Origin of the sequence: Pseudoalteromonas sp. SCSIO_11900 (assembly GCF_000576475.1) — a bacterium.
GTDB classification, from domain to species: domain Bacteria; phylum Pseudomonadota; class Gammaproteobacteria; order Enterobacterales; family Alteromonadaceae; genus Pseudoalteromonas; species Pseudoalteromonas tetraodonis.
Window position 1 is genome coordinate 1,945,534 of sequence record NZ_KK070023.1, and the last position, 57,671, is coordinate 2,003,204.

Here is a 57,671-nt window from a genome sequence, read left to right on the forward strand (position 1 = left end):
ATACTTTACTCGCACAGGCAAATATAAAAGCGCAATTTAATAAGGTTGAGTTGTGCCATTTTAGTGGCAGCGAGTGTGTGGCTTGTTACTTCAACGACATACATAGTTTATATACTGCGCGAACTCTACTAGAACAAGCAATGCCAATTTATGAGGCCGATGTACGCCACAGCGACCGCTTTTTAATGGAGCGCTTTATTAAAGGAGGTGTGTGGGTAGCGGGTAACGCCAAAGCTCAAAACGGCTTTATTGAAATTAGTGATGCAAAGCTAAAAGCAAACACCGAGTATACGCCAACGCTTAAGTCTGTTTCTTTGGATATAGAATGCAATGGCGACGGGGTGTTATTTAGTGTTGCACTGGTGGGAAATGGTCTAGATTGCGTATTGATGATAGGTGAGCCGCAGCTGCAGAGCGACTCGACATTTGAAATAGACTGGTGCTATGACGAAATTAACCTACTTACCAAGCTGCAGCAGTACATTATAAATAACGATCCTGATGTTATTGTTGGTTGGAATGTCATTGATTTTGACTTTAGTTTATTGCAAGAACGCGCAGAGGCGTTAGGGCTTACTCTAAACTTTGGCCGAGATAATCAACCTTTATATATTAATAAGGGTCATTACACCCGATTAACACTCCCAGGGCGTTGCGTAATAGATGGCATTGATACATTAAAAAATGCGACTTACCGATTTGACAGCTTTTCGTTAGCTAATGTTGCAGAGCGTGTGCTTAACGAATCTAAATTAATAAAAACCGATAACCGATTATCTGAAATTGTACGCCAATTTAATGAAGACAAGCTCGTTCTTGCTGCTTATAACCGCCAAGATTGTATTTTGGTTAATCAAATTTTCGAAAAATTAAAGTTATTTGAATTTGCCATAGTCAGAACCCAAATAACAGGGCTCGAACTAGAACGCATGGGTGGCTCGGTTGCCGCATTTACAAACTTATACTTACCGTTATTACACCGCAGTGGTTATGTTGCCCCCAATTTAGGCGATCATGGGCTCTCATTTGAAAGCCCCGGTGGCTATGTGATGGAGTCGACTCCAGGGCTGTATAAAAACGTTTTGGTACTTGATTTTAAAAGCTTATACCCTTCAATTATGCGTACGTTTTGTATTGACCCGCTAGGTTTAATCGCAGGGTTAAATGCACCAGAGCATGCGGTTGAAGGATTTAATCAGGCGTTATTCTCAAGAACGCAGCACCACCTGCCAAAATTAATTGAGCACCTGACACAAACTCGCCAAGAAGCAAAAGACACTAATCAACCCATGCTCTCGCAAGCGATTAAAATTATTATGAATAGCTTATATGGCGTACTCGGCTCTAAGGGTTGTCGGTTTTACGATCCGCGTTTATCGAGCTCTATTACTTTGCGTGGCCATGAGATAATGCAAACAACCCGTAAATGGATAGAAGCGCAAGGCTTTGAGGTGATATATGGTGATACCGACTCTACGTTTGTAAAACTTAGTGAAGATACCAGTCCTGAGCAATGCAACGAAATTGGCTGCCAACTTGTTCGACATATCAACGAAAAGTGGCAAGTAGATTTAAAGCAGCGTTATGGTTTAAAAAGCTATTTAGAAATTGAATTTGAAACCCATTACAGTCCATTTTTTATGCCAACTATACGAGGTAAAAAAACAGGTTCTAAAAAACGTTATGTTGGTCAAGTAATAAAAAACAATGAAAAAAAGTTGGTCTTTAAAGGTATGGAAACAGTTCGCAGTGATTGGACTGAGTTTGCACAAGAGTTTCAAACACAGTTATTCGAGACTTTATTTACCGACGACTTCGAAATACAGCAACTGCACAATATAATAAACAGCTACACGCAAAAACTTTATAATGGTGAGTTCGACCGTAAATTAGTATATAGAAAGCGGTTAGGGCAGCACCTTAACGATTACATCAAAAATATTCCTCCTCATGTTCAAGCTGTTAAAAAATACAAAGCGAATCATCCTGAGTTTGAAATAAAACGCGGGCAGGTGATTGAATATGTATACGCAGTAACCGGCGCTGAGCTTTATACCGGTAAAAACATTCTGAACTACCCACTGTACATCCAAAGACAGCTCGACCCTGTTGCGCAAATGATATTAAGCGCATTAAACACACCAACTGAGTCTACCCAAGCTACATTATTTTAACTTAGTCATGAGGTAAATAGACATTTTATAGGTTGTTTTTCGATATTAAGTTTCTACTTTGCATAAAAATTGTAAAAGTTAACATTTGTGATTTTGGTTACATATTTATTCAAAAGCACTACAAAAATAAAAATCTAAACAAAGTAAATAATTCCCCTTTAAATCAGTGGTTTGTTTTTTTTGTGGCTGGGTTTTTTATAAATTAGGTTCGAAAAAGAGCTTAAAAAACGAAACAAAAAAACGTAAAAATGATAACGAGAAGTCACTTAAAGTATTTTTAAAGTTAATTTAATGTTGACCGCCTTGTATTCATAGTATTATCATCTGTGACATGATCACAAATTAATTAACAAAAAGTGGTCGAAAATAAAAAACAAATAGTATTCTAGGGAGAATCAAATGTTAAATAATAAAGTTTCAAAAGCAGTTCGCTTAGCGATCGCTTTTGGTGCAGCTTCTACTGCTGCTTTTTCAGCAAGTTCATTTGCTGCAGAAGAAGAGTCTGCAGAAAAAGTTGAGCGTATTCAGGTTACAGGTTCACGTATCAAGCGTACTGATTTAGAAAGTGCCAGCCCGGTTTTAGTTCTTAGCCGTGATGATTTAAACGTTAGTGGTCAATTAAGCATCGGTGACATTCTTCAACAAATTCCAGCTGCGGGTGCTGCACTTAATACTGCCTTCAATAACGGTGGTACTGGCGCAACAAACATGGATTTACGTAACTTAGGCGCACAGCGTCTTCTTGTATTAGTAAATGGTAAGCGCTGGGTTTCATCTTTAGGTTCTACAGTTGATTTAAACACAATCCCATCGTCAGCGATTGAACGTGTTGAAGTTGTTAAAGACGGCGCTTCTGCTATCTACGGTTCTGATGCTATTGCTGGTGTTGTAAATATCATCACTCGTAAAGATTTTGAAGGTGTTGAGGTTTCTGTATACGGTGGTGAAAACTTAAAGTACAACGATGGTCGTCAGTATTCTGCAGACATCACTGTTGGTACTACTTCAGACCGCGGCGGCTTAATGTTTAATGCTAGCCATGTAACTCAACAAGAAATTTGGGCTGGTGATCGCGATATTTCTTCTATGGGTAACAGTTCTACAACTGAAAAAGGCCGTTTACGTCTTACTTCAAGTGCAATCAGCCCTGGTCTTCGTGATAGCTTACTTGCTCAAGGTTACACTGAAAACAACGCTGGTGAGTCAAACGCTGGTTTTGATTTAGTTCCTAACGGTGCAGGTTCAGCTGTAGGTTTAGATTCATTCCGTGACCGAGCTGGTGATGTTTACAACTATGCACCTGAAAACTACCTTGCAACGCCACAAGAGCGTAACAGTTTTTATGTTCAAGCTTTTTATGACTTAAGTGATGACGTTCGTTTCGTATCAGATTTCATGATGACTAACCGTAAATCTTCACAGCTACTTGCAGCGATGCCATTAACAATTGGTGCATCTTTTGGTGCAGCCGCTAGCCGAGTAGACATCCACGAAAATAATATCTACAACCCATTTGGTGAAACACTGTATGGTGATGCTTCTCGCTCAGGTGTAGAAGGTTATATCCCATTTGCTGGTCAACGTCGTTTTGTAGAAGCGGGTAACCGTATTTACAGACAAAATGATACTACTTACCGTGCAATGGTTGGTTTAGAGGGCGGTATTGGTGATACATCTTGGGTTTGGGATGCTTCTTACATTTATGGTAAGAATAGCCAAGACGTTTTAACAACAGGTCTACTTAACCTTACTCGTATAAACCAAGCATTAGGTGACAACTGTAGTGCATCTACTTCTTGTGTACCACTTAACTTATTTGGTGGTGCTGGCTCAATTACACAAGATATGGTTGATTTTGTAACATTTGACAGTGTTTCTCGTGAAGGTTTAGAACTTAAAGATTACACAGTAAACTTTGCTGGTGATGCATTTGAGTTACCTGCAGGTGTTGTAGGTATGGCCGTTGGCTTTGAACGTCGTGAAGAGTCAGGTTACGATACGCCTGATCCACTAACTCAAAGTGGTGAAACTTCAGGTAACCAACGTGATGCAACTTCAGGTGGTTTCCGCTTAGATGAAGCTTATGTAGAACTTTCAATTCCAGTATTTGATGGTTTAACTATTTCACCAGCAATTAGATTCTCTGACCACAGCGCATATGGTAGTAACTCTACAGCTAAAGTTGGTGTTGAATACCGTCCAATGGATGATTTACTTCTTCGTGGTACTTGGGCTGAAGGTTACCGAGCTCCTTCAATCTCTGACTTATATGCAGGTAATGCAGATGCATACCCTACATTAACAGACCCGTGTAACTCTGTAGAAGGTGTTGTTCCAAGCCTACCTGGTTGTGCTGGCGTACCAAATGGTTACTCACAAGCTAATACGCAGATCCGTGAAACTCGCGTTTCTTCTCCAGATTTACAACCAGAAGAATCAGAATCTAAAACGTTTGGTATTGTTTATAACCCAAGCTATGTTGATGGTTTAGAGTTCACAATCGATTATTACGATATCGAAGTTGAAAACTCAATTGGTCGTTACGGTTCTAATCGTATATTGAACGAGTGTACTTCAGGAAGTAATGCATCTTCTTGTGATTACATTGACCGTGATGCTAACGGTAATATCGTTGATTTACGCAACTTCTTACAAAACTCTGGTACCTACAATGTTGAAGGTATAGATTTTTATACTGCATACAAGTTTGATACTGAGTACGGTAGCTTCAGAACATCTCTTGATTTGTCTTATGTAATGACTAACGAGTTCGATGGCGAAGATCAAGTAGGCGTACAGTATGGCGATGCTGGTTATCCTGAATATAAAGGCACATTTGCTCTAGATTGGTCGCAAGGTGACTTTGATGCGCATTGGCAAACACGTTATGTTGACCGTATGCAAAACTACTATGACTTAGCTTACGGCGCAGAAAATTACCCAGGTATGGCTGATTACATTGGTTCTTACTTTGTACATGATGTATCTGTAGGTTATGCGCTAGACGCTTACAACACTAAAATTAGTGTAGGTATTGAGAACTTATTCGCGAAAGAACCTTCTCGTGAATACACTAACAATGACTTTGCAATCTCAACTAACAACTTCTCTGTTACAGAGTACGACGTTAATATGGATCGCTTTGTATATGTACGAGCTACAGTTAAGTTCTAATAACTTAGAAACTTAAACTTTATTTAAAAGCCACTTCTTAGTGGCTTTTTTATTTTTGGAATATTTATGATTCAACTAAATAAAAATATTGATGTAGTTAATTTACATAGGGAATACTCTAAAAATAAGAGAATTATGGTTGATAGTGTTTTAGAGTTTGATGGGTTATCTCAAATTACAGAAAAATTAAAACACGATATTCCTTATTTGAATGCATATTCTTTAAATGGCCAATACATTCAATCATCAGATGATGAATTAAAAAATATGTCTCCCAATAAAATGAGAGCGCTTCAGCAGACTATTTATGGAAATGCGAGTAAAGGGGTTGGCTTTTTTTATGGGCGATATGAAATAACTCAGAATGAAAAAGATGAATTACTAAAGGAGCTATTTAATTATCTTAATGGCCAAGAAGTTTTAAAATTGATTAGTGATGTTACAGGTGTAAAGGGGTTAAAAAGTGCAAGTGTGCAATTAACACGCTATGTACCAGGAAATTTTTTGACACGACATAATGATGTACTCCCTACAAAGCAAAGAGCAATTGCTTTTGTATTTGGTTTTACACCACAGTGGCATCCAGACTGGGGTGGTCTGTTACATTTTTATGAAATGGATGGAAAGCTGACAGAAACTTTTGAGCCTAAAAATAATGTTTTATCTCTTTTTGATGTGCAATTACCGCATTCTGTTTCTTACGTAACTCCTTTTGCTCGTGCTGCAAGATACTCAATTACTGGCTGGTTTAATTTAAAATAATATTATTTAAGCGGTGCTAAGTTAGTTTTATTAAGACTAATTAACATCTTTATTAATATGAGTAATAGGTAATCAGTAAAATTCTATTTAGACGTGGAGCCATGTAATTCTAAGAAATTGATAGATGAAAAAATTATTATTTGCTCTAAATAAAGCAAGTATTGTGATAATTACCTCATACAAAATAATTACTTAAGTCAAATTAAGTTATTTAGTATTTAAACCTTATAGTTAGTCCAAGCTTTTGATATTAAAGAATTAATTGTTTTAAAAGTATACTTTTAATTTAAGTCGTTTATTTAACCTTTGAAAGAACTTGGTGATATGTAAAAAAAATAAAGTTAAAAATTTTGTTCTTGTAACTTAAGTGTAAATGGGGTGTTGACCTTGTGCATAAGTTAAGCTTAAGATGTTAAATAACAGACAGGTTTTAATGCTGATATTTGCCTGTCTAGTTAAATAAAAAATATAATAGTGTTCTAGGGAGAATCACATGTTAAATAACAAAGTTTCAAAAGCAGTTCGTTTAGCGATCGCTTTTGGTGCAGTATCTACAGCTGCTTTCTCAGCAAGTACATTTGCTGCAGAAGAAGAGAGTGCTCAAGAAGTTGAAAAAATACAAGTTTTAGGTTCTCGCATACGTACAGATAGCTTTGCTAGCGATACGCCAATTACTATTATTTCTGTTGAAGATGCAGCTAATCAAGGGATCACATCTTTAGGTGAGTTATTACGAACAAGTACAATTGCTGCAGGCTCTAGCCAAGTAACATCGGCATTGTCTGTTGGTTATGTAACTTCTGGCGGTTCTGGTGCTGAAACTATTTCAATGCGTGGTCTTGGAGCTAATCGTACATTAGTACTGTTGAATGGTCGTCGTGCTGGTCCTGCAGGTACTCGTGGGCAAGTATCATCATTTGATATGAATGCATTACCAATTTCCGCAATTGAACGTATTGAAGTGTTAAAAGATGGTGCATCATCTCTTTATGGCTCTGATGCGGTTGCAGGTGTAATTAATATTATTACTAAAAAAGGTGATGATAAGTCTATTTCAGTTGACCTTTCGCAACCATTTGAGTCAGGTGGTGAACAGCAACGTGTAAACTTTTCAATCGGTGAAGAGTTTGAAAAAGGGTCGATACGTGTAGTTGGTGATTATAAAGTACAACATGAGTTACAGCGAGGCGATCGTGAGTTTTTCGATTGTACTGCTCGTAGATATTATAACGAAGACGGTGAGCGAGCTGATCCTATCGACCCTCGTACAGGTGATTATCACTGTAATGATACTGGCTTTGGTTTATGGCTAAGCAATGCAGGTGCATCTAATTTCGATTCTGGTTACGGCTCTTATGATTATGATGGCTTTTTTGGTAGCAATGGTTACACCAGCTTTAATGATGCCGCTAGTGGTCCAGGCGATTTCACCACTCCTGATGGTTGGTATAATGTAGGTTTTGACAAAGAATCTGATGGTTGGTGGGATAAACAACACCCATTTACAGATAAAGAGTCAATGATACCTAAAACAGCGACATATTCACTATTTGTACAAGGTGACTATAGCTTTACTGATGACGTAAGTGGTTATGCAGAATTACTATATAGTTCACGTAAAACTGAAACCCAAGGTTACCGTCAGTTCTGGACAGCAGACATTGGTAACTTCCGTCCTGCAAGCGATCACGATGGTTTTGATGGGGATGCTTGGGTCATGCCTGTAGCGCTTACTGATCATAGCGGTAATGAGACAACAGTAGATTATCGTCGTTTTGTGCTTGGTTTAGAAGGCTCTTTAGGTTTTTGGAATTGGGATATTTCTTATCAAAATAGCCATAACGAAGGTGAATATAAAAATAAATTAATTTACCGCGACTCAATGGTTATGGCACAAAATCACTTACTTAACGGAACATCATGTTCTGGTGAGGTTACTGAAATATCAGGTAAAACATGTGTAGATGTGCCTTGGACAGATCCTCAGCAAATTAACGGTAACCCTTCAGATGAAGTGCGTAACTTCTTATTTGGTGAAGAGACCGGTGTAACCATCTACAAACAACATACACTAGAAGCATATATTACAGGCGATTTATTTGAATTACCTGCTGGTGCCGTTGGCAGTGCATTTGGTATGTCTTACCAAAAAGATGAATTAGATGATACCCCTGGAATAAATGGCGCAAGCGGTAATATGTGGGGAAGCAGTAGTGCTAGTCGTACAGCTGGCTCTCAAAACACTCGCGCTGTATTTGGTGAAATTCGTTTACCACTTTTTGAAGATGAATCATGGGCTAAACGCATGGAGCTGACAACATCAGGGCGTTGGACTGATGTATCTACTTACGGAAGTGACACTACGTTTAAAGTTGGCATGACTTGGGAAATTGTTGATGGCTTCACATTACGTGGTTCTCGCGGTTCATCGTTCCGCTCTCCTGCGTTGTTTGAACTATATTTAGCAGGGCAAACGGGTTTTCTTGGTCAGAACTCAGTTGATCCATGTTTTGATTACGGCTCAGGATATGCAGATGGCACTGTTTCACAACGTATTTATGATAACTGTTTAGCGTCTGGTGTACCTACAGACTATGATGGTTTAGGTACAAGCTCAGCAACCAGTGTAACAAGTGGTGGTGCAGGGCGTTTAACAGCTGAAACTTCAATTTCTGAAGGCTTTGGTTTTGTGTGGACAAGCCCGGAAAATACTTATGCATTTTCAGCTGATTACTACAAAGTTGATATTAGTAACCAAGTTGCTAATTTAGGGGGGAGTGATATAACAAGTACTTGTTATAACTCTGAAAACTTCCCAAGTGACCCTATTTGTGCACAGTTTACGCGTAATGATGGTACTAATGGTGATTACAGCATCGATACCATTTACGGTGGCTATACTAACGTTGCAAACCAAGGTACACGTGGCGTTGATTTAAACTTCACTTACCGTGATGATTTTGATTTTGGTTCGGTATACTTCAACATTGAGCATACTGTTCAGTTAGAACGTACCTACCAGCTTTTTGCTGACAGTGAGCCAAGCCAATACATTGGTGAGATTGGTGACCCTAAACATGTTGGTAATATTTCAGCAACATTCAAAAAGGATGACTGGAGCTTAACATGGACTACACGCTATGTTGATGAAACGAATGACTATGAATATTATGATGATTCAAATGAATCAACTTACCGTGGTGAAGATATTACTTTTGTAGCTGAAACACCTAAAGTATTCTACCATTCACTATCAGGTAATTTAAAGCTTGACCAATTTGATGTAACAATGGGTATTGCGAACGTTTTTGATGAAGAGCCACCGCAAGTATCTCCTAGTTATGTTAGAGCCGTTGGTAACAGTGCGCTTTATTCACAATATGATAATTTAGGCCGTAGATTTTTTGCGAATGTTACTTATAATTTTTAATTAGCATTTAGATTAAAGTTTATTTATTAAGCCCTCGTAGGAGGGCTTTTTTATTGATAAGGAAATACTTATGAGGAATATAGCTAAATTTACTGTAGGGATGTTTTTAGCTGCTGCATCAGTAGGGGCTGTGGCCAAGGTCGATAGCGTTAAGTTGCAAAATTACGCTAAGCATGCGCAGTTTATAAATATGAAAATCTCACCTGACGGTAAACATCTTGCAGCTACAACAAGAACGGAAACAGGCGCTATTAGGCTAACTATACTTAATGTTAGTAATCATGAGATTGTTTCTATTACCGAAGGAAAAGAAAGCGAAGCTGTTGCAGACTTTGGTTGGGCAGATAATGAACGAGTAATTATTTCACTCGCTCAAGAATATGGTGCTTATGATGCGCCAATGGCAACGGGTGATCTTTTATCTATAAACGTTAATGGTAAAAGTAAAACTATAATAGCTGGGCCTCGTTCAGGTGATTCAAGAATTCGAATGGCAAGAGTCATTGATCTCTTACCAGAGACTGACGATGAAATTATCATCTCGTCATTTTCGCCATACTCAGACGAACCTTATTTAGAACTACAGCGAGTAAAAGCAAGTTCAGGGCGTAAACAAAGTATGGGGAAGCTTCCTTTACGTGTTTACAAAGGAACAAATACGAGCGTTTTATTGGATCATAATGGTATTGCGAGGCTGGCAACAGGTATTGCCCCAGATAAAAATAATCAAAGTATTGTAGTTACAAGAGATAATAAAGATGATGAGTGGCATGAAGTACTCCGATTTGACAGTGATTCAGGATCTTTTACCCCACTTACATTTTTAGCTGATAATTCAACTGTGATTGGTATTAGTGATAATACAACTGATACGTTATCTATCTCTTCATTTGATCTGAAAACAAACAAACAAACTGTGAAAGTGACTCATCCAAATACAGATCTAATGCCAGTTGTTAGTATAAATAACGGCAAAGTCAGTGAAGTAATTGGAGCAAGTTATGAATTAGATTCAATTGAAAATGTTTTTTTTGAAGATATAACAGATACTGGCTTTGCGAGTTTATTATCGAGCTTATCAAATTCATTTAAAAACCAAACTATAGAGGTTACCTCCTCAACTTTAGATAATGCAAAGCTGGTGTTAACAGTTAGCTCCACTAATAACCCAAAGCAATTTTACTTATTTGATACTAAGAAACGAAGTCTTAGCGCGATAGTTAAAGCTAAACCTTGGTTAAGTCAGGAGGAGATCCCTCAAACAACGCTAATTTCTTATAAAACACGTGATGGGTTAGAGGTTCGCGGGCTGCTAACGCTCCCTGTGAATGCAGATAAGAATTTACCTCTAATAATGCATCCTCATGGTGGCCCACATGGTATTAGAGATTCATTATCAACATTAAGTAGTGATGTAAAAGTACTTGCATCACATGGATACGCTGTTTTTCAACCGAACTTTCGTGGTTCAGGTGGCTATGGTAAAAAGTTTCTGCAAATGGGTTACCAAAGCTGGGGGACAAGCATGATTGATGATATGACCGATGGTGTACGTTACCTAATTAAACAGGGGGTCGTTGATGAAGGTCGAATTTGTTCTTATGGTGCATCTTATGGTGGTTATGCTGCGGTTCAAAGTGCTATACGAGAACCTGAGCTTTATAAGTGTGTTGTAGGCTTTGTAGGCGTTTACGATTTACAGCTAATGTTTGAAGAAGGCGATATCTCAGAATCATCTTCAGGTTTAAATTACTTAGAAAACGTACTTCCGAAGACAAAAGCAGAAAGAGAAGCACAATCGCCAGTGCATAATGTAGATAAACTCAAAGCACCTGTATTCATTATTCAGGGTGGCCAAGATGTAAGGGTGCCTGAAGAGCATGCATTTAGGCTAAGAGATGCGCTTAAAAAACGCAATCACTCTGTAGAGTGGATGTACAAAAAAGGTGAAGGGCATGGTTTTTATAAACCAGAGCATAATGTAGAGCGATGGGAAAAAATGCTAACATTTTTTGATAAAAACATAGGTAAATAAAAGTCTACCCCTGAGTAATTAACTTAGGGGTATTATTAATAGATATAAATGTTTTATCGTAGTATTCCCCATTAAAATGAGTTTTAATTATGCGATTTAAAAACCACGTAATTAATAATTACCTTTAAAGTTAAGTTATTTGCTAAAATCCCTCATTAAAATTTAATTGTTATCTCATGACCTACACCCTTAGACCCTACCAAAGCGAGGCGGTTGAACGAACCGTTTTACACTTTAGAAAAACTAACGAACCTGCTGTTATTGTGTTGCCTACGGGGGCGGGTAAAAGTTTAGTGATAGCTGAGCTTGCGCGTATTGCTAAACAAAAAATATTGGTGTTGGCGCACGTAAAAGAATTAGTTGAGCAAAATGCTCAAAAATATAAAAGCTTTGGTCTTGAGGCGAGTATATTTTCCGCAGGTCTCAAAGAGAAGTCGTTAACCTACCAAGTTACCTTTGCCAGTGTGCAGTCGTTATCGCGTAATCTAAATAAACTTAATGAGCACTACTCATTACTTATTATTGATGAGTGTCACAGAGTAAATGGCGAAAAGAAAAGCCAATACGGAAAAGTTATTAATGCACTTAAATCTCACAACCCTGAATTAAAAGTATTAGGTTTAACCGCGACGCCTTACCGATTAGGGCTAGGCTGGATTTATCATCATCATTACCATGGCTTTGTGCGTGGCAATAAGGAAAGTCCATTCAAACGCTGTATTTTTGAACTACCTTTGCGCTATATGATTAAGCATAACTACTTAACTCCCCCTAAAGAGGTTGATGCTGCAATTAGCCATTATGATTTTTCATCTTTAACTAGCAATGCATTTGGGCAATATAGCAATGAGGATATGAATGCGCTGTTAAAAAAATCGACCCGTGCAACTCAAACAATTCTGCAGCAAGTTATTCAATATAGTGAGAACCGCCATGGCGTGATGATATTTGCAGCTACGGTTTTGCATGCACAAGAGATAATGACTTATCTACCAGAGGATCACAGTGCGCTGATTACCGGAGATACGCCAAATAGCGAACGCGATAAAATAATAAAGCAATTTAAAGCTAAACAGTTAAAATATTTAGTAAATATATCAGTACTGACGACGGGTTTTGATGCCCCTCATGTTGATTTTATAGCTATTTTACGCCCCACGGAGTCGGTGAGTTTATACCAGCAAATTGTCGGTCGAGGCTTGAGGTTGGCAGAAGGTAAAAACGATTGTTTAGTGATTGACTATGCGGGCAATGGCTTTGATTTATTCTACCCAGAAGTTGGCGATAAAAAAGGCGATAGCGATAATGAACCCGTGCAAGTGCTGTGCCCTGGGTGTGGCTTTGCCAATATATTTTGGGGAAAAACAGATGCTGACGGCAAAGTAATCGAGCACTTTGGTAGGCGTTGTAAAGGTTTGCTAGAAGATGATAACGGTTTAAGCGAGCAATGCGATTATCGTTTTCGTTTTAAAGAGTGCGAGCAGTGCGGCGCACAAAATGATATTGCTGCTCGAAAATGTCATGACTGTGGTGCTGTGATGGCCGACCCTGATGATAAGCTTCGTAATGCGTTAAACCTTAAAGATGCATTAGTCCTACGTTGTAGCGGCTTGAGTGTGGTAAAACTTAAAGAGCAATTGTTAAAAATTACTTATTTTGATGAAGACGGAGCCAGTTGTGATGAAGTTTTTGATTTATCAAACAAAGGATCACAGTATTACTTTAATAAGCAATTTGGTAAGCGTGTAGGTCAGGGACAGTCACCAGTTGAATTTAGCAGTGCAGAGCAAGTTATAAAAGCCCAGTTTGATTTAATACCACCGGATTTTGTGATTGCGCGAAAAAGTAAAAAATATGGTTGGAAAGTAGCAGATAGACTTTTTGATTATAAAGGCAGCTTCAGAAAAGCAAACCAGCTAAGTCGATAGACAAAGCTGGATATCATTCATTATTTAAATTAGGGATTATGCTTCTTCTGCGTCTAATCCCCAACCATCACCATAGCCATTAAAACTGTTCGCTATGCTTTCAATGTATTGTTCTGCTTGGCCTAACAGTGCATGTTCAGGCACCATTTGTACATGGGCAATTACTTCCCAAACGCCGGTATCTTTACATTTTTCAACATCAGCAGTTTGCACTAATGCATCGTTTACAATCTCAGTTGCAAATTTTTCGGCATCAGCCTGTTGTTCAAATAAAATGTAAAAATCAATTTGTTGCATTTTACTTAAATCTACACCGGCGGCGGAAATTTCAGCAAGAAGCTGGCCATTGTCATCATCAGGGAATTGCATTAAAAACTCATTAATTTTATTTTGTACTCGTTATAGCTATTGTAACCAAAATAAACCGTTAACGCGTACTAAATTTTGACTGCATCTTTGAGTGTTAATTGCGATTAAGTTAATGTTAGGCTCATTGTGGCTATGGTACTATATTCCTGTCTAGGGTTTATTTTATGGATACCACAGTAAGGATATTTACTTGTTCAATCAGCTTTTAAAGTTTTTTTGTTTTTTTTGCTTATTAGTAAGCCTGTCTTCTATTGCCTCTGAAAATATAATTGAAGATTATGAAATTAAAGGGATCAGTGGCGACTTAGAAAATAACGTTGCACTTTATTTAAAACAACTTGTTGGTGAAAAACCAACCCGTACACTTCGTCGGTATGCAAAAACGCAAGTTGAGAATAGTATCAAAGCCTTAGGTTATTACAGTCCAGTAGTAAATATTGATTTTGATAAAGACGAGCGCGAACTTGTTGTAAATATAGAGCGAGGTCCAGCCACACGTGTTGAGTCACTTAATATAACTATTAATGGTGAAGCAAAACAGGATCCGTTCGTTCAAAAAACGATTGAAGATCTTAATTTAAAACAAGGTGATATTTTAAATCATGGGGTTTATAGCAGCGCGCATCAAAAAATAGAGTCAGTGTTGCTAGAGTATGGATATTTCGATGCAAAATGGCCTGTTAGAAAATTTGAAGTATCACTCAAAAAACACAGCGCATCCATTACTTTTACTATTGATAGCGGAGTTCGTTATCAGTTTGGCGATATTTTAATTGCCAGAAATACTCCAGCTGAAAAATATATCCGCTCTTTGGCGCCATTTAAAATGGGTCAGTCTTACAAAGCATCCTATATCGCCGATTATAATCTTGATTTATCAAGTACCCCTTATTTTAAGAGCGTGCGTGTTTACGCCGATATTACAGCGAGAAAAAACAAGCAAGTTCCTATAAAAGTAGATGTGTTACATAAACCAGAAAATAGTTATGAAATTGGTGGTGGCTTTAGTACAGATTTAGGGCCGAAAGTACGTTTTAAATGGAGTAAACCATGGATCACCGATAACGGGCACTATCTTGAAAGCAATTTAAATGTTTCTCAAAAACAGCAAGATATTTCCATGGCTTACACCGTGCCGGTGAATGATCCGAACGATGATTTATGGCGCTTTTCTGTCGGTTATAAGTTGGAAGATGAATTAACCAATCAAACCTACAGTGAAATATTAACAGGGCAGTTACAGCGCCAGTGGTTAACTGAGCATGAATGGGTACGAACGGCTTTTTTAAGGCGTGAGCAAGAAACCTACCGCATAGGGGATGACGAAGAAAAAACAACTGAAATGTTAATGCCTGGGATCAGTTATGCGCGTAAACAATCAAAGGGTGGCACCACACCTTATTGGGGGGAGCAGTGGTCTATTTCAGCTGAGTTTGGACTCGATAGCGTACTCTCAAGTACCAATTTGGTTAGAGTTCAATTACAGCATGCTTGGTTACGTACTTACCTTGACCGCCATCTGATCTTTTTAAAAGCAAACGTGGGCGCAATGATTGTTAATGATATAAATAACGTGCCATTTTCTTTGCGATTTTATGCCGGTGGCGATCAAAGTGTCAGGGGTTTTGCTTATCAGTCGATTTCTCCGCAAAACGAGCAGGGTGAGCGTATTGGTGGTAAATATTTATTAGCGAGTACCGTTGAATACAACTACCAATTTGCTAAAAATTGGCGGGCTGCGCTGTTTGTTGATGGGGGGACCGCAACCAATGATTTTTCAGAACAATTTGAAGTAGGTGCAGGATTTGGTTTTCGTTATTTAACACCGGTTGGTCCGATAAGAGTTGATCACGCGTGGGGGCTCACAAAAGAAAGTAAAAGTACCCGTTTAAGTATTACCATAGGGCCTGAAATTTAATGTCAGTATTTAAAAAAGTAACGGCGATAGTTAGCGCCGTTTTAGCAACGCTGTTAGTTACACTGTTTTGCGTTTTGTTTACCGCCCCTGGTAATCAATTGCTTGCTTATACAGCGAATAAATTGGTTGATGGATTAACCATCGAAATAAAAAATGGCCGATTTTTATACAATGACGCATTTAACTTACAGTTTGACCAAAATGGCGTAAGCGTTAATGCACAGCAACTAAAGATAGATTTATTTTGGTGGCAATGTGATGGTATTTGTATTGATAATTTAAGCGCTAAGTCGATTAAATTAACCTTGCCAAAAAGCGCTGAGAATAAAGACGATACGCCAACCGAAGCATTAGAAAAAATAACCTTACCCTTTAATATTGCATTAAAAAATCTAGCTATTGATGAATTTATTTTAAATCATTCAAGTGCAAATGTAACACTTAACACTCTGCAATTTTCGGCAAAGGCTGAAGGGTCTGATATTACAATTAAACGTTTAACCACTCCTCGCATTAATGTGGTATTGAAAGAGCAAACCGCAGCTCAACAAGCAGCGGCTAATCAACAAACAACAACGGCTATTAATGAATTGCCAGCTTTACCCAATATCGATTTTATCTCACCACTTAACATCAATGTTGAGCAGTTCAATATCACCAACGTGACAATAAATCAGGGCGAGCAACACTATTCAATTAATGATATTGCTCTGCAAATGAGCGTAGAAGATGCCACTATTAAGGTACAGTCACTATCGGCAGGTTATCAGCAGTGGCAGTTAAAAACTCAGCTTGATGCAACACTTGAAGGGGCAATGCCAATTAACGGCAACATTAGCTTAAAAGGGAATGAACATGGAGCTACTCTTGATATAAATGGTGATCTAGCCAAGCTTAACATTGCGCTTGATACCACAGGATTATTTCCTTTAAATTTGAGAGCCACAGCCAACCTCAAACAGAAAAATTATCCCTTTAGTGTTAATGGCAAAATTAATCAATGGCTTATTAATACACAAAGTAATGAGCTAAAGGTTAAAAACATCAATTTAAGTGCCCAAGGTAATGCTAACGACTATCAATTAAGTTTAACGGGTAATACTCAGCTAGATGCTTATCCAAGTGTAGATTTAAATGCTCAGCTAAAAGGCACACTAAACAAGGCAACGCTTGAAACGCTTGCTTTAAAAGCTAACGATAGCGCTGCGAATATTCAAGCACAGCTTGATTGGCAACAGGGAATTAAAGCGGACTTTACCGGCGTTTTATCAAATTTAAAAGCGCAATACTTAACCGATGCCCTAACCAGTGATGTTTCAGGGACGTTTAAAGGCGTATTTAACGCCCAAGCCGATACCTGGCAGCTAAGAATGAACAATACTAAGCTAGCCGGCTTACTGAACAACGTGCCCTTAGAGTTTGCTGCAAACTTTAAGTTAGATAATCAATTAAAAGCGGATATCGATAGTTTTTATTTAAGTAGTGGTACTAACAAGTTAACTTTGAATGGACAGGTAGATGATACATGGCAAGTTGACGGTGATATTACGCTTAATAGTGATGAGCAGGCTAATCTGCCTTTTATTGCTAACGGTAAAGCGGACTTAAAAGTACGGGGCAACAGATTAACCCCTTCGGTTGACTTAGTTGTTATGCTAGAGCGCTTTATTTTTAATGAGATAAACATTAATAAACTCGCTATAAAATCTCAATTAGATACGGCCGCTGATTGGCAAACTGATCTCAGTGTTAATGTTGCATCTGCACTGGTCGCTGGGCAGCAAATTAATAATATAAACATAGCTGCCAGTGGTGATAAAACAGATCATCAACTTAGCGCGTCGATTGATGCCGAAAAAGGCGCGGTGGAACTTGAGCTTAATGGCAAAATGAAAAATGCCATTTGGAATGGTGAGCTAAGTGACATAACCCTTAGTGATAAAAAGCTGAGTTTTAATAATACTAAAAAAATATCCGTTATGGTGAATACACAAAACGGGGATTTTGATGTGAGCGCTCATTGTTGGCAATCAGCTCAAAGTAAGTTGTGTATAGATACCTTGTCACAAATAAAAGCGCTAGGGCAGTTTAATGCAAAGCTTGCTAACCTCTCACTTGCAGAGCTTAAGCACTTATTACCAGATAATATTCGCACACGTGGAGACTTAACAGGTGATTTTGCTGCTAATTGGCAGTCAGGTGCACTTAAAACGCTCAGAGCGAATGTAAATTCTAATGGGTTAAATGCAGTGCTAACCTCAGAAGAGGATCGATTTAAACTCCCAATAGAAACACTCAATATTAGTGCCTTTTCAGATTCGCAGATTGGTAAAATTGAAGCTAACTTGGCATCCAGTGTGCTAGGTAAAATAGCTACCGAGATAAATATTGACGACATTCAAAATACACAAACACTCTCTGGTAACGTTAATATAGATAAAATTTTACTCTCAGACATTCAGCCATTTTTAGATACGCTTGAGCAACTTAAAGGGGCAATCAGTGGGCAGGTTTCATTAGCAGGAACGCTCAAAGATCCTCAGTTAGATGGTGAGCTTAATATTGCAGACATTAATTTAGAGGGAGAGCAATTACCCGTTGCACTTAAAGACTCTAATATACATATTTTATTTAATAAAACCACGGCAACAATTAATGGCAACTTAAGTGATCCTCAAGGCGGGCAAGTTAAACTTACCGGTGATGTTGATTGGCAAGGCGAGCAACCCGCGGTTAATGTTGCAGTTATTGGCAATGAGTTTTTTGTTAGAGCGCAGCAGGGTGTGATATTTAAAGTATCACCCGATCTAAAAATCGGCATAGCAGATAACGCGCTTAACCTTGTTGGTGAAGTGGTTGTGCCTTATGGGCGTATAGAAATTGAAGAGCTGCCCGAGGGCGCAGTGCAAGTAAGCGATGATGAAATAATTATTGATCAAAAAACACAAGCGGCTAAAAAAGTCCCTTTTGATTATGATATAGACTTAAAAGTAACAGTAAAAAATGATGTAAAAGTTGAATCGTTTGGGCTCGAGTCTAAAGTGACTGGTGATTTAGCGCTTAAAATGAGCCAAGGTACGCCAATTATTGCCACCGGAGAGCTTAATTTAATAGAAGGGACGTATTTAGCCTTCGGGCAAGACTTGATAATTAGAACAGGGCAAATAGGCTTTAGTGGCGCAATCGACAAACCGTATCTCAATATTAAAGCGATTCGTAACCCAGATAATACCGCTGATGGTGTGATTGCCGGAGTGACTTTAACCGGCAGTGTTGAGCAACCTACGTTAAAAGTATTTTCTGAGCCTGCGATGGATCAAGCCCAAGCCTTAGCCTATTTACTCAATGGGCAACCATTAGGAGAGGGCGACAGCTCTACAGATGCTATGTTAACTCAGTTATTACTTTCTCAAGGTGTGAGTCGCAGTGAGGGAGTGGTTTCTAAGGTGGGTGAAACCTTTGGTTTATCTGATGTAAGCTTAAGCTCTAAAGGCAGTGGTGAACAAACAAAAGTAGAGATATCGGGTTATATAGCTCCAAGCTTGCAGGTTAAGTACAGTGTTGGGGTGTTTGACTCACTCAGTGAAGTGGCTGTGCGCTATCAGTTACTCTCTAAACTATACATAGAAATAACCAGTGGCTTATACCAAAACGTAGATATACTGTATAAGTTTGATTGGGACTAGGGTCTGTTGACCTTTGCGGATTAAAATTTGTTCAAACTAGGGGCGGTTTAATCGCGGCGCGAGGTTTGTAACCTAGTGGGCTAAGTAAAAACCGAGTAACAAAGAGTAAATTGCCCCTAGGCAGAACCCGAAGGGCAGCGCCTGTTTGGCATTGATGCTGCGTTATCGCCTATTTATGGGGAATAACCACACCACATAGGCTCTGCCTTGCCTAAATACCAAACAGGCTGTTGCAAATTTAACCTTGAAAGGTCAACAGACCCTAATAGATAACTATAAAAAAGGAAAGGTATGAAAAAGTGTGTAGTGACCCTTTTAGTGTCGGCTTTGTTAGGTGGATGTGCCCAGCAGACTACTCAATCACCAGCCTCGTCGGCTAAAATGCTAACAAGCAGTGAGATTATTGCGGCGGCTAAAGATGATGAATGGCGATGGGTCGAATCAGAGAATATTCTAAAGTTAACCCTGCCCACAGGCGCTGCATATATTGAGCTTAACCCCAAACTTGCGCCTAAACACACTGCGAATATTAAAAAACTGGCAAGACAAGGCTTTTATCAAGGTACTCACATTTACCGTTTTGTTGAAGGGTTTGTAGCTCAAGGTGGCGATAGTACGGGTAAAAAGTTAGCCAAAACTAAAGATAACACGGTGCCAGCGGAATTTTATTTAACCACCACTGAGCCACTTTCAATAACCGAGATGGGCAGTGATGGTTATGCACCCGTAACGGGGTTTTTAGGTGGTTTTGCGGTTGCACAAAACCAAGCGCATACACAAACGTGGCAAGTCCATTGTCATGGCATATTTGCAATGGCGCGCGATAACGATATAAACAGTGCCAGCAGTGAGTTTTTTGTCACCATAGGTCAAGGGCCGCGTTATTTAGACAAAAATATTACCGTGTTTGGTCGGGTGCTTAAAGGCATGGCACATTTTCATCAGCTAGCGCGAACGCCAACTGAGAATACCGAGTTTAACCCCATTACTGATCTACAAGTATTAGCGGATGTAGCAGACGATAGCAGCCAATTTAAAGTAATGAAAACAGACTCTGATTCATTCAAACAATTAATTATTGCTCGGGGTAACCGCAGCGAGGAATGGTTTGCGTACAGCCATAATTATATTGATGTGTGTGGCATGTCGGTGCCAACTAAGCAACTTAATGACTAAAAAAGGAGCCTGAGGCTCCTTTTTTAAGGTAACGTGACACTTATTGACGGTTTATTTTTACCGAAAATGGGGTTTCGTTATAATGTGTTGAGCGATATGGGTTTATATCAAGCCCACCACGGCGCGTATAACGCGCGTATACTTCAAGTTCTTTAATATTGAGTTGAGTGGTTAAGTCGCTATAAATACGCTCCACACATTGCTCATGAAATTCATTATGGGTTCTAAATGAAATTAAATAGCGTAATAAGGACTCACGACAAACTTGCTCACCAGTATAGCGAATAATAATACTCGCCCAATCTGGTTGTGAAGTAATTAAACAGTTAGACTTAAGCAAGTGGCTATGCAAAGTTTCGGTGACTATTTTATTGCTTTGTGATTTAAGTGAATGGGCATCAATATGGTAGTTATCTATCTCAATATCTAACTCATCTATACACTCACCTGGAAGCGGTGTGCAAGGAATACAATTGTAGTCATCAGCGCTGTATAAGGTTACCTTTACAGGGCTGTTTACCGCATTGGATAAGTCGTCAATTAAATGTTGTTTAACAATTTCAATACTCCCAAAACGGCTTTGATTAAAGCTGTTTAAATAAAGCTTAAACGACTTTGATTCAATAATATGACTACTTTGACATTCGAAAGTAAACAATGCCACCGCAACTTGAGGCTTACCTTTAGTATTTAACCAAGACAGTTCGTAACCTGTCCATATGTCTTGGCCTTTAAATGGCAGCGCAGTTTCATCAATACTCAATGAATCACGATTAAGCTTGCGAGCAATAGGAAAAAGCAAGCTGGGCGTGTATTGATCGACATACTCAGTAGATTGACCAAGTACGCTGCCTTTAAGATCGGGAGAATTGCTGTAATCTGTCATGTTTGCTCTTAAATAGTTACAATGGGGGCATTATATATAAATTAAATGAGTTTCACAGTATGTCTGTTGCAATGCAATTAGCTCAACTTCACGAAAAATTTAGCCAACAAACGATTACTAATACACAAAAGCGCCCATTAATCGTCCACGATGAGCAATGGCCAAGCCCATGTGAAATAGGTAGCGCCGATGAACATGGTATGATCCAATGGCAAGCGATAGTTAGAGAGCCTTCAGGTTCATTAACCGATCTCGCTAACGCATTGGAGCTTGAGTTTCCAGAGGCGTTGAGTCAATTTTATGGTCATATGTTTGCTGGCAGTGTTGTAGCCAATATTGACGGACATCAAGTGGAATTATTACAAGCATGGAATGAAGATGATTTTGACCTACTGCAACAAAATATCACCGGTCATGTTTTAATGAAACGTAAACTCAAACAAGCGCCAAGTGTATTTATTGGGTTAACCGACCAAGACGATTTGCTTGTTACCGTATTAGTAGAAACAGGTGAGGTGTGCCTAGAGTATGTAGGTAAAAAGCCACATCATGTACTTGCCAAAAACCTCAGTGAATTTATAGCATCGTTGACAGTATAATTATAAGGTAGTTTTAAGGTGTGATGTTTTTAGACATAGCACCTTAAGTGTGGGATTTATTGAAAATCCCACGAAATATTAGAGACTATACCACACGGTTCACACCTAAAATCAAACAAGCCAAACCAAGGCTCGGGTAATTTCCATTCACCATGGCAACTCGGGCACTTACGCTCAAGTTCAGAGGCTTTATCACCCCCCCCTACACGGTATAAATAATAGTAAACAGGCTTTTTAGTTAAAAAACTAATCCGTTTAGTTATATCTTTACCACGGCGGTATAAATCACTTTGGGTGCTGGCTATTTCTTCAAGCGCTGGAAATTCACAGCGTGTTGCACCATTAATTTGAATTTGATCGCACGCTTGCCAATCTTCTTGCCATTTAATTAGTGTTTTATAGTCACCATTAGCAATCGCAGGAATATTAAATAGTGGCACGGGTAAAAAGTCATCGCCACAATACAGTGGGCTACATGTATGCACATAGGTGGTATATAAAATATAGCTTGATGGCTCTTTACAGCCATCGGCACCATTGGAGTGAATATCTTGGCCGATGACCTTTACTTTGGGAGCAAGCAAACCAGCGCCATGAAGCTTTTCAACACTGTGTTTAACAAACGCACTGTTATTAAGTGGGTGCATGGCGTCTTCGGTCGGGCACATTACACGAGTAATAAAATAGCCATCTTTTAACACCGTTGGAAATTCCTCTCCAATGATTTGGCCATTAAAGCGTAATGCATTCACTAAGCGGTTTATTGCCTGCTCGGCTTGCTCTAGGGTTGTGTCTTGGTAGCAATCAAATGTTAAATCAACAACAAACATTTATAGTCTCAAATTATTTTTGCTCTAGCAAAGCAAGTAATCGATCAAGTTTTTGCTCAATTCTATCTAACTGAGTGTTTTTAGGATCTGAGTTACTTGTTTGCTCGGGTGTTTTCATTAAATTATAAATTGAATCGGGATTATTTTTATATTGACTCACTGCCGCAATAATAACCGGCATAGGAAGTGGTTTTACTAAACGGCTTTTAGTTAGTGCAACAGTGGGGACTTTGCCTTCATCAAGAAGGACTTTAATAGCTTCAAATACAGCAGCATTCATTCGATTTATAACTCTTTAATAAAGTAAGCTCGCAACATGGAAGTTGCGAGCAGGTATGGTAACAATAAAGTGGCTCAGACACATTAAAATGTGCGATTTAATTATTTTGACGAAGGCGAGAGTCGAGTTCGTCAATTACCTCACTCCAATCGCCATCAACCGCCAGCGATTCAGCAATAAAGTGTTGTTGGGCTTCATCCCAAAAGGGAGCATCTTGCAATAATGTGGTATCCGAAATGGCATGCGATGCTATAAATGCATCTATTTCTGCTTCTGTATTAGGTAACCCTAATTGTGCGAACAATGTATTTATGTCGTGCTTAGTCGTATCCATAATCGTGCTCCTTAATGAATTAATACTTAATACTTATTAACTCTAGAGGGGAATGATATATCTAGCCAGTTTAACCCTTACTGAATTTACGCTTTATTTACTCAGTAGTAAGTCGCTAAAGCATGATCTGACTCAATGCAGTGGATGAGCGTACTAACTAAAATGTAAATTCGCTTATTTGTCCCACTTAGGTCTATAGTTATATGAGCATTTGGTCATCGTTGTAGTTCAAAATTAATCCCAAACAAGTTACGCGGCGTAATGACAAAGGTATAAAATAATAAAGGAAATAAAATGACAGCCACAGCAGAATCCACAGACACGTTTAGCGTGCAACATATTGCACCAGAAGATATCAGTACCGCTGCAAGCCTTATATATCAGGCCTACCAAAATGACCCTATTTTACAAACTTTGCTAGGGTATAACGAAAAAAGCCCTCTGGACTATGAAAAAAAACTCCGTGCGCTCATTCGCGAAGAGCTCAGTAGCTTTTGGCAAGAAAAACAGCCTTTAATTGGCCTTTACCGTAACGATAAGTTAAAAGCAGTTGCTTGTGTATTTGAGTCAAGTAGCCAACTTCAAGCAGAGCGTTATTGGCATTGGCGATTAAAGTTGATGTTAAGTGCCGGTTATTTGCAAACGAATCAATTAATTGAAAAAGAAAAAACTATTCGTGATGCACTAAAGCCGCAAGGCAATTACTACTTTTTAGCGTTTATAGCCGTTGACCCACATTTTCATGGTCAAGGGTTTGGCCGCCAATTACTTAAAGGCTTAGATGGTTTATTACATAATAATCCTGAGTCCTCTGGTATAGCGGTATTTGTGACTCGTGACGAACATACGCAATTTTTTAAATCACAAGGCTTTGAGCACTTTAAGCAGCTCACATTTAACCGAGTTAAAGGTGAATTGCTATTTAAAACCGCGATACCTGAATAGGGATTGGAATGTAGATATCATTCCTGTGTTTTTAACCAGTCGAAATGAGAATCTCATTCAGTAGGGGATAAGTTTATTGGCTCCTATAGGAGCTGGTTTAAAAGCTCTTTCATTCGAAGTGAAAAATGTTACTAGTAACTTCATTATGGTTGATGCTCTCAAATTAGGTTATATTATCATAAAAATTAATATCGCTAGCTGAATTAGAAAACTTGCTTGAGCTGGAAGAGTTAGTATGCCAGAGCATCGTAAACTTGGCGGAAGCTGATTTAGGCAGCTTCCGCCAAGTTTTAGCGTCGTTAAAATAATAAGGATATAAGATGCAAATTGAGAATTTTTCAAACAATTGTGAAATAGTTATCGGGTTAGTTGCACCTGTAGGTGTTAATTTAGATGATGTGCATAATCGCTTCGTTTCATATTTCAATCAATTTAGATATGAAGTTAATTATATTCACCTTTCTCAAGTTGCAAAAGAGTTTCAAGGGACTGCCACAGGTCCTTATACTGAGCAAAGTCGCCTAGACACTGCTATGAATATAGGTAATATACTAAGACAATCTAGTGAGCGTGGAGATTTATTTGCGCTGTTAGCAATAAATGAAATCAATAAAAAGCGTTTGGGTGATACACCTGAACCTTTATCCAGACATGTTCATATTATTAGGTCACTTAAGCACCCTGATGAAGTTGAAACTTTGAGGCAAGTCTATGGGCCTGGTTTTATCCTATTAGGTATATCCTCAAGTATAGAAAGTCGGAAACGCTACTTAAAAGATGAAAAAGGAGTTCCTGAAGAAGAGCTTGAAAGGTTAATTGAAAGGGACGATAAAGAGTCTGACTCGTTTGGTCAAAGTACAAGGGATGTGTTTCAAATAGCTGATGCATTTGTGACGTCGGATGATGCAGACTCATTATCCACACAAATAGGCAGAACACTCGACTTGTTATATTCCAAACCAGTTGTCCCGCCAACAGCTGATGAATACGCGATGTTTATGGCATATGCAGCATCTCTTCGCTCTGCCGATTTATCTAGACAAGTAGGAGCTGTTTTAACTAATCAAGAGTCAGATATCCTAGCTACAGGGGCTAATGACGTGCCCAAATCAGGTGGTGGCCTTTACTGGCCTGTTGAGGGTGAAGATAAAAGAGATTATAAATTAGGTAAAGATTCTAACGAAGAGCAAAAAAATAAAATAATATTAAATATTATGAAGAAATTTAGTAATTCAGAAGAGACCACCGACGATGAGTTATTAAAGGAAGGTAAAAAGAAGCTTAAAGATACAGGATTATTAGACATTACTGAGTATGGACGAGCTGTTCATGCTGAGATGGAGGCTCTTTTATCTTCAGCAAGAAATGGAATTTCGACTAGAGGTACTAATTTATATACAACAACCTATCCTTGTCATAACTGTGCTAAACACATTGTTGCTTCTGGAGTGAAAAGAGTTTTATACATAGAACCTTACCCAAAGAGTTTTGCCACTATACTACACAATGATTCAATCAACGCTGAAGGTTGTCCAAGTGAATCTGAAAAAGTTCTGTTTGAACCATTTGTCGGTATAGGACCAAGAAGATTCGTTGATTTATTTTCAATGAATTTAAGCAGTGGTAGAAAGTTAAAACGTAAAGAAAATGGTCGGTTAAAAGAGTGGAATCGAAGAGAGTCTGAATTGCGAGTTCCTATGACTCCCTTGTCTTATTTGGATGCAGAGGTTATGTTAATAGAGCAGCTTGATGAAATTAAAAAATCAGCAAAGGAAAATACAAATGACTAGCACAGATAAAAATATAATAAGAGCAAAACAAGTCGTTGATAGTTGGCCTACATGGAAGAAAAACATTCAGCTAACAAAGTATAAATCTGCTTCGAAAGAAAACTCTCAAGCTTCTCAAAAACAACCACAGCTCCGATATGGATAACTTTTAATTAAATATTATCGGCATTTGTTTTGCCGCTAACTAATCAAAGTTTTTCAGATATGTTTGGAAGCATGAGAAACTATATTGGTTTTGTGAAGATGTAATCATTTTTTATAAATCTAGCTCCCAAGTTAACATTGTTGATAAAGAACAGTTACTGCCTGATATATTGTTTGGTTCGTGTGTTTTAAAGATAAAGGGAATTACAGTTTTGTTAGAGATTTAGAAGAATTAAGGCCAACCTCACACAGGAAAATGATTCAACTAGTCTTACCGAAACTAAACTTGTAGCTTTTTAGTATGAGCCAATGGAATTTAAAAGTAAGCAATGGGTAAATTCTAGCTTTTACCTATCGAGTGATAGATATCTCATGTGTAAACAAACATTCCAAATAGGGCGTACCGGCGTGAGATATATCTTACATTAGCGTGCGCCTTGTCACTTTAATCAATGTTTTTATCCGTCTTTTATTTTTAACTCACTGTTATTTATTAATATTTCACTTTTCAATTTTATGACGGCAAATTTATTTTCTTTTTCCTACTATGATACCAAGCCGTTTGCTTTAAACTTTACTTTGTCAAGACGACATAGCCCAATGATTGAGCTACTGCCACGGATAAGGAATAAGTAGTTACTAGCATGAAGCACAAAGGACAAGTTAACACGGATGCAGGGATGAAACAGGAAGTACACTGAGGACTAAAATAGCTGGGAGCTATTTAAAGGACACCAAGGATGATGCGATAGGATATTGCAGGAGCGTTAGTTTACGCAGGACGGCCAAGGCGGCAAGTGGATATTGAAGGATGCAATGGAGAGTAAACACGTTAGTTTGCTCGTTCAGAGGATGATAAACAGGGAACAGGTAAAGGATACCTTACAGGATGTTGGCAATTGGGGCGTAACTGAGGTTACGCCTTAGTTTTTTGTGCTAAGAAATTATATTCTATGTGGTGGCACAACCACACTTTTTAGTTTTTCATCTTCCATGATTAATACCCCTTGGTAGGCGTTTTCACCGTCACTTGAAAACTCAAAAATAAATTCGCTTTTCATGCCCGGTTTACCACTTTTTAAAATGCCAAATCGACGCTTGTTGCAAGCTACACTCATAAGTTGCACTTGCAATTGCTCGCTTTGGCGTTTGGCATGAACGTTCGCTGCTTCGGCTATTTTACGATTTAGCCAAAAAAAATAAATTACAGCACCAATAAGTATGAACGTCCATAAACTAGCCATTTAAGAGAATAACCTTCCAATTGCGCGAGCTAATGTCTCGCTTCTGTTTTCTTCACGTAATAAAGCTAATAAGTGAGGGCGAATAGTCGCAATTGCAACTAAATCTGCAAAAACGCTAGGAAATAATTCAGCTATTTCCTCATGATGCGCGCATTTATCCATAAAAACATGTAAACGCTGTGGCTGTTCTAACTGTTTAAAGCAGCGACCAGCAATGGTCAACAAAATATCAGAATCCTGCCCTAAAGGTGAGTTAAGCGCGCAATCAACAAGCTGTGCACTCAGCCCAGTAGCTTGCCCTGATGATATTGCACGCAGCGCGGCAGAGGCCGCAACAACATCATTATTACTAAGGGCGGTTTGCCCATAACTTAACAATAACTCACTTAACGAGGGCGGTATTTCGATATGTTCAAGCATTGCACTTAATGGCTGTAATACTTCAACTGGTAATTTAGGCCACGCTGCTTGTAAGTGCTTTAAGTTATCAGCACTATGAAGACGATAAGCAAAATCGGCAATGCCTTGTAACGCGACATTTTGCCAATTATCAAAGCCAATTTGGCCACTAAAGTAGAGTTGGGTGTGCTCGTAGTATTGCGACGCTGGTTGCTTTAGTAAAACTTTAACTTGTGCATTAAACGCCGCTAATTTATTTGCGTTCGGAGTAAATACATAAGGGTTGTTATCGAGTGTGCCATCGGCTTGCTCGCCGGTAATTTCTGTTCCTAGTGCCTGAATAACCATATCTGCAAAGTGATCACGGCTCGCGCTTACTAACTTACTTTGCTCATCAAGTGGGAATTTTAAAAACCACACATAAGGTTCTTTACTGGCTTTGCTATCCCAAAACTGAATAGCTAACCATGCATGACCTGCTAATGGGTAAGGGTAAGGAATTTGCGCTTGTTCAACGGCTAAAAATTGTTGTTTATCAAGCTTGGTAATGTGCCTGCCAATATCAAAAGCACGCCATTGAGTGCCTGCACCATCTAAAAGCTGGCCTAACGTAGCTATATGTTCACTCATGGATTTCCAACTGTTTTTACTACAAAATTACCTTAATTATACGCCATAGCGACTGTTGTGGGAACAGGGTATAATTGCATAATACACAAACCAAAGGGTGATTATGTACCAGCAAACCCACATATATTTACAGCAATTAGCAGCGCTACTTAAAAAGCATCAACTGTGGCAGGTTGAGCCGCTGAATCCCGATTTATTAGATTCTAGCGTACCGTTTTGTCACGATACACTGGCATTTGAACAATGGTTGCAGTTTGTATTTATTGAAAAGTTACAGCGGCTAATTGACAACAAGCAGCCGTTACCGCGCAATTTTGCAGTCGCCCCGATGGCGCAAATGACACTCACTGATAAATCAGGCAGCGAAGACATTATCGCTTTACTGACCCAATTAGACTCATTGCTAGGAGAGTCAGATGAGTGAGCGCCTAGAGCCTATTGAATACGGCGAACTGTCGATTCTTTATCAAGATGAAAATTATGTAGCAATAGATAAACCCTCTGGGTTACTTGTTCATCGCTCATTTTTAGATAAACATGAAACTCAATTTGCAATGCAAATGCTGCGCGATCAAATAGGGCAACATGTGTTTCCGGTTCACCGTCTTGATAGGCCTACTTCGGGTGTATTACTGTTTGCATTAAGCTCAGAGGCGGCGCGTGATATGAATCAATTATTTATTGAGGGCACAATAACAAAACGTTATTTAGCGTTGGTACGCGGGTTTGCGCCTGAATCTGTTTTTTTAGATAAACCGTTAAAAGAAGAACTCGACAAAATAGCCGATAAGTTTGCTGATCAAGACAAAGCCGCGCAAGAAGCACAAACCCAATTTAATTGTTTGCATCAAGCTGCGCTGCCTATCCCAATAGGAAAATACCCAACGGTTCGTTATTCTTTGGTAGAGTGTTTTCCTAAAACGGGTCGCAAACATCAAATACGTCGGCATTTAAAGCACTTGTCTTTGCCTATTATTGGTGATGTAAATCATGGCGATAACCAGCATAATCAGTTTTTTAGGGAGCATTTTTCGCTTCGCCGTCTAATGTTGTTTGCATCAGAGCTTAGCTTTGTGCACCCTTATAGTAATAAACCCATAACAATTAAAGCGCCGCTGGGTGACGCAATGTTAAACATTTGCAAACAGCTGGGTTGGCCAGAACAAGAAGAGGATTATTAAATGGCACATATTAGTATTTTTGTTGGCAGCGTGTATGGCGGTGCAGAGCGATTAAGTGAGCAAGTTAGCGACACGCTAGATCAAGCTGGCCATCAGGTTAGTGTCTTCGAGCAGCCTACTTTAGATGATATAAAAAATGCTTCGCATATTTTAATTATTACCTCGACCACTGGGCAAGGCGATATTCCTGATAATTTAGCCGATCTTTATCATCAATTAAATAGTACTTTTCCAATGCTAACAGGCAAGCCTTTTGGCATTGTAGCCATGGGTGACAGAAGCTACGGTGATACGTTTTGCGCAGCAGGGCGCAGCTTTGATGAACTATTACGTGACTTACAAGCTAAACCTGTTGGTAACCGACTCGAAATCGATGCCTGTGAAGACTTTGAGCCTTGGCCTGTCGCCGAGCCTTGGTTACAAACTTGGCTTGGTAAATTACCCTCTTAAATGCGCAGACTCAAGATGAAAAAACATAAACTGAGTTTGATTGTGCTTGCGGGCGGGCAAAAGAGCCTTGGTTTGGGGTTACCTATAAATCAGAACTGACAAGTATTGCGGCTACTTTGTGCGCATTGCGTCAAGCGTAGCTATTGAATTATTGTCGCCTTGGGCGAAAAGGATGAAGTAGAAAATGAATTCAATTCCTATAGAAGTTTACTTATCTGAGAATTTTGGCCTTGACGATAAGCATGCGAGTATAAAACCCATCGGTAGTGGTCATATCAATACTACCATGTTATTGAGTACACCTAAGCGGTCATTGGTTGTACAAAAGCTTAATACGGTGGTGTTTCCAAAACCACAGTTACTTGTTGATAATGCAAGATTAATAGAACAACACTTAAGCAAAAAGCAGCAAGTAGGTGAGTTCAACTTAGCAATTGTGCGGCATGTAGCGACAACTCAGCATGACTATTTAGTAAATAATAATGACAATACTTGGCGAGCCCTTGAGTTTATTGGTGGCAGTTACAGCGAAGATGTGGTTAATACTGTTAGCCAAGCGCAAACCGCGGCTAATGCCTTTGGCCAATTTGCTGCAGCATTAGAGGACTTTGACGCTAACAAATTACATGCGGTTATCCCTAACTTTCATAATTTAGCCATGCGTGCAGAGGTTTTTAAGCAAGTTATTAACACCGATCCTCATAAACGTGTAGCTCATTGTCAGGAGGAGGTTGATTTTTGCTTGTCGCAGTTCTCACTCATTGATGAGCTCAATAGCCTTGAAGGAAAAGTACCTATTCGCGTGTGTCATAACGATACTAAAATAAACAACATGCTATTTTGTTCAGATTCAAATGATGCAAAAGCGGTGATTGATTTAGACACCTGTATGCCAGGTTATTGGCTTAATGACTTTGGCGATATGGTCAGAACATTTTGCTCTGCAGAGCAAGAAGACTCAACAGCGCTTGATAAAGTAGGTGTTCGTGAAGACATTTTTGCAGCCATTGTTAAAGGTTATGTTGAACCATTAAAATCAATATTAACGGCCGCGGAAAAACAAAGCTTTTGGTTAGGTGCTAAAGTGATGCCTTTTATGATTGGCTTACGCTTTTTAACCGACTATATAGACGGCGATAATTACTTTAGTGTTAAACATGAGAGACACAATTTAGATCGCGCAAAAAATCAATTTGCGTTGTACAGGGATATAGTAAGTAAGCAGCAGGTATTAAAGGCGATGTTAACTAAGATATAAGCCCAATCGGTTATATTGCTCAAAGTGCTAAAGTTAAGCTTTGAGCAATATAAAGCGAGGTTAAACGCTAAAAATACGTATAAACTTCTAACCCCTCAATCGTTATTAAGCATCGGCTAGTTTTACGCGGATTTTGCTTTTATCAACGGTTGTTTGATTAAGGGCTTTAATTGCGCCTTTAACTTCAATGTCGTTTGGCATTTCTACAAAAGCAAAACCTTTTGATTGGCCAGTTTCTTTATCGAGTACTAAGTTACAGGTGGTCACTTTACCGTGCGCTGTAAATAAAGTACGAAGCTCATGCTCAGTGGTAGCACGAGATAAGTTGCGAACTAATAGTTTCATAATGAACCTAATTAAGGGTATCAGCGGTAATTATCTCAAGTAACCCCGCTTTAGCCTAACTTTATTTTACATTTGCTGAAAATAACGCCCAAAAACAAAAAAAGCTGCTCGTTGGCAGCTTTTTGTTTATCAGCAGGCTTATTTTACTTCTTTACCCGCTGCTTGTTGATCTGCGTGATAGCTTGAGCGTACAAACGGGCCAGAAGCCGCGTGTGTAAAGCCAATTTCATCAGCATACTCTTTTAGTGCATCAAACTCAGCAGGCGGCACGTAGCGTTTTACTGGTAAGTGATGCTTAGAAGGTTGTAGGTATTGGCCTACGGTTAGCATATCAACGTTATGCTCACGTAAATCACGCAGTACTTCTTCAATTTCGCTAATTTCTTCACCTAAACCAACCATTAACCCCGATTTAGTTTTAACCTCAGGGTGTGCTTCTTTAAAGCGGCGTAATAATTCAAGTGACCACTTGTAATCAGCACCTGGACGCGCCAATTTGTACAAACGTGGTGCTGTTTCTAGATTGTGGTTAAATACATCTGGCGGCGTTTCAATTAATATTTCCAACGCTCTGTCCATACGACCACGAAAATCAGGGACTAATATCTCAATGGTGATTTCTGGATTGTGCTTGCGAATTTCACGGATACAATCGGCAAAGTGCTGAGCGCCACCGTCACGTAAATCATCACGGTCTACCGAAGTGATCACTACGTAGCTTAGCTTCATGTCTTTAATGGTCAGTGCAAGCTTTTCAGGCTCTGCTGCATCGGGCTTTAATGGACGGCCATGTGCTACATCACAGAATGGGCAACGACGTGTACAAATAGCCCCTAAAATCATAAAGGTCGCCGTACCGTGGTTAAAACATTCTGATAAGTTAGGGCACGAGGCTTCTTCACATACAGAGTGAAGGCCATGCTTACGCATTGCTTGTTTTATGCCGTCAATCCGCTCGGTTGACTTAGGTAAGCGGATTTTAAGCCACTCTGGCTTACGGAGCATTTCGGTTTTTTCTGTTGGTAAAACTTTAACGGGGATCAACGCCATTTTTTCTGCGTCGCGTAGTTTTACACCTGGTTCCATTTTGACTGGTTTATTCATTCGTTTTCAAACCCTTCAGTATGCTTAACCTGTGTTGCATTAAGCTTTTTGATCATGTGTTTTACCAGCCCTTGACCTGCAGCTTCAAGGTTTTGAGGGCCATTTAATTCTTTAGTTTGCACCATATTCATGCCCGCATAACCACAAGGGTTAATGCGTAAAAATGGACTTAGGTCCATGTTAACATTTAATGCTAAGCCATGAAATGAGCAGCCACGACGAACTCTTAGGCCTAAAGAGGCAATTTTGCTGTCGTTCACGTAAACACCGGGTGCATCGGCTTTTGCGTATGCATCAATACCGTACTCAGCAAGGGATTCAATAATACATTCCTCAAGCCATGTTACTAGCTCTCGTACGCCAATCTTTAAACGACGTAAGTTAAATAATACATACATCATTTGCTGACCTGGGCCGTGGTAAGTTACTTGTCCGCCACGATCCACTTTAATCACTTCAATATCACCTGGGGCGAGCAAGTGCTCATCTTTACCGGCTTGGCCTTGGGTAAATACACTTTCGTGCTCTACCAGCCAAATTTCATCTGGGGTATTTTCATCACGGGTGTCGGTAAAGTCTTGCATTTTTTGCCAAATCGGCATGTAACGCTGACGACCCAGTTGGCGTACGATTAGGGTGTTTTCGCTCACAACAAATCTCAACTATGGATTAAAGCATATGGCGTACGTCATCGATGTTGCTGATCACGTTGTAAATTTCTTCAATGTGTTTGCCGCTTGTTACAGTAGCTACTAGCGTTACAGACTCGTAATTACCTTTACTGCTTGGTTTTACTTTTGGCGCATAATCACCTGGAGCAATAGGTTGTAATTTAGCTAAAATTTGATCAGTTAAGTTTACATTAGCTAGACCCATAATTTTAAATGTAAATGGGCAAGGGTACTCTAAGTACTCATCAAATTTAGTGTCTTTAACAGGTTCAACCACGACGGGAACTCCTCAAACAAAAAGTGTTGGCTTTGCTAAAACGCGAAGCTTAAAACTGACAGGCTAATGGCAATCTTGAAATGATGCTATTGTTGACCCAAGCCAATGATAGTCATTCAATACGATTGGTATATATGGGGCGCATTCTAGCACTTTTCAAGCAAAAAAAAACGCCTCACAGTGGAGGCGTTCATATTACTTTACTCGCAATTACATAATCTGTAAGCGTAAGTAGTCATATATTTTACTAAAGAAGCTACCTTCTTGTATTTCTTCAAGTGTAACTAGCGGATATTGTGCAATATCTTCGCCTTCAAGCTGTAAAAATAAAGTACCTACTTTAGTGCCTTTGGCTAAAGGTGCCTCAAGGGTATCGTCTAGCTCAAAGTTTGCTTTAAGGTTTTTATGCTGACCACGAGGAATAGTAATAGGTGTATCTTCTAAAATTCCTAAAGAAACATTCTCTTTATTACCCATCCAAACACGTTGCTCAGCAAAGCTGTCGCCGGCTTTATACGGGGTAATTGTTTCAAAAAAGCGAAAACCGTAGTTTAGTAGTTTTTTGCTTTCTACTTTACGCGCGCGCTCACTTGAGGTGCCCATTACAACGGCAATTAAACGCATGTCGTTTTTTGTTGCAGAGGTGACTAAGCTGTAACCGGCATCAGATGTGTGACCCGTTTTAATACCATCTACATCTAGGCTTTCATCCCACAACAAAGAGTTGCGGTTATATTGCTTTATGCCATTGAAGGTAAAAGACTTTTGTTTATATAGAGCGTATTCATCAGGCACATCTCTGATAAGTGCAGCCCCTAATGTTGCCATGTCGCGTGGCGTTGTATAATGCGCATCAGTATCAAGGCCATGGCTATTAACAAAATGCGTATTAGTCATGCCTATTTTTTCGGCGTGAGCATTCATTAAATCTGCAAACGCGCTTTCGCTACCAGCAATATGCTCTGCCATAGCAACACATGCATCATTTCCTGATTGAATAATAATGCCATGGTTAAGATCATCGACACTAATTTGTTTACCGACTTCAATAAACATTTTTGATGATTCAGGGAAGTTTTTTGCCCACGCTTTTTCACTAACAGTAACCATATCGGTGGGCGCAATATTACCAGCATTAATTTCGGTACCAATTACATAACTGGTCATCATTTTAGTTAAGCTGGCCGGTGCGAGTTTGGTATCAGCCTCGCCTTGTGCAATGACTTTACCTGTGGTGAAGTCCACCAAAAAGTAACCTTTTGCATTAACTTGAGGAGGCGCTGGAATAATTTGAGCGGTGGCTGAAAATACGGCGGCAGAACAGACTAAGCCGCAAACACCAGTAAGAATTTTATGTTTAATAGATTTCATCATACTCATTAATGGTTAAAGTTAAAAATATGCGTATTCCCATTCTAAAGGGCTTACTGAGTGTAAAGCAAGAACGCGTTTTGAAATTGATTTTGTTTTAATGTTTCTAGTACTTGTTGCGCATGTTGGGCATCTTTTATTGGCCCTAAGTGCAATCTATAAATAGCGTCTTTTTCAACGATATTTGTCGGTAACTTATACTGTTCTCGCAGTGTACTTGCTAACGCTTCTATGTTGGCTAAGGTACTGCCCGCGGCAACTTGAACATAGGTTTTTCGTGCATGGGTATCGGCTAGAGTAATGGCTTCTAGCTTAACCTCTGCTGTACCATACTTATGGTATCCAAGTTTGTATGCAGCGGCATAAGAAAGGTCAATAATTCTATTATCATGAAAGGGGCCACGGTCATTAACACGAACAATAATTGATTTGCCATTAGCCGTATTTGTTACCCGCACAAAACTAGGTAAAGGCAACGTTTTATGAGCTGCGGTCATCGCGAACATGTCGTAAATTTCGCCATTAGAGGTGTGATACCCATGAAATTTACGGCCATACCACGAAGCAATGCCCGTTTCTGAATAGCCGGTTTCATCGAGCATCGGGGTATAGCGTTTGCCAAGCACTTCGTAGGGGCGCGTGGTACTCGCACTTTTAATAACTTGAGTAACAATGGCATCTTGCATTTCTAATTCGGTCGGTGCACGAAGCGGCGCCGCATCATGGCGCATGCTGTAACGACTATTTGAACTGCTGCATGCACTTAAAAAGAGGCTAACGAGAATAATAATTATAAGTTGTTTGTAAAGGCGCATTATTTTAAGAGCATCCTTTTATCTGTGGCAATCGACATAATAATGCCAAATGCAGCCATCAGGGTCACCATTGAGGTACCGCCATAACTAATTAATGGTAACGGTACACCTACAACAGGTAGCAAACCCGATACCATGCCAATATTTACAAAAATATAAACAAAAAATGTGAGCGTGAGTGAGCCGGCTAATAGTTTACCAAACGCATCTTGTGCGTTAACCGCAATATAGAGTCCACGGCCAATAATAAATAAATATAAACTAAGTAAAACACACACACCGAATAAGCCAAACTCTTCACTCAGTACTGAAAAAATAAAGTCAGTATGTCGCTCAGGTAAAAATTCCAGTTGTGATTGTGTGCCTTGCAACCAGCCTTTACCTTCGATACCGCCTGAGCCAATAGCAATTTTTGATTGAATAATATGATAGCCGGAACCCAGCGGATCGCTCTCAGGGTCTAAAAAGGTCAGTACCCTTTGCTTTTGATAATCGTGCATACCGTAGTGCCAAAATGGCCATGCTGCCAAAGCAACAACCGAGCTTAAAAAGCCGATTAAACGCCAGCTCAAGCCAGATAAAAACAATACAAACACACCGGAGCTGGCAATCAAAATTGAGGTGCCTAAATCGGGCTGTTCCTTAATAAGTAAGGTGGGTAACATAACAATGGCAAAGCCAATAATTAAATGAAGTGGACGCGGTGGTAAGTGGTTACGACCAATGTACCAAGCCACCATCATAGGAACCGCTAATTTCATCAGCTCTGAGGGTTGAAAGCGGGTAATGCCTAAATCTAACCAGCGTTGAGCGCCTTTAGAGCTTACACCAAATAGTAGTACTCCAACTAGCATGAGTAATCCTAGGCAATACATGGGAATTACTAAGCGTTTTAACGTAGCGGGGGGGATTTGCGCTAAAAAAAACATTCCAATAATAGCACCTGCCATGCGGGTTACATGGCGGATCATCATAGCCGAGTCTTGCCCTGAGGCGCTGTATACAATGGTGATACTACCGGCCATCATCAGCAATAACGCAATTAAAAGTGGCAAGTCGATATGCAGGCGAAGCCAAATAGAACGCTTATTATGTAAAGCCGTCATGGTACTTTACTCCCTGAGGATTGAATTGGGTTAGCTGCAAAATAATAATCCATTAATTGACGGGCAATCGGCGCACCTACTGAGCTTCCCCCACCGGTATTTTCTACCACAATAGAGACTACTATTTGTGGGTTGTTGTAGGGGGCAAAACCGACGTAAATGGCGTTATCACGTTGGCGCTCTTTAAGTGCATCGGCGTCGTAACGCTCGCCCTGAGCAATACTTACCACTTGGGCAGTACCGGTTTTACCTGCTGGATCGTAGGTAGCGCCTTTAAACGCACGATGGGCAGTTCCGGTGGTTTTTTTAACCGTGTTATGCATAGCATCAATAGCAATGCGCCAGTTATCTTCGTTATTAAGAACAACAGGTGGCTTTTCTTCATTATTGAGCTGAGTAATTTGATCTTCTTTTTTAGCAACTTGCACTAAATGAGGAGGGTGATTTATCCCTCTGTTAACTAAAATATTAGTGGCATTCGCTATTTGAATGGGGGTGGCAGTCCAATAACCTTGGCCAATTCCTACAGAAATAGTATCGCCACGCCACCACGACTCTTTAAAACGGGCTTCTTTCCACTCTTTTGAGGGTAAAATAGCGGTTGTTTCTTCATGAATATCAATACCGGATAATTCACCAAAGCCAAAGCGAGCCATAAAGTTACTTATTTTGGTGATCCCCATTCGATAGGCTGCATCGTAAAAGTAGGTATCGCATGACTCTTCTATTGCTTTGTAAACATCAACATGACCATGGCCCCAACGTCGCCAATCTCGCCATCTATGCTTTACGTTTGGTATTTGAAAAAAACCTGGATCCCACATGCTGGTGGTTTCTTGCACTATGTTTTCTTCTAATGCCAAAATAGCCATGTGCGGCTTAATAGTTGATGCGGGTGCATAGCGTCCTTGAGTGGTACGGTTGATCAGTGGACGATCAGGGTTGAGTAAGGCTTTGTAATCTTTACTGCTAATACCGTGCACAAATAAGTTGGGGTCATAACTAGGGTTTGAATAAAGCGCTAAAACGCCGCCATCTTTTGCATCCATTACCACAATAGCGCCGCGCATATCTTTAAGTGCATGTTGGGCTATTTGTTGTAAACCAATGTCGAGAGTAAGTACTAAGTCATCACCCGGCTGCGGTGGATCCATGCTTAAGGTGCGAATAATACGGCCACGGTTGTTTACTTCAACTCGCTGTGAGCCGACCTGACCATGTAGTAACGGCTCGTAATATTTTTCGATACCCAGCTTGCCAATATCATGCGTGGCTCGGTAGTTTGTGGCTTCATCTTGTTGCTCAAGTTTGTTTAGCTCTTTTCTATTGAGCTTTGCAACGTAGCCTAATGCATGGGTTAAAGTATCGCCAAAGGGATAATATCTCGCTAGGCGCGCTTCAATGCTAAACCCTGGAAATTTATGTTGGTTTACTGAAAACATCGCAACTTCGTTTTCATTTAAACGGGCTTTGAGGACTTGACTTTTAAAACGTCGAGTATGTTTTATATCATCAATAAAATCAGCTTGTTGTTGCTCGGTTATTTCAATGATTTTGCTGATAGACTTCAAAGAGGCGGTTAAATCATCAACTTCTTCAGGGATCACTTCAAGGTTATAAACGGGCTTATTTTCGGCCAGTAAAACACCGTTGCGGTCGTAAATAAGTCCGCGATTAGGTGCAATAGGGATTACTTTTATGCGGTTGTCGTTAGAGCGAGTTTGGTAATCTTGGTGGTCGTCAACTTGAATGGTGTACAAGTTAGACAATAATATGGCTACTAAGGCTAAGATAAAAATAAAACCCACGAATGCACGCCGAGCAAATAAATTAGCTTCTGCTGAGTGGTCGCGAATAGTGGGTCTTCGTTTTAGCATGGCAAGAAACTACTCGCGATGATAAGGGTGGTTGTTATTTAAGCTCCAGCCTCTGTAAAGGCTTTCAGCAACAATAATGCGTACTAAAGGGTGTGGGAGCGTTAAATTTGATAACGACCATTTTTGCTCAGAGGCCGCAATACACTCGGGAGCTAAGCCTTCTGGTCCGCCAATCAGTAAACTGACATCGCGACCATCAAGTTGCCACTTTTCCATGTTTTTCGCTAGCTGGTGAGTATCCAGTGCTTTACCGGTTACTTCCAATGTGACAATACGATTGCCTTTAGGTATAGCGGCTAAGGTTTTTTCACCTTCGGTGTGTAAAATACGCTTTATATCTGCGTTTTTGCCACGTTTACCTGCCGGTATTTCGATTAGTTCTAGTGCCATATCTTTGGGAAAGCGGCGCTGATATTCTGCAAAACCTGTTTCTACCCATGCTGGCATTTTTGTACCAACAGCAATCATTTGTATTTTCACGACGTTACTTCCAAGCGTTGTCTAAAATAGGGAGCTATTAGCCCCAAAGCTTTTCTAGATCGTAATAGCTACGTGCTTGATCTTGCATAACGTGAACAATCACATCACCTAAATCAACGAGTGCCCATTCGCCATCGCTTTGGCCTTCATACCCTAATGGCTCTTCACCAGCGTGGCGAGCTTCTTTTGCTAAGTTATCAGCAATTGACAATACATGACGTCTTGATGTGCCTGAACATACAATCATGTAATCGGTTACGTCTGAGCTGCCAGTTACGTCAAGTTGAATCACATCACGTGCTTTCATATCGTCAATTTTGTCTAGTGCAAAAGCGAGTAGTTGTTTCGAATCCAAGGTTTTGTCTCAATTTAAAATTTAATAGCGGCTATTTTAACACGCTGAGGGGTTTATACCAATCACTCTTGATAAAGCTGATGCTGCTTAATATAGTGACTCACGGCGTCGGGTAATAGTTCACTCTTTTTAGTTCTTTTTTTAAGGGCTTGACGGATTTCGCTGGATGCAGCGTCCAGCTGTTCTCCCTCTAAAAAGTAAAGGTGTCCGGCATTTGTTTTGTTGAGCAGAAAAATATCGTTGGTCACAGCCTGCTGTTTGTAGTTTTTAAGTTCCCCTTGTACATCACAGCTTTGGCCTGGGCGTTGATACACCACCAGATGACAAAGGCGAGTTATTGTTTGCCATTGATACCATTTATCGAAATTGTTGAATGAGTCCATGCCAATTAAAAATAAAATAGGGGTATCGGGGTTTTCTGCTCTTAGCTCTTGCAAACTTAATAAAGAATACGACGGGCCGCTGCGTTGCAGTTCTCGTAAATCAAGTTTGAACGGCGCATAAGGTGTAATTGCGGCTTTAAGCATTGCTATACGATGCTCGGTGCTGATCCCCGGTGCCGCTTTGTGTGCGGGTATTGCACAGGGCATAAAATAGAGTGAGTGTAATTTAAAGGTCGCAACGCATTGCTGCGCCATATTAAGGTGTCCCAAATGAACGGGATCAAAAGTACCACCAAAAATTGCAATCATGTATTTCCCTTTACTGACGGTTAGTATGGCAGGGAAGTGGAATATCGAGCGGTTGGCAGAACTTAATGCAAATATGCGCCAATGCTTGATAAGGGGCAATCAATGCGCCTTGCTTGTAACTTGCATCAAACAATGCCAGTTCACTGCTAATATTCTCTAGGGTATGAATGTTTAGCCTGTTAATGGCTGTTTGTACTGGCGCTTGTTGATTTTTCCAAATCGCTTTTTGTTTAAATAAGGTTGCTAATGACTCACCTTGCAATAATCCCTGCTGCACACTCAATAATGTATTAAGGTCTTTATTGATAGCCCATAAGATACTCACAACCTCAGTGTTATCACTGGCAAGTTTGTTAAGTACTTTTATAGCTTGAGCGGTGTGGCCGTTTAAAAGCGCATCACTTAAATCAAAAATATCAAACTTGGCTTGGTTTAGCAGTCCTTGCATCACCAGTTGTTGCGTGATCAGAGCATTACCGTGTATTAACGCTAGTTTTTCGAGTTCTTGATAGCACGCAAGTAAGTTGCCTTCAGTGGCATTAATTAAACTGAGTTTTGCCTCGTTTTGAATATTTAGTGACAAACGTTGGCACTGCTCATCAAGCCAACGCTTTAAGTGATTTCCGCTAAGCGGGTAGCAGGGGACAAATAACCCATGCTTATCAAGTGCTTTAAACCACGCACCGCGCTGAACATCTTGACTGGCCTTAGCGCCTTTTACGATTAAGATCGTATCAGGGTTTTCAAGCTCTACTATTTTTTTAAAGGTGTTTGCGCCGGGTGTCCCCGGTTTTTGCTGGTTTAAATCTAGCTCAATAATCGTACGCGCACTAAACAACGACATACTTTGGTATTGCGCGATTATTTCATGCCAATCAAAGCCCTGAACTAAAGTAAATTTAATTACTTCATCAAAACCTTGTGCTTTTGCGCTGTCGCGTATGAGCTGTACACAGTGCGCTTCTTGAAAAGGCTCTTCACCAAAAACCAAATAAAAAGGTTTTAACCCCTTTTTTAATTCGCTAGGCAGCTGATTTGCATAACAACGCATTATAGTTGCGACAACTCTCTAACAATACGACGACTCGCTTGTTGGCGAATTTCGCTAATTAGTAGTTCAAGCTCTTTTGCTTTTGCTAGTGCGTTATCTGGGTCGTCTTGGTAGTTACGGTATAACTCAAAGCGTTTTTCGATGGCTTTTTGTTTCGGGCGTTTTACTACATAACTTACGCTGTATGCCAGTTCGTACTCAGCTACTTGCCCGTTTTGGAACAACGATAAGGTTTGACGCTCTAGTTGTTCTTTAAATAAATAAAGCTGCGCTGATTGTTTACTTGCAGGCACTAAAGTGACGTCGCTCATAGCCAGTTCGCTTTGTAAATAACTAAATAAAGCAGATTTTTGATCATCCCCCACAAGCGTTAGCTGTTTTAAATCATTGGGTAGGCTAGACGCTTTTTTAAGATGAAAGCCACAGCTCGATAACAAAAAGCAGACTAGCACTAAGGCTAGTCCGTTTTTAATGGCGTTTAAAGCAGCCATATTAGTTAGCTACCACGTTAAGTAATTTACCGGGTACATAAATAACTTTTCGTATCGTTGCACCATCAGTAAATTTAGTCACGTTAGACTCGGCAAATGCCAAAGCTTCTACTTGCTCTTGCGTAGCATCAGCAGCCACTGTTAGTTTTGCACGCAGCTTACCGTTTACTTGTACGATGATTAGTTTTTCATCTTCAACAAGAGCAGATTCGTCAACTTTTGGCCATGCCGCATCTAAAATATCACCTTCTTTACCTAGGTCTTGCCATAATTGATGCGATAAATGCGGTGTAATAGGTGCCAGCATGATTATTAATGCTTCCAGTGCCTCGTTAGCAATGGCAACATCTTGTGTGTCATTTAATGGCGCTTTTAATAGCTTGTTAGAAAGCTCCATAATTGCGGCAATAGCGGTGTTAAAGGTTTGACGACGCTCTACATCATCGCTCACTTTTGCGATTGCTTTGTGTAGCTCACGACGTAGTACTTTTTGCGGGTTAGTAAGCGCCGATTTATCAAGTGCTTGGTAACCTACTGTTTTAACGTCTACTGCGTATTTCCAGACACGTTTTAAGAAACGATGTGCGCCTTCAACGCCTGAATCTGACCATTCAAGCGTTTGCTCTGGTGGTGCTGTAAACATCATAAATAAACGCACTGTATCTGCACCGTATTGGGCAATAACTTCTTGTGGGTCTATACCGTTGTTTTTCGACTTAGACATTTTGCTCATGCCAGATGAGAACACCGGTTCACCATCTTTTTTATGCCATGCTTTAGTTACGCGACCTTTGTCGTCGGTTTCTGTGTTTACATCACTTGGCGAAATCCAAATGTCGCCACCTTTTTCATCTTTACGATAAAATGTTTCAGCAAGTACCATACCTTGACAAAGTAAGCGGTCGAATGGTTCATCTGAATTAACTAAACCAAAGTCACGTAATAATTTGTGGAAAAAGCGCGAATATAATAAGTGCAATATGGCGTGCTCAATACCACCAATATATTGGTTTACTGGTAACCAGTAGTTAGCGGCTGCTGGGTCTAACATGCCTTCGTCATGGCGTGGGCTACAGTAGCGAGCGTAATACCACGATGATTCCATAAAGGTGTCAAAAGTATCTGTTTCGTGAGTAGCAGGTACACCGTTTACAGTTGTTTTAGCCCAATTCGGATCGGCTTTAATTGGCGATGTAACACCATTCATTACCACATCTTCTGGTAAACGCACAGGGAGCATATCTTCAGTAGCAGCAAGCTCGTTACCGTTTTCATCGCTCAGCATTGGGATTGGAGAGCCCCAGTAACGCTGGCGACTTACGCCCCAATCGCGAAGACGGAAGTTTACTTTACGCTCACCTACACCTAATGCTTCTAGTTTGTCGGCAACAGCGTTAAAGGCGTTTTCAAAATCAAGGCCATCAAATTCACCTGAGTTAACCAGTACGCCTTTTTCGGTGAATGCTTCTTTGCTAAGGTTTACCTCAAGCTCTGAACCTTCAGCAGGGGCAATAACTTGTTTAATATCGAGGCCGTATGCGGTGGCAAATTCAAAGTCACGTTGGTCGTGCGCTGGTACTGCCATTACCGCGCCTGAGCCGTAATGCATCAATACAAAGTTTGCAACCCAAATAGGCACTTGCTCGCCCGTTAATGGATGCGTGGCGTAAAAGCCTGTTGCAATGCCTTTTTTCTCCATGGTTGCCATATCCGCTTCGGCAACTTTAGTGTTTTTACACTCTTCAACAAACATCGCAATCGCGTCGTTGTTTTTAGCCGCTTCTTGTGCGATTGGGTGGCCACCGGCCACAGCTAGGTATGTCACGCCCATAAACGTATCTGGACGAGTGGTGTATACACTAAACTTTTCGTTATTGTCGGTGCGCGTAAACTCGATATCTAACCCTTCAGAGCGACCAATCCAGTTGCGCTGCATGGTTTTAACTTGCTCAGGCCAATCTTCTAGTTTGTCTAAGTCGTCTAATAGCTCTTGAGCATAGTCGGTAATTTTTATAAACCACTGTGGAATTTCTTTTTGTTCTACTACTGCGCCTGAACGCCAACCACGACCATCAATTACTTGTTCATTAGCTAATACTGTTTGATCCACAGGATCCCAGTTAACCGTTGACATTTTTTTGTACACTAGGCCTTTTTCGTAAAGCTTAGTGAAGAACCATTGTTCCCATTTATAATATTCTGGGTGGCACGTCGCAATTTCGCGATCCCAGTCGTAGCCAAACCCTAATTGCTTAAGCTGGTTACGCATGTAGTCAATATTTTCGTAAGTCCATTTTGCTGGGGCTGTTTTATTTTTAATAGCCGCGTTTTCTGCAGGTAAACCAAACGCATCCCAACCCATAGGTTGCATTACGTTTTTGCCTTGCAAGCGCTGAAAGCGAGAAACCACGTCACCAATGGTGTAGTTACGCACATGACCCATATGCAGTCGACCACTTGGGTAAGGAAACATTGAGAGGCAGTAGTACTTTTCTTTGCTCTCGTCTTCTGTGACTTTAAATACTTGGTTTTCTTCCCAGTAGCGTTGGACTTTTGACTCTATGTCTTGTGGGTTATATTGCTCTTGCATTTACGTTTCCAAACTTCTTGCATACTAATAAAAAATTGTCGATAGGATACCCCAAATAAAGCGCTATTCACAGCGCCAAAGCGGCGCTTTTTGTAAATTTGCGAGTAAATTAGTTTTCAGTACAGGTTAACCTATACTTATCTACGTTAGGAGTCAGTTTTAACTTAGCGTTTGTTAATCTTTTTAGTTGAGTTTACACGCAAGTATTTGAGGTTTAAGCTAGGGTCTGTTGATCTTTGTGGATTACAATTTGTTCAAACTAGGGGCGATTTAATCGCGACGCGAGGTTTGTAACCTAGTGGGCTCGATAACTGCTCCTGCGTTATTCTACTGGCTTACATCCATGTAAGAATAAGTAAAAACCGAGCAACAAAGAGTAAATCACCCCTAGGCAGAACCCTTCGGGCAGCGCCTGTTTGGCATTGATGCTGCGTTATCGCCTATTTATGGGGAATAACCACACCACATAGGCTCTGCCTTGCCTAAATACCAAACAGAATGCTGCAAATTTAACCTTAAAAGGTCAACAGACCCTAAACAAAGCCTGTATGGTGTTGTTTTTATCAACAGCTAATAGCGCCGTATAAATATCAGTCCCCTCACAATTTTGAAGGAGTATAAAATGGCAGATTACAGAGCATGGCTTAGTGATTTAACCGATTGGTTAAAAGATGTGAAAGAGCATGAGGTTAAAGCTGCAGTAAAGCGATTTGTTGAATCTGAGCAGGCACTTAAAGATTTAGGTGAAGAAAAATATCAGCTTTATCGTAATTACTTAATGCGCGATATCTCTCATCTACAAGAAAATAACAGCTACTATAATTCGCTTGCATGGCAGGAGCTTAAAGAGTCATTGTGGTTTGAGCTTTCTCATATTGAAGACAAAACACAGCTTGAATGGCAGTCATTAAGTGAAGATTTTAAGCATAATGGTGTTTATCACGCAGGTGAATGGATAGCCATGGGCACATTAGTATGTAAGAATTGCAACCATAGTTACGATGTTTACCATGCAACGCAAATTATTCCTTGTACGCAGTGTGATGGCATCTATTTTAGCCGCCAGGCTTTACAACCCTAAATATAAGTATTGAGTGGCTGTAGGCCACTCAATATGCCCAAATCTAGCAATTAAGCTGGTAAAAAAAGAAGTTAGAATGACGAAAAAACTGCTGCCACTACCTGTATCAAATCTTGCACCGAGTATTTCTTCGAGCCATGTAAGCACTTGCATGAGCAATCCATACCCTGAGCAACTTACCTTTATAGGCCAACAACGTGCGCAAAGTGCGTTGGACTTTTCTTTAGGAATGGACCTACCCGGTTATAATGTTTACGTAATGGGAGAGGCGGCACACGGGCGTTTTACCTTAGTAAAAGACAAATTAAAACAACACGCTAAAGAGCGCACAACACCGCATGAATGGTTATATGTTAATAACTACGACGATCACCGTGAGCCTATTGCCTTATTTATGCATGCAGGGCAAAGCAAACAATTAGCCGATGATATTGACTCGTTTATTGATGAAGTACTCGACACCTTTCCTGCTGCATTTGATAACCCAGCCTATCAGCGTAAGAAAAAATCGATAGACCGTGAGTTTAACGATGCTTACGATGGCGCCATTACATCGGTAGAAATAGCCGCGCTTGAGCAAAGTGTGGCACTAATTGAAGAAAAAGGCGTAGTCGGCTTTGCACCGCTGATTGATGGTAAACAACTTACCGATAATGAGTTTTCTGATCTTGAAGATGACTTACGCGAGATGTTTTTTGAGCGTATAGAAAAATTAGAAGATGCCCTCATTGAGGCGCTTATTGAGTTACCGCGCTGGAAACGTGAATCCAAAGAAAAGCTTCGCAACCTTAAAAAGTCTACCGCTGAGCAAGCTACTAAACCGTTATTAAAAGATTTAGAACATAAATATGCCAGCCATATTGGTGTACTGCGTTATTTAAAAGATATACGTGTAGAAATTATTGATGCCGTGCTCGAATGGCTTGATGATGAAGGTGAAAGCGAAGAAAACAAAGAAGACTTTGATCGTAAAGGCATGCTTACCGACTTTTTTGCGCCTAATATTTTGGTCGAATATAAAGAAGGCGATGCGGCACCGGTTGTTTACGAGCCAAACCCAACTTTTGGTAATATTTTTGGCAAAATTGAATACGCCACATCGCAAGGGTCGTTAATTACCAGCTATCGATCAATTCAACCAGGTGCATTGCACCGCGCGAATGGCGGCTATTTAATTATGGATGCTGAAAAAGTAATGGCTCAACCCCAAGTGTGGGATGGACTAAAACTGTCGTTAAAAACGCATCAAATTAAAAATGACTTACCTTATCAAGACAGTGTAGTTGGCAGTAGCTTTACGCTTCGCCCGCAGTTAATACCGCTTGATGTGAAAATTATTTTGCTTGGTTCACGTGAGCTTTATTACACCATCGGTGAATACGACGAAGAATTTGCCGAGTTATTTAGAGTACTTGCCGATTTTGATTATTACTTACCAAGTAGCGATAAGCTGCAGTATCAGTTTATTACTAAAGTCAGTGATTACTGCGAGCAAACATTAAAGTGCATGTTAAACGAATCAGCAATGGTGCGATTGCTTAAGTTTAGTTATCGCCAAGCTGAGCACCATAATAAACTCTCAGCCCGTTTTGCTGATGTATTAGAGCTGGTGGCTGAGGCTAGTTTTTACGCTAAACAAGACAAGCTAACGGTGATTGATGCTCGCCATATTGACGAAGCGATTGAAGGCAAACAATATCGTACGGGGCAAATTAGTGAAAATATGCTCAGCGATATAAAAGAAGGGCACACCTTAATTGCGACCGACGGGCAAGCCGTAGGTAAAGTAAATGGTTTAACTGTACTGCACATTGGTGACACCTCATTTGGCACACCTGCACGTATTACTGCTACCGTTTATGCGGGCGCCGACGGCGTAATTGATGTGGAACGCGAAGCCGAGCTGGGTAAAGCAATTCACTCAAAAGGGGTAATGCTGCTCACTGGTTATTTAGGTAACAAATACGCGCAACACTTTAGCTTAACACTCAGTGCGAATATCGCTATTGAACAAAGTTATGGCTACATAGATGGTGATAGCGCCTCTCTTGCTGAACTTTGTGCGCTAATTTCGGCGATCACCAGTTTACCAATAAGCCAATCTATTGCACTAACCGGCTCTATTAATCAGCATGGTGATGTACAGGCCATTGGTGGTGTAAACGAGAAAATAGAAGGTTTCTTTAAGCTATGTAAAATGCGCGGCTTAACGGGTGAGCAAGGCGTTATTATTCCAAAATCAAACCAAGTTAACTTAGTACTTGATGATGAAATACTCAATGCGGTTGAACTGGGTAAATTTAATATTTTCGCCGTTGAAACCGTTGACCAAGCGCTAAACTTACTAATGGACATTGACGCGGGTGACATGGTTGATGAACACTACCCAGAAGATTCGGTTAATGGCATTGCATTAGCGCGATTAAAAGACATTGCCGATATTGTTAATGGCGATAACAGTGACGAAAAAGACCACGACTCAGAAGATGAAAAAGGGGAGTTATGATCAATATAATTTTACTGATTGTTATTGCAATTTTTTGTGTTTTAATTTTTAAAAACAGTAAAAAAGCTAAGCAGCAAGCAATCGCTAACGCACAAATTGAAAGTGATTATTTAATTGCTAATGCAAAAACTGAAGGCGTAAATGAAACCGCATCTGGCTTGCAATATAAAATAATCCATAAAGGACAGAGCGAAAATACACCTAGCCCAACAAGTATGGTGAAAGTGCATTATCATGGCACTTTAATCGACGGCACTGTATTTGACAGCTCAGTAGAGCGTAAAACTCCGATTAGCTTTGGCTTGCACCAAGTGATAAAAGGCTGGACTGAGGGTCTGCAACTGATGAGCCCGGGCGATAAATTTCAGTTTTATATACCGCACCAGCTTGCCTATGGTGAAAAGCGGGTAGGGAGTATACCTCCTGCGTCATTGCTTATTTTTGAGGTGGAATTACTGGCTATTGAGTCGTAATTTTAAGGTAAAAAATACGTTAAGCCCTGCTTTAATCAAGTAGGGCTTTTTTATTTGCTTTTATCAGTCAATCCTACTCAAGAGTTTAAAATATCAGTCGATACCTAAAATAGTGACAAATTTATTTTAGGGATAAAATAATGAAGATTTCAACCGCCTCAATTCAATATCAAGCATCTAATTATAACAATCAGGCTTTAGTAGAAACAGAGCGGCAACCTACAGGTGACGAATCACAAGAAGAACTTGACTATGTTTTATCAGAGTTTTTAGACGCAAAGGTTCAAAAATACAGCGAAGATAGCGCAACATCTGCTGAGCAATATCAAAATTTAGAAAAGGCATATAAGCAAGTGGTTGCATTACAAGAGCATGTAAATAAGCTTAAGCAGAGCACTGTATAACGTAGTTTAACCATAAATAATAGCCAATATGGGCCAGCTGAAGACGACAATCGTTTGACTATGGATGCTGAGCATATCGGGGCTAAAAAATATAAAATCGAGCAACAACAAGAAGAGATAAATAGATTGCAGCCGCAACTCAGTGAGGTAAAGTCTCAGCAGGCAGCAATAAAACAACAAATTATTGAGCTAGTAACCAACGAATTTACTTCTTAAATTTAACCCCAAATCCAATCATACCCAATAACAATATAAACCCCCATACAAACCCATTGCCGTATTGGCTATACACGCTATCCCCTTGTATGAGCTTTATATTGGCTTTAAGTGTGGTAGTTTCAAACTGTGGCATAGTTTGACGTGTTTGGCTTATGGGGTCGTATACACCACTTATGCCGTTGTTGGTAACACGCACTAATGGACGCTGTAGTTCTAGGGCGCGCATGCGGGCAATTTGCATATGCTGGTGGGGGCCGATTGAATCACCAAACCAAGCATCATTACTCACCGTAAATAATATGTCTGAGTCGCTTTTGTAGTTACCACGCACTAAATCAGCAAAGACTATTTCGTAGCAAATAGCGGGCAGTAGATTAAAGCCATTCGCGCGTAAGTTATTTTGCACTTTATCACCGCGAGAGAACGATGACATAGGCAAATCAAATAACGGAGCTATGGGGCGCAGTATGTCTTCAAAGGGAACAAACTCTCCAATAGGCAATAACTGATGCTTTTGATAGCGGTTACTGTCTAAGTAACGGTAGTGGCCATGTTCATCATTTTGCTCTTTGTTACCGACCACAATCAGCGTATTGAAAATGGTTTTTGTATCGCGTTGGTAATCGACAATACCCGTTACTAGCGCGGTTTTATTAAATGAGGCGGCACTGTCTAAGCCTGCTAAATATGAATCAGCGAGGGCTTCTATTTCAGGCACTGCAGCTTCAGGCCACACAATTAAATCAGCATCCCAGTGACGGCGCGTCATATCTTGATACTTACTCATGGTGGTCCAAAACTCACTGGGGTCAAAGCGCAAGTGTTGTTTTATATTACCTTGTACAAGCAGCACAGAAAGGTCTTTATTGGAGTAATGGGGTGCCTTTGTAAAATGTGCACCTGCAAAAGCTAAAACAACCACAGCAGCGGTAACAACAGGCATTTTAAATTGTTTTTGCGTTAAGCTGTACAATGCAAAACCAATGGCAATACATAATAGCGTGAGTCCAAATTCACCAATAAAAGGAGCAAGGGCATTCAGTGGGCTATCTGTTTGTGTATAGCCAAAGCTTAACCAAGGAAAACCGGTTATTAGCTTGGCTCGCAAATACTCACTAATCGCAAAACAAGGGAGTAGTAGCGCTGCAAAACTTATAGAGCCGTTTGAAAAACGAGTGGTTCCCCACAGTGCCAACGCAGGAAATAATGAAAGGTAGCTGCACAGTAATACCATTAACGAAATGGAAGCGATAAGTGGCATACCACCAAAGGTGGCGATAGAAACATGTACCCAACTTATACCTGCACCAAACCAGCCTAGGCCAAATATAAAGCCATATTTAGCCGCGGTTTTAGCGTGTTTTTTTCCAGTGAGGTTTGCAGGGATACAATAAAATAATGCGACCAAGCTAAAAAATACAATTGGCCAAATACCAAAAGGCGCGTAGCTAAAAGTCAAAACAAGGCCCGCAACCAGTGCGAGCCATGCTTTTTTATCTTTTGCTAGTAGGGTGAGACTAGTTAGCAGTTTCTTCACTGTCGTTATCATCAGCCTTAGGAATGGTGACTTGCAGTTGTAATATACGACGGTTATCAGAATTAGTTACTTTAAACTGAAACCCGTCTATATCAATAGTTTCGCCACGACTCGGCATATGGCCAAAGGCATGTAATACGATACCACCAATAGTATCGGCGTCTTGCGAGCTGTAACCTGATTTAAAATGCTCATTAAAGTCATCTACAGGGGTCAGTGCCTGCACAACGTAAACATGTTTAGCTAGTTGACGAATATCTTGTTGTTCTTCTTCTTCATCGTGCTCATCTTCGATTTCGCCAACAATGATCTCAAGAATATCTTCAATAGTGACCAAACCAGATACGCCGCCGTACTCGTCTATCACGATTGCCATATGGTAGCGTTGCTGACGAAACTCGTTAAGCAGAGTATCAACCCGTTTACTTTCAGGCACCACCATAGCTGGACGTAAATAGTCACGTAGCGATGGTAAATGCTCATCTTTGTTTAAAATGAGAGGTAATAAGTCTTTTGCGAGTAAAATCCCTTCTACATGGTCTTTATCTTCACACACAACCGGAAAACGAGAGTGGGTAGAGTCAACCATCATAGGTATATGCTCTTCAAGCGGACTATCAATTTCCAAGGTGACCATTTGTGAGCGCGGTATCATAATATCTCGCACTTTAAGCTCAGACACACCAAGCACACCTTCAATCATTTCTTTGGTTTCAGGATCGATTACATCCCGCTCTTGGGCATCGGCAATCACCTCAACCAGCTCTTCTCTATTCTGGGGTTCCCCTTGCAACATGTGGGTTATACGGCCCAGCCAAGTCCTGCCAGAAGAACCCTGGCTAGATTGCGAGTTATCGTCGCTCATTACGTCTAATTGCTCCGTTTATTTAAATATCGTCCCGGTATGGGTCTGCTATGTTTAGTTCAGCAAGTAATTGCTTTTCTATACTTTCCATCTCTAACGCATCTTCACTCTTTATATGGTCAAATCCAAGTAAATGCAAGCATCCATGAATAACCATATGGGCAAAGTGGTCATGAAATGACTTTTCTTGCTCTTGGGCCTCAGCCAAAACGATGGCTGGACAAATAATTAAGTCACCCACAAGTGGGATATCAATACCCGGTGGCGCTTCAAATTCAAACGATAATACGTTGGTAGGCTTATTTTTACCGCGGTAGTCATTATTTAGCTGTTGTGACTGTGCTTCATCGCTAATGACAATGGTCAGCTCAGACTCATCGCGGTATTGGCTAAGTACTTTATCGGCCCACATTGCAAACTGCTCAAGGCTGGGTAAGTTGTCAAACTCACACGCTATTTGTAAATCAAGTTCTGTTTTCACTGTATTACTCTTTAGTCGCAGGTTGCTCATGAGAGGCAAGCGCTTCTTTAGCTTGTTGTTTTTCTAATCGCTTAAGGCGCTCACGTTCGTCGTTGCGCTCATAGGCTTCAACAATACGTGCTACCACAGGGTGGCGAACTACATCATGCGATTTAAAAAAGTTAAAGCTAATTTCATCAACGCCATCTAACACATCAATAGCATGACGAAGGCCAGAGCGCGCTCCCCGAGGTAAATCAACTTGGGTTATGTCGCCGGTGATCACTGCTTTAGAATTAAAACCAATACGGGTTAAGAACATTTTCATTTGCTCTGTGGTGGTATTTTGGCTTTCATCTAAAATAATAAACGCATCATTGAGTGTGCGCCCACGCATGTAAGCCAATGGCGCAATTTCAATGATGTTTTTTTCAATCAGTTTTTCAACACGCTCAAAGCCAAGCATTTCAAATAAGGCATCGTAAAGTGGACGTAAGTAAGGGTCTATTTTTTGGCTTAAGTCACCCGGTAAAAAGCCGAGTTTTTCACCCGCTTCAACCGCAGGGCGAGTGAGCAATATACGGCGTATTTCTTGGCGCTCTAGTGCATCAACTGCCGCTGCAACAGCAAGATAGGTTTTACCTGTACCTGCAGGGCCAATACCAAAGGTAATGTCGTGGTGCAAAATGTTAGCAACATACAAGCCTTGGTTATCGTTTCGCGGTTTAATAACGCCACGACGGGTTTTAATCATCATTTCTTTGCCATAGGCGCTACTAGAGGTGTCTTGCTCAAGCGCTTTAGACTCAGTGATGGCTAAATGTACGTTGTCAGGCTCAATTTCGCCAATTTCCCCACGTACAGGTTGAGTATCAATATAAAGGTTTTTTAAGATCTCTACCGCGCCGGCGCTACTGTGTAGTTTACCGGTTACTTTAAAAAAGTTATCACGATGAATAATTTCAACACCTAGACGGCGTTCAATTTGTTTGATGTTTTCGTCAAACGGGCCACATAATGAAGAAAGGCGTTTGTTGTCGGCAGGTTCTAAATAAATCTCTAATGTTTTTAACTGATTACTCAAAATTACTTCCTATTACAGTGCGCCAGTGTTAACTGGCGCAATGAATTTTTGCAACTAAGGTACGAAAGTAGCAACGCCAATTTCGTTAGCTGTCTCGGTTTTTTGCTCACTCGCTGCTTTGGTTAAAATAGCAGAAGGCGCAATTTCGCGGCGTAAGTTCATTTCTGATTCTGTACGAATTAAATCGCCACGTAAAGAGTTTGGTAACGCTTCGGTAATACGTACATCAACAAACTGACCGATCACTGTGTGTGGGCCAACAAAGTTAACTACACGGTTATTTTCAGTTCGGCCACGTAGTTCCATCGGGTTCTTCTTAGAAGGACCTTCAACTAAAATACGTTGCTCAGTATCAAACATTTGGCGGCTAATTTGCTGTGCCATTTGCGTAATACGATTTTGCAATAAGTACAGGCGTTCTTTTTTCTCTTGCTCGGTTACGTCATCTGGCAAATCGGCTGCTGGTGTACCTGGGCGTGCGCTGTAAATAAAGCTAAAGCTCATATCAAAACCAATATCGTTGATAAGGTTCATGGTAGCTTCAAAATCGGCCTTGCTTTCACCTGGGAAACCTATGATGAAATCTGACGACATGCTTAGGTTAGGGCGAATTTTACGTAGCTTACGAATTGTTGATTTGTACTCAAGAGCAGTATGGCCGCGTTTCATTAAGTTTAAAACACGGTCTGAACCACTTTGGACTGGAAGGTGTAAGTGATCAACCAGTTCAGGCACATCAGCGTACGCATCAATAATGTCTGGTGTAAACTCTACAGGGTGTGAGGTGGTGTAACGAATACGGTCAATCCCGTCAATTGCAGCCACTAAACGAATTAGATCTGAGAAATAGCAAATTTCACCATCGTGTGTATCACCACGGTATGCATTTACGTTTTGACCTAATAGGTTAACTTCACGTACGCCTTGCTCGGCTAACTGTGCAACTTCTAATAATACATCATCAACAGGGCGGCTTACTTCTTCACCACGGGTGTAAGGCACAACACAGAAAGTACAGTATTTAGAACAACCTTCCATAATTGATACAAACGCAGAAGGACCTTCCGCTTTAGGTTCAGGTAAGCGGTCAAATTTTTCAATCTCAGGGAATGAAATATCAACTACAGATGAACCTTTATCGCCTTGTACTTGTTTAATCATCTCAGGTAAACGGTGCAAAGTTTGTGGACCAAAAATAACATCAACAAACGGAGCACGTTGGCGAATTGAATCACCTTCTTGTGATGCAACACAGCCGCCTACACCAATAATAAGGTCTGGTTTGTCATCTTTTAATAACTTCCAACGACCTAGTTGGTGAAATACTTTTTCTTGCGCTTTTTCACGAATTGAACAGGTATTAAGTAAGATAACATCAGCATCAGCAGCTTCTTCAGTTAGCTGATAGCCGTTGGTAGCATCTAGAAGATCAGCCATTTTCTGAGAGTCGTATTCGTTCATCTGACAACCCCAGGTTTTAATATGCAGCTTTTTGCTCATTGAAATATAGCCTCGTGTTCAATTCGATAGTGGCACAAATATGTGCTAGAAACAGGTATAAGTGGCGGAATTATTAAAATTTCGCTCGACTTAAAGGACGCGTATTTTAGCTGGATACACGCTCAAAACCAAGTATAGATTTCATGTTTGTGATCTGAAATCAATATAGTATGGGTTTAATAATAGAATTAAGCGAAGCGCTCACACTGAGCAAACTAATTACGATACAATCTAAGCAGAGTAAAGTCAGAATTAAAATGATGAAAAACATGGCTAAAAATAATGTAATTGTAGTAGGGGGCGGCATGGTTGGTGCCGCTATGGCTATTAAATTAGCGCAACAAGGCAAAGCCGTACGTGTTATTGAAAAACACCCAATAGATGCACCACAGGTGCTTAACAGTGATGATGTTGATATACGTGTTTCGGCTATTAATCGCTTTTCGGAAAAGTTGCTTGACCAGCTCGGTGCGATGCCATTATTGCGAGCAAATAGATTGGCTCCCTATGAACAATTAGAGACCTTTGAACGAGGTAATGATCATTTATTATTTGATTGTCATGCTATTAATACCACCCATTTAGGTCATTTAATCGAAAATAAGCTAATTCAAGCCAGTTTATGGCAGCAATTTGAGCAACATAATATTGAGATGATTAATCCTTCATCGGCTTTAACGGCAATAGAGCAAAACCCTGATAGCATTAGCTTGCACTATAACGAACAAAGCTATACTGCTGATTTAGTCATTGCAGCGGATGGTGGGCAATCACAATTACGTAGCAAAGCCAATATTGGTATAACTGGTTGGCAATATCAGCAGCATTGTATGGGCGTGCTAATAAAGCTCGATGCACCACAACAAGTTAAAACATGGCAGCAGTTTACACCTACAGGGCCTGTTGCGTTTTTACCTATGCAAGCACCTTATGCAAATTTAATTTGGTATGACGATGCAAATACCCTCAAAGCATTTAAAGCCCTACAACCTAGCGAATTAAAAGCCCATATTATTGAAAAGTTTCCAAAGCTTGCTGGTGATTTTGAAGTACAAAGCCATGCTATATTTCCTCTGGCAAGGCAGCATGCCAATAATTATTCACAAGGCAGGCTCGTTTTAGTGGGGGATGCGGCGCACACCATTAATCCTCTGGCAGGACAGGGTGTTAATTTAGGCTTTCAAGATGTAGCTGCTTTAGCTGAAGTGTTACGTACAGCTGATGATGTAGGGTGCCCGCTAATGCTTAAAGAATACGAGCGTAGTCGTCGTAACGCTAATTTGTTAATGATGAGTATGATGGATGCTTGCTACTTTGGTTTCTCAAATCAAATAGCCCCATTAAAATGGGCGCGCAGCACATTTTTAAAGTTAGCTAATAATACAGGGCCGGTAAAAAACTGGGTGCTGAAATACGCAATAAGCGGTGAGCTTAGTTAAAATACTTATAGTTATTAAAAGGCTCAAATTTGGGTCTTTTTTTATGCCCAAGAAAAAGAGGTGTAGGTTATAAAGGTAGAAAAAGAATTAAATATATAAGTTAGATAATTGGAGTTTAGGATAAATCGTGAAGTGTAATCAAAGACGTGTGCAAATTGGCTGGGATACCAGGATTTGAACCTGGGAATGCCAGGATCAAAACCTGGTGCCTTACCGCTTGGCGATATCCCAACTCTAAATTTGGATGAGTTTTAGTTCTAATTAAGAACATGGTGCGGAAGGAGAGACTTGAACTCTCACATCCTAAGATACTGGAACCTAAATCCAGCGCGTCTACCAATTCCGCCACTCCCGCAGTTCTTATTCTTATACAACATTCTTTGGTAGAAGAAGTTGGCTGGGATACCAGGATTTGAACCTGGGAATGCCAGGATCAAAACCTGGTGCCTTACCGCTTGGCGATATCCCAACTAAGAAATTGCTGATAATTTTAATTCTTATCAAGAATATGGTGCGGAAGGAGAGACTTGAACTCTCACATCCTAAGATACTGGAACCTAAATCCAGCGCGTCTACCAATTCCGCCACTCCCGCATCGCATATACAGGTATTAACATCTTAGAATCTAAATCCAGCGTCTAATACAAGACACCTTTCAATTCCAACATTCCCGCATACAAATTTATGTTTATACTCCTAACAGAGTATTTCTTAATTCAACATTCTTTGGTAGAAGAAGCTGGCTGGGATACCAGGATTTGAACCTGGGAATGCCAGGATCAAAACCTGGTGCCTTACCGCTTGGCGATATCCCAACTAAGAAATTGCTGATAATTTTAATTCTTATCAAAGAATATGGTGCGGAAGGAGAGACTTGAACTCTCACATCCTAAGATACTGGAACCTAAATCCAGCGCGTCTACCAATTCCGCCACTCCCGCATCGAGTATGCAGGTCATACTGTTTTAGAACCTAAATCCAGCGTCTAATTCAAGACAACTGCCAATTCCGCCACTCCCGCATTATCACTTTGAATTAATCAAAGAAATGGTAGTTATTTTAAACTCTTCATTGAGCTGCAATTTAACTCTTGCAGAGCCACTTCTAAAAAAGAAATGGTGGCTAAGACGGGATTTGAACCTGTGACCCCATCATTATGAGTGATGTGCTCTAACCAGCTGAGCTACTTAGCCATTGTTGGCTGGGATACCAGGATTTGAACCTGGGAATGCCAGGATCAAAACCTGGTGCCTTAC

The 57,671-nt window shown here is 40.2% G+C and carries 49 protein-coding genes and 8 tRNA genes (2 of these 57 only partly in view); 23 read left to right on the forward strand and 34 right to left on the reverse strand.

Features of this window, described 5'->3' with window-relative positions; translation table 11 throughout:
- From BG00_RS09030 to BG00_RS09055, 6 genes are all read left to right on the forward strand, one after another.
- Positions 1-2,174: the 3' portion of a DNA polymerase II gene (locus BG00_RS09030; RefSeq protein ID WP_036983421.1), read on the forward strand. Its footprint begins 175 nt before the window's first position; the window shows 2,174 of its 2,349 coding nt (coding positions 176-2,349); the start codon falls outside the window, past its left edge; its stop codon occupies positions 2,172-2,174.
- 399 nt (positions 2,175-2,573) lie between these two features.
- Positions 2,574-5,348, forward strand: a complete 2,775-nt coding sequence (locus BG00_RS09035) for a TonB-dependent receptor plug domain-containing protein (RefSeq protein ID WP_036982013.1) — start codon at positions 2,574-2,576, stop codon at positions 5,346-5,348.
- A gap of 66 nt (positions 5,349-5,414) precedes the next feature.
- On the forward strand, positions 5,415-6,110 hold the full coding sequence (locus BG00_RS09040) for a 2OG-Fe(II) oxygenase (protein WP_036982015.1): 696 nt from the start codon (positions 5,415-5,417) through the stop codon (positions 6,108-6,110).
- Positions 6,111-6,603: 493 nt separating this feature from the next.
- Complete coding sequence (locus BG00_RS09045; protein ID WP_036982016.1) at positions 6,604-9,540, forward strand: TonB-dependent receptor plug domain-containing protein; 2,937 nt, start codon at positions 6,604-6,606, stop codon at positions 9,538-9,540.
- A gap of 70 nt (positions 9,541-9,610) precedes the next feature.
- Positions 9,611-11,575: a S9 family peptidase gene (locus BG00_RS09050; RefSeq protein ID WP_051498242.1), complete on the forward strand. Its 1,965-nt coding sequence runs from the start codon at positions 9,611-9,613 to the stop codon at positions 11,573-11,575.
- Positions 11,576-11,751: 176 nt separating this feature from the next.
- Complete coding sequence (locus BG00_RS09055) at positions 11,752-13,503, forward strand: DNA repair helicase RadD (RefSeq protein WP_036982018.1); 1,752 nt, start codon at positions 11,752-11,754, stop codon at positions 13,501-13,503.
- A 36-nt stretch (positions 13,504-13,539) separates the two neighbouring features.
- On the opposite strand, the gene BG00_RS09060 is transcribed toward BG00_RS09055, so the two are convergent.
- Entirely contained in the window at positions 13,540-13,872 is a 333-nt protein-coding gene (locus tag BG00_RS09060) for a ribonuclease E inhibitor RraB (protein WP_036982019.1), read from the reverse strand.
- Positions 13,873-14,062: 190 nt separating this feature from the next.
- On the opposite strand from BG00_RS09060, the gene BG00_RS09065 reads away from it, so the two are divergent.
- From BG00_RS09065 to BG00_RS09075, 3 genes are all read left to right on the forward strand, one after another.
- On the forward strand, positions 14,063-15,790 hold the full coding sequence (locus BG00_RS09065) for an autotransporter assembly complex protein TamA (protein ID WP_036982020.1): 1,728 nt from the start codon (positions 14,063-14,065) through the stop codon (positions 15,788-15,790).
- Positions 15,790-19,476 (forward strand): autotransporter assembly complex protein TamB, encoded by a 3,687-nt coding sequence (gene tamB, locus BG00_RS09070; protein ID WP_036982021.1) that lies wholly within the window; start codon positions 15,790-15,792, stop codon positions 19,474-19,476. Before BG00_RS09065 ends, tamB begins: the two co-directional genes overlap by 1 nt.
- 291 nt (positions 19,477-19,767) lie before the next feature.
- Positions 19,768-20,652: a peptidylprolyl isomerase gene (locus BG00_RS09075; protein ID WP_036982023.1), complete on the forward strand. Its 885-nt coding sequence runs from the start codon at positions 19,768-19,770 to the stop codon at positions 20,650-20,652.
- A 40-nt stretch (positions 20,653-20,692) separates the two neighbouring features.
- Here the strand turns inward: BG00_RS09075 and queF are convergent, their stop codons facing one another.
- Positions 20,693-21,538 carry an NADPH-dependent 7-cyano-7-deazaguanine reductase QueF gene (gene queF, locus BG00_RS09080; RefSeq protein ID WP_036982025.1) on the reverse strand — a complete coding sequence of 282 codons (846 nt, stop codon included), beginning with the start codon at positions 21,536-21,538 and terminating at the stop codon, positions 20,693-20,695.
- A 59-nt stretch (positions 21,539-21,597) separates the two neighbouring features.
- Between queF and syd the strand changes: the two genes are divergently transcribed.
- Positions 21,598-22,137 (forward strand): SecY-interacting protein, encoded by a 540-nt coding sequence (gene syd, locus BG00_RS09085; protein ID WP_013465370.1) that lies wholly within the window; start codon positions 21,598-21,600, stop codon positions 22,135-22,137.
- A 56-nt stretch (positions 22,138-22,193) separates the two neighbouring features.
- On the opposite strand, the gene BG00_RS09090 is transcribed toward syd, so the two are convergent.
- The 3 genes from BG00_RS09090 to BG00_RS09100 all read right to left on the reverse strand — a co-directional run bounded on the left by BG00_RS09090 (position 22,194) and on the right by BG00_RS09100 (position 23,581).
- Positions 22,194-22,967: a Zn-ribbon-containing protein gene (locus BG00_RS09090; RefSeq protein WP_036982026.1), complete on the reverse strand. Its 774-nt coding sequence runs from the start codon at positions 22,965-22,967 to the stop codon at positions 22,194-22,196.
- A 13-nt stretch (positions 22,968-22,980) separates the two neighbouring features.
- Positions 22,981-23,247 (reverse strand): hypothetical protein, encoded by a 267-nt coding sequence (locus BG00_RS09095; protein WP_036982027.1) that lies wholly within the window; start codon positions 23,245-23,247, stop codon positions 22,981-22,983.
- A 97-nt stretch (positions 23,248-23,344) separates the two neighbouring features.
- Positions 23,345-23,581 carry a DUF2789 domain-containing protein gene (locus BG00_RS09100; protein ID WP_013465367.1) on the reverse strand — a complete coding sequence of 79 codons (237 nt, stop codon included), beginning with the start codon at positions 23,579-23,581 and terminating at the stop codon, positions 23,345-23,347.
- A gap of 294 nt (positions 23,582-23,875) precedes the next feature.
- On the opposite strand from BG00_RS09100, the gene BG00_RS09105 reads away from it, so the two are divergent.
- The 3 genes from BG00_RS09105 to BG00_RS17770 all read left to right on the forward strand — a co-directional run bounded on the left by BG00_RS09105 (position 23,876) and on the right by BG00_RS17770 (position 26,461).
- A complete protein-coding gene (locus BG00_RS09105; protein ID WP_036982028.1) occupies positions 23,876-24,526 on the forward strand; it encodes a GNAT family N-acetyltransferase in 651 nt (216 codons plus the stop codon).
- Positions 24,527-24,846: 320 nt separating this feature from the next.
- Positions 24,847-26,316, forward strand: coding sequence for an anti-phage dCTP deaminase (locus tag BG00_RS09110; RefSeq protein ID WP_036982029.1), 1,470 nt, complete (start codon positions 24,847-24,849; stop codon positions 26,314-26,316).
- Positions 26,309-26,461, forward strand: coding sequence for a hypothetical protein (locus tag BG00_RS17770; protein WP_190276262.1), 153 nt, complete (start codon positions 26,309-26,311; stop codon positions 26,459-26,461). Before BG00_RS09110 ends, BG00_RS17770 begins: the two co-directional genes overlap by 8 nt.
- Before the next feature lie 943 nt (positions 26,462-27,404).
- On the opposite strand, the gene BG00_RS09115 is transcribed toward BG00_RS17770, so the two are convergent.
- The gene (locus BG00_RS09115) at positions 27,405-27,704 is read right to left on the reverse strand and encodes a DUF3301 domain-containing protein (protein ID WP_013465365.1); all 300 of its coding nucleotides are present in this window, start codon (positions 27,702-27,704) and stop codon (positions 27,405-27,407) included.
- On the reverse strand, positions 27,705-28,733 hold the full coding sequence (locus BG00_RS09120) for a DUF3549 family protein (protein WP_036982032.1): 1,029 nt from the start codon (positions 28,731-28,733) through the stop codon (positions 27,705-27,707). It lies immediately after the preceding gene.
- Positions 28,734-28,836: 103 nt separating this feature from the next.
- Here BG00_RS09120 and BG00_RS09125 point away from each other — a divergent pair, with 103 nt between their 5' ends.
- From BG00_RS09125 to BG00_RS09140, 4 genes are all read left to right on the forward strand, one after another.
- Positions 28,837-29,157 carry a YqcC family protein gene (locus tag BG00_RS09125; protein ID WP_036982034.1) on the forward strand — a complete coding sequence of 107 codons (321 nt, stop codon included), beginning with the start codon at positions 28,837-28,839 and terminating at the stop codon, positions 29,155-29,157.
- Entirely contained in the window at positions 29,150-29,914 is a 765-nt protein-coding gene (truC, locus tag BG00_RS09130; protein WP_036982041.1) for a tRNA pseudouridine(65) synthase TruC, read from the forward strand. The genes BG00_RS09125 and truC overlap by 8 nt, the downstream gene beginning before the upstream one ends.
- Positions 29,915-30,364, forward strand: coding sequence for a flavodoxin (locus BG00_RS09135; RefSeq protein ID WP_036982043.1), 450 nt, complete (start codon positions 29,915-29,917; stop codon positions 30,362-30,364).
- Positions 30,365-30,548: 184 nt separating this feature from the next.
- Complete coding sequence (locus BG00_RS09140) at positions 30,549-31,622, forward strand: phosphotransferase enzyme family protein (protein ID WP_036982045.1); 1,074 nt, start codon at positions 30,549-30,551, stop codon at positions 31,620-31,622.
- Positions 31,623-31,727: 105 nt separating this feature from the next.
- Here the strand turns inward: BG00_RS09140 and BG00_RS09145 are convergent, their stop codons facing one another.
- The 14 genes from BG00_RS09145 to leuS all read right to left on the reverse strand — a co-directional run bounded on the left by BG00_RS09145 (position 31,728) and on the right by leuS (position 44,847).
- Positions 31,728-31,967 (reverse strand): RNA recognition motif domain-containing protein, encoded by a 240-nt coding sequence (locus BG00_RS09145; protein ID WP_008109433.1) that lies wholly within the window; start codon positions 31,965-31,967, stop codon positions 31,728-31,730.
- Between the two features lie 138 nt (positions 31,968-32,105).
- A complete protein-coding gene (lipA, locus tag BG00_RS09150; protein ID WP_013465357.1) occupies positions 32,106-33,071 on the reverse strand; it encodes a lipoyl synthase in 966 nt (321 codons plus the stop codon).
- On the reverse strand, positions 33,068-33,721 hold the full coding sequence (gene lipB / locus BG00_RS09155; protein WP_016898951.1) for a lipoyl(octanoyl) transferase LipB: 654 nt from the start codon (positions 33,719-33,721) through the stop codon (positions 33,068-33,070). Before lipB ends, lipA begins: the two co-directional genes overlap by 4 nt.
- Positions 33,722-33,740: 19 nt before the next feature.
- Positions 33,741-34,019, reverse strand: coding sequence for a DUF493 family protein YbeD (gene ybeD, locus BG00_RS09160; protein WP_016898950.1), 279 nt, complete (start codon positions 34,017-34,019; stop codon positions 33,741-33,743).
- Between the two features lie 210 nt (positions 34,020-34,229).
- Entirely contained in the window at positions 34,230-35,390 is a 1,161-nt protein-coding gene (locus BG00_RS09165; protein ID WP_036983423.1) for a serine hydrolase, read from the reverse strand.
- A 53-nt stretch (positions 35,391-35,443) separates the two neighbouring features.
- Positions 35,444-36,205: a septal ring lytic transglycosylase RlpA family protein gene (locus BG00_RS09170; RefSeq protein WP_028834084.1), complete on the reverse strand. Its 762-nt coding sequence runs from the start codon at positions 36,203-36,205 to the stop codon at positions 35,444-35,446.
- Complete coding sequence (gene rodA, locus BG00_RS09175) at positions 36,205-37,311, reverse strand: rod shape-determining protein RodA (protein WP_036982047.1); 1,107 nt, start codon at positions 37,309-37,311, stop codon at positions 36,205-36,207. The genes BG00_RS09170 and rodA overlap by 1 nt, the downstream gene beginning before the upstream one ends.
- Positions 37,308-39,188: a penicillin-binding protein 2 gene (gene mrdA / locus BG00_RS09180; RefSeq protein WP_036982049.1), complete on the reverse strand. Its 1,881-nt coding sequence runs from the start codon at positions 39,186-39,188 to the stop codon at positions 37,308-37,310. The genes rodA and mrdA overlap by 4 nt, the downstream gene beginning before the upstream one ends.
- 9 nt (positions 39,189-39,197) lie before the next feature.
- Positions 39,198-39,668 carry a 23S rRNA (pseudouridine(1915)-N(3))-methyltransferase RlmH gene (gene rlmH, locus BG00_RS09185; protein ID WP_008109455.1) on the reverse strand — a complete coding sequence of 157 codons (471 nt, stop codon included), beginning with the start codon at positions 39,666-39,668 and terminating at the stop codon, positions 39,198-39,200.
- A 37-nt stretch (positions 39,669-39,705) separates the two neighbouring features.
- Positions 39,706-40,023 carry a ribosome silencing factor gene (gene rsfS, locus BG00_RS09190; protein WP_013465348.1) on the reverse strand — a complete coding sequence of 106 codons (318 nt, stop codon included), beginning with the start codon at positions 40,021-40,023 and terminating at the stop codon, positions 39,706-39,708.
- A 62-nt stretch (positions 40,024-40,085) separates the two neighbouring features.
- A complete protein-coding gene (nadD, locus tag BG00_RS09195) occupies positions 40,086-40,715 on the reverse strand; it encodes a nicotinate-nucleotide adenylyltransferase (protein ID WP_036982050.1) in 630 nt (209 codons plus the stop codon).
- Between the two features lie 10 nt (positions 40,716-40,725).
- On the reverse strand, positions 40,726-41,766 hold the full coding sequence (holA, locus tag BG00_RS09200; protein ID WP_036982051.1) for a DNA polymerase III subunit delta: 1,041 nt from the start codon (positions 41,764-41,766) through the stop codon (positions 40,726-40,728).
- Positions 41,766-42,257: an LPS-assembly lipoprotein LptE gene (locus BG00_RS09205; RefSeq protein WP_036982052.1), complete on the reverse strand. Its 492-nt coding sequence runs from the start codon at positions 42,255-42,257 to the stop codon at positions 41,766-41,768. The genes holA and BG00_RS09205 overlap by 1 nt, the downstream gene beginning before the upstream one ends.
- Position 42,258: 1 nt before the next feature.
- On the reverse strand, positions 42,259-44,847 hold the full coding sequence (leuS, locus tag BG00_RS09210; protein ID WP_036982053.1) for a leucine--tRNA ligase: 2,589 nt from the start codon (positions 44,845-44,847) through the stop codon (positions 42,259-42,261).
- A gap of 622 nt (positions 44,848-45,469) precedes the next feature.
- Here leuS and BG00_RS09215 point away from each other — a divergent pair.
- The 5 genes from BG00_RS09215 (at position 45,470) to BG00_RS18065 (ending at position 49,527) form a co-directional block, all read left to right on the forward strand.
- Positions 45,470-45,928, forward strand: a complete 459-nt coding sequence (locus tag BG00_RS09215) for a zinc ribbon-containing protein (RefSeq protein ID WP_036982054.1) — start codon at positions 45,470-45,472, stop codon at positions 45,926-45,928.
- A gap of 76 nt (positions 45,929-46,004) precedes the next feature.
- The gene (locus tag BG00_RS09220) at positions 46,005-48,434 is read left to right on the forward strand and encodes a Lon protease family protein (protein ID WP_036983426.1); all 2,430 of its coding nucleotides are present in this window, start codon (positions 46,005-46,007) and stop codon (positions 48,432-48,434) included.
- Entirely contained in the window at positions 48,431-48,907 is a 477-nt protein-coding gene (locus tag BG00_RS09225; protein ID WP_036982055.1) for a BamJ family beta-barrel-assembly machinery protein, read from the forward strand. Before BG00_RS09220 ends, BG00_RS09225 begins: the two co-directional genes overlap by 4 nt.
- Positions 48,908-49,047: 140 nt before the next feature.
- Entirely contained in the window at positions 49,048-49,311 is a 264-nt protein-coding gene (locus tag BG00_RS18060) for a hypothetical protein (protein WP_253861370.1), read from the forward strand.
- A 60-nt stretch (positions 49,312-49,371) separates the two neighbouring features.
- The gene (locus BG00_RS18065; protein WP_253861371.1) at positions 49,372-49,527 is read left to right on the forward strand and encodes a hypothetical protein; all 156 of its coding nucleotides are present in this window, start codon (positions 49,372-49,374) and stop codon (positions 49,525-49,527) included.
- Here the strand turns inward: BG00_RS18065 and lnt are convergent.
- The 5 genes from lnt to miaB are packed head-to-tail and all read right to left on the reverse strand — an operon-like array spanning position 49,517 to position 54,976.
- A complete protein-coding gene (gene lnt, locus BG00_RS09235) occupies positions 49,517-51,067 on the reverse strand; it encodes an apolipoprotein N-acyltransferase (RefSeq protein ID WP_190276263.1) in 1,551 nt (516 codons plus the stop codon). The genes BG00_RS18065 and lnt overlap by 11 nt on opposite strands.
- A complete protein-coding gene (corC, locus tag BG00_RS09240; protein WP_036982057.1) occupies positions 51,048-51,932 on the reverse strand; it encodes a CNNM family magnesium/cobalt transport protein CorC in 885 nt (294 codons plus the stop codon). The genes lnt and corC overlap by 20 nt, the downstream gene beginning before the upstream one ends.
- Positions 51,933-51,954: 22 nt before the next feature.
- Positions 51,955-52,413, reverse strand: a complete 459-nt coding sequence (gene ybeY, locus BG00_RS09245) for an rRNA maturation RNase YbeY (protein WP_008115159.1) — start codon at positions 52,411-52,413, stop codon at positions 51,955-51,957.
- Between the two features lie 4 nt (positions 52,414-52,417).
- On the reverse strand, positions 52,418-53,476 hold the full coding sequence (locus BG00_RS09250; protein WP_036982061.1) for a PhoH family protein: 1,059 nt from the start codon (positions 53,474-53,476) through the stop codon (positions 52,418-52,420).
- A gap of 54 nt (positions 53,477-53,530) precedes the next feature.
- The gene (miaB, locus tag BG00_RS09255) at positions 53,531-54,976 is read right to left on the reverse strand and encodes a tRNA (N6-isopentenyl adenosine(37)-C2)-methylthiotransferase MiaB (RefSeq protein WP_010388336.1); all 1,446 of its coding nucleotides are present in this window, start codon (positions 54,974-54,976) and stop codon (positions 53,531-53,533) included.
- Positions 54,977-55,233: 257 nt separating this feature from the next.
- Between miaB and BG00_RS09260 the strand changes: the two genes are divergently transcribed.
- Positions 55,234-56,415 (forward strand): FAD-dependent oxidoreductase, encoded by a 1,182-nt coding sequence (locus tag BG00_RS09260; RefSeq protein ID WP_036983427.1) that lies wholly within the window; start codon positions 55,234-55,236, stop codon positions 56,413-56,415.
- A 156-nt stretch (positions 56,416-56,571) separates the two neighbouring features.
- Here the strand turns inward: BG00_RS09260 and BG00_RS09265 are convergent.
- The 8 genes from BG00_RS09265 to BG00_RS09300 all read right to left on the reverse strand — a co-directional run.
- Positions 56,572-56,646, reverse strand: a tRNA-Gln gene (locus tag BG00_RS09265).
- A 39-nt stretch (positions 56,647-56,685) separates the two neighbouring features.
- A tRNA-Leu gene (locus tag BG00_RS09270) sits at positions 56,686-56,770 on the reverse strand.
- Between the two features lie 39 nt (positions 56,771-56,809).
- Positions 56,810-56,884: transfer RNA gene (locus BG00_RS09275), tRNA-Gln, on the reverse strand.
- Positions 56,885-56,924: 40 nt separating this feature from the next.
- A tRNA-Leu gene (locus tag BG00_RS09280) sits at positions 56,925-57,009 on the reverse strand.
- 146 nt (positions 57,010-57,155) lie between these two features.
- Positions 57,156-57,230 (reverse strand) — tRNA-Gln (locus BG00_RS09285).
- 41 nt (positions 57,231-57,271) lie between these two features.
- A tRNA-Leu gene (locus tag BG00_RS09290) sits at positions 57,272-57,356 on the reverse strand.
- Between the two features lie 175 nt (positions 57,357-57,531).
- Positions 57,532-57,608: transfer RNA gene (locus BG00_RS09295), tRNA-Met, on the reverse strand.
- Between the two features lie 5 nt (positions 57,609-57,613).
- A tRNA-Gln gene (locus tag BG00_RS09300) sits at positions 57,614-57,671 on the reverse strand; it runs 17 nt beyond the window's last position.

Bases quoted from the DNA above. Each gene is read 5' to 3' on its own strand.
- BG00_RS09260 (WP_036983427.1), top strand. From the start codon at position 55,234: ATGATGAAAAACATGGCTAAAAATAATGTAATTGTAGTAGGGGGCGGC.
- BG00_RS09220 (WP_036983426.1), top strand. From the start codon at position 46,005: ATGACGAAAAAACTGCTGCCACTACCTGTATCAAATCTTGCACCGAGT.
- BG00_RS09095 (WP_036982027.1), bottom strand. From the start codon at position 23,247: ATGAATGCTGCTGTATTTGAAGCTATTAAAGTCCTTCTTGATGAAGGC.
- BG00_RS09100 (WP_013465367.1), bottom strand. From the start codon at position 23,581: ATGGATACGACTAAGCACGACATAAATACATTGTTCGCACAATTAGGG.
- BG00_RS18060 (WP_253861370.1), top strand. From the start codon at position 49,048: ATGAAGATTTCAACCGCCTCAATTCAATATCAAGCATCTAATTATAAC.
- corC (WP_036982057.1), bottom strand. From the start codon at position 51,932: ATGAGCGACGATAACTCGCAATCTAGCCAGGGTTCTTCTGGCAGGACT.
- BG00_RS09055 (WP_036982018.1), top strand. From the start codon at position 11,752: ATGACCTACACCCTTAGACCCTACCAAAGCGAGGCGGTTGAACGAACC.
- leuS (WP_036982053.1), bottom strand. From the start codon at position 44,847: ATGCAAGAGCAATATAACCCACAAGACATAGAGTCAAAAGTCCAACGC.
- BG00_RS09135 (WP_036982043.1), top strand. From the start codon at position 29,915: ATGGCACATATTAGTATTTTTGTTGGCAGCGTGTATGGCGGTGCAGAG.
- BG00_RS09075 (WP_036982023.1), top strand. From the start codon at position 19,768: ATGAAAAAGTGTGTAGTGACCCTTTTAGTGTCGGCTTTGTTAGGTGGA.
- syd (WP_013465370.1), top strand. From the start codon at position 21,598: ATGTCTGTTGCAATGCAATTAGCTCAACTTCACGAAAAATTTAGCCAA.
- BG00_RS09115 (WP_013465365.1), bottom strand. From the start codon at position 27,704: ATGGCTAGTTTATGGACGTTCATACTTATTGGTGCTGTAATTTATTTT.
- truC (WP_036982041.1), top strand. From the start codon at position 29,150: ATGAGTGAGCGCCTAGAGCCTATTGAATACGGCGAACTGTCGATTCTT.
- BG00_RS09120 (WP_036982032.1), bottom strand. From the start codon at position 28,733: ATGAGTGAACATATAGCTACGTTAGGCCAGCTTTTAGATGGTGCAGGC.
- BG00_RS09035 (WP_036982013.1), top strand. From the start codon at position 2,574: ATGTTAAATAATAAAGTTTCAAAAGCAGTTCGCTTAGCGATCGCTTTT.
- BG00_RS09215 (WP_036982054.1), top strand. From the start codon at position 45,470: ATGGCAGATTACAGAGCATGGCTTAGTGATTTAACCGATTGGTTAAAA.
- lipA (WP_013465357.1), bottom strand. From the start codon at position 33,071: ATGAATAAACCAGTCAAAATGGAACCAGGTGTAAAACTACGCGACGCA.
- BG00_RS18065 (WP_253861371.1), top strand. From the start codon at position 49,372: ATGGATGCTGAGCATATCGGGGCTAAAAAATATAAAATCGAGCAACAA.
- BG00_RS09170 (WP_028834084.1), bottom strand. From the start codon at position 36,205: ATGCGCCTTTACAAACAACTTATAATTATTATTCTCGTTAGCCTCTTT.
- rodA (WP_036982047.1), bottom strand. From the start codon at position 37,311: ATGACGGCTTTACATAATAAGCGTTCTATTTGGCTTCGCCTGCATATC.
- BG00_RS09060 (WP_036982019.1), bottom strand. From the start codon at position 13,872: ATGCAATTCCCTGATGATGACAATGGCCAGCTTCTTGCTGAAATTTCC.
- BG00_RS09165 (WP_036983423.1), bottom strand. From the start codon at position 35,390: ATGAAATCTATTAAACATAAAATTCTTACTGGTGTTTGCGGCTTAGTC.
- BG00_RS09050 (WP_051498242.1), top strand. From the start codon at position 9,611: ATGAGGAATATAGCTAAATTTACTGTAGGGATGTTTTTAGCTGCTGCA.
- BG00_RS09090 (WP_036982026.1), bottom strand. From the start codon at position 22,967: ATGTTTGTTGTTGATTTAACATTTGATTGCTACCAAGACACAACCCTA.
- BG00_RS09140 (WP_036982045.1), top strand. From the start codon at position 30,549: ATGAATTCAATTCCTATAGAAGTTTACTTATCTGAGAATTTTGGCCTT.
- BG00_RS09110 (WP_036982029.1), top strand. From the start codon at position 24,847: ATGCAAATTGAGAATTTTTCAAACAATTGTGAAATAGTTATCGGGTTA.
- miaB (WP_010388336.1), bottom strand. From the start codon at position 54,976: ATGAGCAAAAAGCTGCATATTAAAACCTGGGGTTGTCAGATGAACGAA.
- BG00_RS09040 (WP_036982015.1), top strand. From the start codon at position 5,415: ATGATTCAACTAAATAAAAATATTGATGTAGTTAATTTACATAGGGAA.
- BG00_RS17770 (WP_190276262.1), top strand. From the start codon at position 26,309: ATGACTAGCACAGATAAAAATATAATAAGAGCAAAACAAGTCGTTGAT.
- BG00_RS09145 (WP_008109433.1), bottom strand. From the start codon at position 31,967: ATGAAACTATTAGTTCGCAACTTATCTCGTGCTACCACTGAGCATGAG.
- mrdA (WP_036982049.1), bottom strand. From the start codon at position 39,188: ATGCTAAAACGAAGACCCACTATTCGCGACCACTCAGCAGAAGCTAAT.
- queF (WP_036982025.1), bottom strand. From the start codon at position 21,538: ATGACAGATTACAGCAATTCTCCCGATCTTAAAGGCAGCGTACTTGGT.
- BG00_RS09105 (WP_036982028.1), top strand. From the start codon at position 23,876: ATGACAGCCACAGCAGAATCCACAGACACGTTTAGCGTGCAACATATT.
- nadD (WP_036982050.1), bottom strand. From the start codon at position 40,715: ATGATTGCAATTTTTGGTGGTACTTTTGATCCCGTTCATTTGGGACAC.
- BG00_RS09045 (WP_036982016.1), top strand. From the start codon at position 6,604: ATGTTAAATAACAAAGTTTCAAAAGCAGTTCGTTTAGCGATCGCTTTT.
- holA (WP_036982051.1), bottom strand. From the start codon at position 41,766: ATGCGTTGTTATGCAAATCAGCTGCCTAGCGAATTAAAAAAGGGGTTA.
- BG00_RS09225 (WP_036982055.1), top strand. From the start codon at position 48,431: ATGATCAATATAATTTTACTGATTGTTATTGCAATTTTTTGTGTTTTA.
- BG00_RS09205 (WP_036982052.1), bottom strand. From the start codon at position 42,257: ATGGCTGCTTTAAACGCCATTAAAAACGGACTAGCCTTAGTGCTAGTC.
- tamB (WP_036982021.1), top strand. From the start codon at position 15,790: ATGTCAGTATTTAAAAAAGTAACGGCGATAGTTAGCGCCGTTTTAGCA.
- BG00_RS09125 (WP_036982034.1), top strand. From the start codon at position 28,837: ATGTACCAGCAAACCCACATATATTTACAGCAATTAGCAGCGCTACTT.